50 protein-coding genes (2 of these 50 cut by a window edge) are annotated in these 57,671 nt (G+C 58.2%); 20 read left to right on the top strand and 30 right to left on the bottom strand.

The features are described from left to right. On the bottom strand, nucleotides 1-1,355 hold the 5' portion of the coding sequence (locus tag RMR21_RS04255; RefSeq protein ID WP_498669475.1) for a DKNYY domain-containing protein. Its footprint begins 85 nt before the window's first position; 1,355 of the gene's 1,440 nt are visible here — the first part of the coding sequence; the start codon lies at nucleotides 1,353-1,355; its stop codon lies beyond the left edge, outside the window. A gap of 553 nt (nucleotides 1,356-1,908) precedes the next feature. Between RMR21_RS04255 and RMR21_RS04250 the strand changes: the two genes are divergently transcribed. The 3 genes from RMR21_RS04250 (at nucleotide 1,909) to amn (ending at nucleotide 4,894) form a co-directional block, all read left to right on the top strand. After that, nucleotides 1,909-2,904, top strand: a complete 996-nt coding sequence (locus RMR21_RS04250) for a hypothetical protein (protein WP_498669474.1) — start codon at nucleotides 1,909-1,911, stop codon at nucleotides 2,902-2,904. A gap of 220 nt (nucleotides 2,905-3,124) precedes the next feature. Continuing rightward, the gene (locus RMR21_RS04245) at nucleotides 3,125-3,295 is read left to right on the top strand and encodes a hypothetical protein (protein WP_498669473.1); all 171 of its coding nucleotides are present in this window, start codon (nucleotides 3,125-3,127) and stop codon (nucleotides 3,293-3,295) included. 93 nt (nucleotides 3,296-3,388) lie between these two features. Then, nucleotides 3,389-4,894 carry an AMP nucleosidase gene (gene amn, locus RMR21_RS04240; protein WP_498669472.1) on the top strand — a complete coding sequence of 502 codons (1,506 nt, stop codon included), beginning with the start codon at nucleotides 3,389-3,391 and terminating at the stop codon, nucleotides 4,892-4,894. Nucleotides 4,895-4,909: 15 nt separating this feature from the next. Here amn and RMR21_RS04235 read toward each other — a convergent pair whose 3' ends face one another. After that, nucleotides 4,910-5,812, bottom strand: a complete 903-nt coding sequence (locus RMR21_RS04235; RefSeq protein ID WP_498670069.1) for a lysylphosphatidylglycerol synthase domain-containing protein — start codon at nucleotides 5,810-5,812, stop codon at nucleotides 4,910-4,912. A 196-nt stretch (nucleotides 5,813-6,008) separates the two neighbouring features. Here RMR21_RS04235 and RMR21_RS04230 point away from each other — a divergent pair, with 196 nt between their 5' ends. Beyond that, nucleotides 6,009-7,013, top strand: a complete 1,005-nt coding sequence (locus RMR21_RS04230) for a glycosyltransferase family 2 protein (protein WP_498669471.1) — start codon at nucleotides 6,009-6,011, stop codon at nucleotides 7,011-7,013. Nucleotides 7,014-7,019: 6 nt separating this feature from the next. Then, on the top strand, nucleotides 7,020-8,516 hold the full coding sequence (locus RMR21_RS04225) for an ArnT family glycosyltransferase (protein WP_498669470.1): 1,497 nt from the start codon (nucleotides 7,020-7,022) through the stop codon (nucleotides 8,514-8,516). Between the two features lie 111 nt (nucleotides 8,517-8,627). Here RMR21_RS04225 and RMR21_RS04220 read toward each other — a convergent pair whose 3' ends face one another. Continuing rightward, the gene (locus RMR21_RS04220; RefSeq protein WP_498669469.1) at nucleotides 8,628-9,998 is read right to left on the bottom strand and encodes an aspartate aminotransferase family protein; all 1,371 of its coding nucleotides are present in this window, start codon (nucleotides 9,996-9,998) and stop codon (nucleotides 8,628-8,630) included. Nucleotides 9,999-10,103: 105 nt separating this feature from the next. Beyond that, on the bottom strand, nucleotides 10,104-11,015 hold the full coding sequence (locus tag RMR21_RS04215) for a diacylglycerol/lipid kinase family protein (RefSeq protein ID WP_498669468.1): 912 nt from the start codon (nucleotides 11,013-11,015) through the stop codon (nucleotides 10,104-10,106). A 232-nt stretch (nucleotides 11,016-11,247) separates the two neighbouring features. On the opposite strand from RMR21_RS04215, the gene RMR21_RS04210 reads away from it, so the two are divergent. After that, on the top strand, nucleotides 11,248-12,498 hold the full coding sequence (locus RMR21_RS04210; protein WP_498669467.1) for an MFS transporter: 1,251 nt from the start codon (nucleotides 11,248-11,250) through the stop codon (nucleotides 12,496-12,498). A gap of 290 nt (nucleotides 12,499-12,788) precedes the next feature. Further along, entirely contained in the window at nucleotides 12,789-14,162 is a 1,374-nt protein-coding gene (gene mgtE / locus RMR21_RS04205) for a magnesium transporter (protein WP_498669466.1), read from the top strand. 146 nt (nucleotides 14,163-14,308) lie between these two features. On the opposite strand, the gene RMR21_RS04200 is transcribed toward mgtE, so the two are convergent. The 7 genes from RMR21_RS04200 to RMR21_RS04170 form a co-directional block, all read right to left on the bottom strand. Further along, the gene (locus tag RMR21_RS04200; protein WP_498669465.1) at nucleotides 14,309-15,217 is read right to left on the bottom strand and encodes a homocysteine S-methyltransferase family protein; all 909 of its coding nucleotides are present in this window, start codon (nucleotides 15,215-15,217) and stop codon (nucleotides 14,309-14,311) included. A gap of 19 nt (nucleotides 15,218-15,236) precedes the next feature. Beyond that, nucleotides 15,237-15,926: an ABC transporter permease gene (locus RMR21_RS04195; protein WP_498669464.1), complete on the bottom strand. Its 690-nt coding sequence runs from the start codon at nucleotides 15,924-15,926 to the stop codon at nucleotides 15,237-15,239. An 8-nt stretch (nucleotides 15,927-15,934) separates the two neighbouring features. Further along, nucleotides 15,935-16,657 carry an ABC transporter permease gene (locus tag RMR21_RS04190; protein ID WP_498669463.1) on the bottom strand — a complete coding sequence of 241 codons (723 nt, stop codon included), beginning with the start codon at nucleotides 16,655-16,657 and terminating at the stop codon, nucleotides 15,935-15,937. 120 nt (nucleotides 16,658-16,777) lie between these two features. Next, the gene (locus RMR21_RS04185; protein WP_498669462.1) at nucleotides 16,778-17,551 is read right to left on the bottom strand and encodes a transporter substrate-binding domain-containing protein; all 774 of its coding nucleotides are present in this window, start codon (nucleotides 17,549-17,551) and stop codon (nucleotides 16,778-16,780) included. Nucleotides 17,552-17,580: 29 nt separating this feature from the next. Next, nucleotides 17,581-18,360 (bottom strand): ABC transporter ATP-binding protein, encoded by a 780-nt coding sequence (locus RMR21_RS04180; protein ID WP_498669461.1) that lies wholly within the window; start codon nucleotides 18,358-18,360, stop codon nucleotides 17,581-17,583. Between the two features lie 192 nt (nucleotides 18,361-18,552). Then, nucleotides 18,553-19,392: an undecaprenyl-diphosphate phosphatase gene (locus tag RMR21_RS04175; protein ID WP_498669460.1), complete on the bottom strand. Its 840-nt coding sequence runs from the start codon at nucleotides 19,390-19,392 to the stop codon at nucleotides 18,553-18,555. 145 nt (nucleotides 19,393-19,537) lie between these two features. After that, nucleotides 19,538-19,939: a winged helix-turn-helix transcriptional regulator gene (locus RMR21_RS04170; protein ID WP_498669459.1), complete on the bottom strand. Its 402-nt coding sequence runs from the start codon at nucleotides 19,937-19,939 to the stop codon at nucleotides 19,538-19,540. A gap of 104 nt (nucleotides 19,940-20,043) precedes the next feature. Here RMR21_RS04170 and RMR21_RS04165 point away from each other — a divergent pair, with 104 nt between their 5' ends. Further along, entirely contained in the window at nucleotides 20,044-21,060 is a 1,017-nt protein-coding gene (locus RMR21_RS04165; RefSeq protein WP_498669458.1) for a zinc-binding alcohol dehydrogenase family protein, read from the top strand. Nucleotides 21,061-21,199: 139 nt separating this feature from the next. Here RMR21_RS04165 and RMR21_RS04160 read toward each other — a convergent pair whose 3' ends face one another. The 4 genes from RMR21_RS04160 to RMR21_RS04145 form a co-directional block, all read right to left on the bottom strand. Beyond that, nucleotides 21,200-21,874, bottom strand: a complete 675-nt coding sequence (locus RMR21_RS04160) for a pentapeptide repeat-containing protein (RefSeq protein WP_498670068.1) — start codon at nucleotides 21,872-21,874, stop codon at nucleotides 21,200-21,202. Nucleotides 21,875-22,098: 224 nt separating this feature from the next. Beyond that, nucleotides 22,099-22,614, bottom strand: coding sequence for a GNAT family N-acetyltransferase (locus RMR21_RS04155; RefSeq protein ID WP_498669457.1), 516 nt, complete (start codon nucleotides 22,612-22,614; stop codon nucleotides 22,099-22,101). A gap of 21 nt (nucleotides 22,615-22,635) precedes the next feature. Then, a complete protein-coding gene (locus tag RMR21_RS04150; protein ID WP_498669456.1) occupies nucleotides 22,636-23,175 on the bottom strand; it encodes a GNAT family N-acetyltransferase in 540 nt (179 codons plus the stop codon). A 24-nt stretch (nucleotides 23,176-23,199) separates the two neighbouring features. Beyond that, nucleotides 23,200-24,864 carry an electron transfer flavoprotein-ubiquinone oxidoreductase gene (locus RMR21_RS04145; RefSeq protein WP_498669455.1) on the bottom strand — a complete coding sequence of 555 codons (1,665 nt, stop codon included), beginning with the start codon at nucleotides 24,862-24,864 and terminating at the stop codon, nucleotides 23,200-23,202. A gap of 353 nt (nucleotides 24,865-25,217) precedes the next feature. Between RMR21_RS04145 and RMR21_RS04140 the strand changes: the two genes are divergently transcribed. The 4 genes from RMR21_RS04140 to RMR21_RS04125 all read left to right on the top strand — a co-directional run bounded on the left by RMR21_RS04140 (nucleotide 25,218) and on the right by RMR21_RS04125 (nucleotide 28,565). Then, complete coding sequence (locus tag RMR21_RS04140) at nucleotides 25,218-26,006, top strand: SDR family oxidoreductase (RefSeq protein WP_498669454.1); 789 nt, start codon at nucleotides 25,218-25,220, stop codon at nucleotides 26,004-26,006. Nucleotides 26,007-26,184: 178 nt separating this feature from the next. Continuing rightward, nucleotides 26,185-27,138: a hypothetical protein gene (locus tag RMR21_RS04135; protein ID WP_498669453.1), complete on the top strand. Its 954-nt coding sequence runs from the start codon at nucleotides 26,185-26,187 to the stop codon at nucleotides 27,136-27,138. Between the two features lie 151 nt (nucleotides 27,139-27,289). After that, complete coding sequence (locus tag RMR21_RS04130) at nucleotides 27,290-28,282, top strand: hypothetical protein (protein WP_498669452.1); 993 nt, start codon at nucleotides 27,290-27,292, stop codon at nucleotides 28,280-28,282. A gap of 79 nt (nucleotides 28,283-28,361) precedes the next feature. Then, on the top strand, nucleotides 28,362-28,565 hold the full coding sequence (locus RMR21_RS04125) for a hypothetical protein (protein WP_498669451.1): 204 nt from the start codon (nucleotides 28,362-28,364) through the stop codon (nucleotides 28,563-28,565). Between the two features lie 3 nt (nucleotides 28,566-28,568). On the opposite strand, the gene blaOXA is transcribed toward RMR21_RS04125, so the two are convergent. After that, the gene (blaOXA, locus tag RMR21_RS04120; protein ID WP_498669450.1) at nucleotides 28,569-29,384 is read right to left on the bottom strand and encodes a class D beta-lactamase; all 816 of its coding nucleotides are present in this window, start codon (nucleotides 29,382-29,384) and stop codon (nucleotides 28,569-28,571) included. Between the two features lie 105 nt (nucleotides 29,385-29,489). On the opposite strand from blaOXA, the gene RMR21_RS04115 reads away from it, so the two are divergent. The 5 genes from RMR21_RS04115 (at nucleotide 29,490) to RMR21_RS04095 (ending at nucleotide 34,196) form a co-directional block, all read left to right on the top strand. Further along, nucleotides 29,490-30,386 carry a LysR family transcriptional regulator gene (locus tag RMR21_RS04115; RefSeq protein ID WP_498669449.1) on the top strand — a complete coding sequence of 299 codons (897 nt, stop codon included), beginning with the start codon at nucleotides 29,490-29,492 and terminating at the stop codon, nucleotides 30,384-30,386. A gap of 141 nt (nucleotides 30,387-30,527) precedes the next feature. Beyond that, nucleotides 30,528-31,820 carry an Hsp70 family protein gene (locus tag RMR21_RS04110; protein ID WP_498669448.1) on the top strand — a complete coding sequence of 431 codons (1,293 nt, stop codon included), beginning with the start codon at nucleotides 30,528-30,530 and terminating at the stop codon, nucleotides 31,818-31,820. A 43-nt stretch (nucleotides 31,821-31,863) separates the two neighbouring features. Continuing rightward, on the top strand, nucleotides 31,864-32,739 hold the full coding sequence (locus RMR21_RS04105; protein ID WP_498669447.1) for a uracil-DNA glycosylase: 876 nt from the start codon (nucleotides 31,864-31,866) through the stop codon (nucleotides 32,737-32,739). 150 nt (nucleotides 32,740-32,889) lie between these two features. Further along, on the top strand, nucleotides 32,890-33,078 hold the full coding sequence (locus RMR21_RS04100) for a hypothetical protein (RefSeq protein ID WP_174152483.1): 189 nt from the start codon (nucleotides 32,890-32,892) through the stop codon (nucleotides 33,076-33,078). Nucleotides 33,079-33,278: 200 nt separating this feature from the next. After that, entirely contained in the window at nucleotides 33,279-34,196 is a 918-nt protein-coding gene (locus RMR21_RS04095) for a hypothetical protein (RefSeq protein ID WP_498669446.1), read from the top strand. 30 nt (nucleotides 34,197-34,226) lie between these two features. On the opposite strand, the gene RMR21_RS04090 is transcribed toward RMR21_RS04095, so the two are convergent. Further along, nucleotides 34,227-35,084 carry a hypothetical protein gene (locus tag RMR21_RS04090; RefSeq protein ID WP_498669445.1) on the bottom strand — a complete coding sequence of 286 codons (858 nt, stop codon included), beginning with the start codon at nucleotides 35,082-35,084 and terminating at the stop codon, nucleotides 34,227-34,229. Nucleotides 35,085-35,357: 273 nt separating this feature from the next. Then, on the bottom strand, nucleotides 35,358-36,296 hold the full coding sequence (locus tag RMR21_RS04085) for a DMT family transporter (protein ID WP_498669444.1): 939 nt from the start codon (nucleotides 36,294-36,296) through the stop codon (nucleotides 35,358-35,360). A 385-nt stretch (nucleotides 36,297-36,681) separates the two neighbouring features. Here RMR21_RS04085 and RMR21_RS04080 point away from each other — a divergent pair, with 385 nt between their 5' ends. From RMR21_RS04080 to RMR21_RS04070, 3 genes are all read left to right on the top strand, one after another. Beyond that, nucleotides 36,682-37,791, top strand: a complete 1,110-nt coding sequence (locus RMR21_RS04080) for a methyl-accepting chemotaxis protein (RefSeq protein WP_498669443.1) — start codon at nucleotides 36,682-36,684, stop codon at nucleotides 37,789-37,791. Nucleotides 37,792-38,095: 304 nt separating this feature from the next. Next, the gene (pepN, locus tag RMR21_RS04075) at nucleotides 38,096-40,744 is read left to right on the top strand and encodes an aminopeptidase N (protein WP_498669441.1); all 2,649 of its coding nucleotides are present in this window, start codon (nucleotides 38,096-38,098) and stop codon (nucleotides 40,742-40,744) included. 184 nt (nucleotides 40,745-40,928) lie between these two features. Continuing rightward, entirely contained in the window at nucleotides 40,929-43,283 is a 2,355-nt protein-coding gene (locus tag RMR21_RS04070; protein ID WP_498669440.1) for a PAS domain-containing sensor histidine kinase, read from the top strand. Nucleotides 43,284-43,349: 66 nt separating this feature from the next. Here the strand turns inward: RMR21_RS04070 and RMR21_RS04065 are convergent, their stop codons facing one another. From RMR21_RS04065 to RMR21_RS04010, 12 genes are all read right to left on the bottom strand, one after another. Then, entirely contained in the window at nucleotides 43,350-44,468 is a 1,119-nt protein-coding gene (locus tag RMR21_RS04065; RefSeq protein ID WP_498669439.1) for a metallophosphoesterase, read from the bottom strand. A 137-nt stretch (nucleotides 44,469-44,605) separates the two neighbouring features. After that, a complete protein-coding gene (locus RMR21_RS04060) occupies nucleotides 44,606-45,004 on the bottom strand; it encodes a VOC family protein (protein WP_498669438.1) in 399 nt (132 codons plus the stop codon). Between the two features lie 38 nt (nucleotides 45,005-45,042). After that, nucleotides 45,043-48,012, bottom strand: a complete 2,970-nt coding sequence (locus RMR21_RS04055; protein ID WP_498669437.1) for a bifunctional [glutamine synthetase] adenylyltransferase/[glutamine synthetase]-adenylyl-L-tyrosine phosphorylase — start codon at nucleotides 48,010-48,012, stop codon at nucleotides 45,043-45,045. Between the two features lie 167 nt (nucleotides 48,013-48,179). Beyond that, nucleotides 48,180-49,589, bottom strand: coding sequence for a sensor histidine kinase (locus RMR21_RS04050; RefSeq protein ID WP_498669436.1), 1,410 nt, complete (start codon nucleotides 49,587-49,589; stop codon nucleotides 48,180-48,182). A gap of 9 nt (nucleotides 49,590-49,598) precedes the next feature. Beyond that, nucleotides 49,599-50,357 carry a response regulator transcription factor gene (locus RMR21_RS04045; RefSeq protein ID WP_498669435.1) on the bottom strand — a complete coding sequence of 253 codons (759 nt, stop codon included), beginning with the start codon at nucleotides 50,355-50,357 and terminating at the stop codon, nucleotides 49,599-49,601. A 78-nt stretch (nucleotides 50,358-50,435) separates the two neighbouring features. Then, nucleotides 50,436-52,001 (bottom strand): Do family serine endopeptidase, encoded by a 1,566-nt coding sequence (locus RMR21_RS04040; protein WP_498669434.1) that lies wholly within the window; start codon nucleotides 51,999-52,001, stop codon nucleotides 50,436-50,438. 273 nt (nucleotides 52,002-52,274) lie between these two features. Next, nucleotides 52,275-52,742 carry a cytochrome c-type biogenesis protein gene (locus tag RMR21_RS04035; protein ID WP_498669433.1) on the bottom strand — a complete coding sequence of 156 codons (468 nt, stop codon included), beginning with the start codon at nucleotides 52,740-52,742 and terminating at the stop codon, nucleotides 52,275-52,277. Beyond that, entirely contained in the window at nucleotides 52,739-54,730 is a 1,992-nt protein-coding gene (locus tag RMR21_RS04030; RefSeq protein WP_498669432.1) for a heme lyase CcmF/NrfE family subunit, read from the bottom strand. Before RMR21_RS04030 ends, RMR21_RS04035 begins: the two co-directional genes overlap by 4 nt. Continuing rightward, a complete protein-coding gene (ccmE, locus tag RMR21_RS04025; RefSeq protein WP_498669431.1) occupies nucleotides 54,727-55,197 on the bottom strand; it encodes a cytochrome c maturation protein CcmE in 471 nt (156 codons plus the stop codon). Before ccmE ends, RMR21_RS04030 begins: the two co-directional genes overlap by 4 nt. Continuing rightward, entirely contained in the window at nucleotides 55,194-56,336 is a 1,143-nt protein-coding gene (gene ccmI, locus RMR21_RS04020) for a c-type cytochrome biogenesis protein CcmI (RefSeq protein ID WP_498669429.1), read from the bottom strand. The genes ccmE and ccmI overlap by 4 nt, the downstream gene beginning before the upstream one ends. A gap of 174 nt (nucleotides 56,337-56,510) precedes the next feature. After that, complete coding sequence (locus RMR21_RS04015; protein WP_498670067.1) at nucleotides 56,511-56,966, bottom strand: RT0821/Lpp0805 family surface protein; 456 nt, start codon at nucleotides 56,964-56,966, stop codon at nucleotides 56,511-56,513. An 81-nt stretch (nucleotides 56,967-57,047) separates the two neighbouring features. Continuing rightward, nucleotides 57,048-57,671 carry the 3' portion of an ATP-binding protein gene (locus RMR21_RS04010; protein WP_498669428.1) on the bottom strand. It continues 777 nt past the right edge of the window, so only the last 624 of its 1,401 coding nucleotides appear in the window; its start codon lies beyond the right edge, outside the window; the stop codon is at nucleotides 57,048-57,050.

Below are 57,671 nucleotides of genomic sequence, written 5' to 3'. Positions count from 1 at the left end.
ATGAAGCTTTGCGCATTGATCGCCTTCTGTATGGTGCCACGCACGAAGCAGAAAACCGCTTTGCCATCGCTTCCCCAAACGTCGTTCAGCTTTACGAAGCTCGCACCATCGATACCTGCAACCACGAGCGTTCCATTGGATCGGTATAGGCCGTTATCGTCCATCGCCCAGCAATTGGTTACGGTTTCGCAGAGAAACCGAAAGCTACCGGCGTCCATCCTTTTCTGATGTTCGCCACGCAGATAGACGCGCGCGGAGTCAGCTGCCCACACACCACGCTCTCCAAAGGTCCGGAAGCTTTTGGCATCGGCGTCATCCAGCGCAACAAGCATATCATCCGGATACCCGAACGGCCAACTCGTCCGAGTGTACGAGGCTAAGTAGACACGCTTATGGTCCTTTGCGATTGGCGTGACCGACTGAAGAACCTCAAAGGTTGCGGGGGCTGCGTGTTCGACACGATACCCGTTGAAATAAACTGCCGCTTTGTCTTTTCCGAAACGCTCTTTGAGAGGCGTGAAGGAATGGCGATCCACATCGGCGATCGATCGCCAGCGACAGAACACGTTTTTCGCGTCCCGACCATGAAAAGCGTCGAGCGGTTCGAACGTCGCGGGGTCCGCACCACGCAGGAGATTGAAGACCGCACGGGATCCTCGCATGCTTGTGATTGTTTCTTTGAAGAAAACTGCGTTTGCACTGCGATACCAATTATCCGCGATCTGCTCGGCGCCATCTTCTTTGAATGAATATGACGGATGCCACCAGCCGATGGTGTCGGGATATTCTCGCGCAAACCAGTCACTCAGCAGCATATGGTGGTCGTCGCAAAGCGCATGATGCACTGTCTCGTGACGCTTTGAACCGTTGCTTAGCGTCAGTGAACTGTCCAGATGATAAAGATCGTGCTTGTCTCCAACGTAAGGACCGTTGGCGACCAGAGTGCCGGCATCAAGGCCATCGAAGTGAAAGAAGTGGGAGCCGGTTTTTGCATAGAGCCGATGCCTGTCTTTTGCGAAATAGGGACTGTTGTCCAGAAGAGTGAAACTTGACGGCTCGGCGCCGGGGATGACCCGATCTTCCAGATAGACATGCGTACGATCCAGCCCGTAATCATCATCCATGACACGAAAGGCGCGGACGTCTCGTGTCACGAACTTGGCCTTTCTGTTGCGCTGATGATACCACCAGACGCCCTTTTCATCGCCAAGATAGCCCGCAGACAGCAGCCCGTCGCGAAACTGGCTGATCACCTCGAACCGCTGCGCCGAAACGCCACCTTTGACCTCCACCGCCTCGCCGCTCTCCTCAAGGAGCACGACTTTCCCTTGGTGAACGGCGAAGGTCGCGGGCATGATACTCTCCGGCTTCGGGGTGGAAGAATAGAAATGGCCTGGGTCCAAACCAGCCATTTGCAACTCTGGATGTATAATAAAAATGCCGCTGGTCGGCAACGCCGTAATGCCCCAAACACGACGTTGCGGCATGCAAGCTTTGACGGGTGGATGTCTGTATTCATGGCGCGGCACGATTTTTCAATCCGTGAGATAGGGTGGAAATCGGGAAGGTTCGCTGTCGTGCTTGGCCGTCATGGCGACGCGCGCACCGAACCATGGCTAAGGATGTTTTGCGGACTTCATCGCTCGGGCATCTAACACGCTTGAGCGAGCCAAACGACTTCACCCTGAACACAGGGTCCAGTCCGGTCGGTCAGGACACAGCGTTGTCGAACCAATGCTGGACGAGAAGAGGATTCCGCAGGATGAATATTGGGTGCTGTTTAGTCCGAGCCGCTTCATCTCATGGCCAAAGACGCAATGGCGTCCAAGCTTGAAACAGCAAATTTGAAGAAGGGATGGGAAGATGGCAGTCAGGAAAATCTGGAGCACGTCGAGGATCGCACTCTGCATGATACTGGCAATCGGTGGGGAGGTTTCAGCGGAGACCCGCGTCAATCCGACCGCCTCTGAAGTCCAAGGGGTGGTGGAGTCGTGCTTCAGTCCACCGGCCGGAGCGACGGATCGGGTGATCATCACAGCAAAGTTCAACTCTGATGGCTCACTCGACCAGAAACCGGAAATCGTCCAAAAAAGCGATGGCCCTCTCAACGGCGCTTACGCAAATGCAGCGGTCAGAGCTATTATTCGATGCCAGCACCGCCTCGCCGAACTGGGCGTAACGGGTGACGTGCGATTCAATTTCGAGCCATCACACGTTTTGGCAGCGGATACAGGCGCCATCGCCTTAGGCCCACCTTCTCCAGAAAGATTGCGGGCCATGGACGCGGCAGCACGGCAGCTAAAGGAATTTGCCGAACGCAATAGCCACCTCAACCATGTCCTTCAGCCGTCGACACCCGAAATTGCCTCCCTGCTGACGATCCTTTGTCAGCCTGCCGAAGCGGAGAGATTGGAGGGATTGCCAACCGACCAATACTTGAGCGTGAGCACCTATGCCCGCAATGTCAGCGAAGTTATGGATGTTTACGACAAAATTTCGGCCGATGCCCCGCAAGAGGACATCACGCATAACATTCAACAACTCGGCGCTTGCTTCGATGCGACGTTTTGGGCCAGCCGTGCGGCAATTGTGATGTTTGAAAAGTTTTTCGCCCGTACACCGTCTCTTTCACATGATCCAGCAGCAAAGCTTGCACGGACGAAGCTTTATGCGAATATCCTGCTAGTGATCGAAGGCGGGTTGGAGGCCTTTAAACTTGATGGTCTAGGATCAGGCTGGTGTGACGCACGTCTCAGGCCATTGGTGTCCCTCATTGAAACTGCGGCACCGATGATGGACCGACAACAGAAGGACCTGTTGCGTGTGGCCGTTCGGCAGGGACAGACATGCAGCCCGGCGGCCCGAATTGCGCTTCAGCCTTTTGCGCACGTGGCGCAACGGTAGCCATTGAAAACACCTCTCCAGTAAACGGTGGCCTATGTGGCATTTCATGCTCACCGCGCGAGATCTTCTGCCATCCCCAGCGTCTTCGAAGCCAAACTCATCCCCCACCAATTAACCACCCTGAACGGCACATGAACCTGTCTCTCAGGGTCGGTTCAGTCCCACTGTGGCAAAGTCGTGTCCAGCATAAGAGAAGACTGTGACGCAAAGGGGAAATGACATGGCGGTTATGGTTAGACGTTTCAGCATCATCGTTCTTCTGATGGCGATTTTTGCCATGTCCTTCGCGGCTTTGGTGGTCAACCCCAATCGCAGTTTCCAGCGTGTGAATGTTGGCGCGTCGATTGCCTGCCAGACGAGCTTTTCCAACAATTGCCACATCACTTTGTAGCCTGCCATTTGACTGGATACAGCCTGGCGAATATTTTTCGAACACACATATTTCTGTCGCTTGCCTGTCGAAATTGGCTCTCTATAATGGGCCATGACAATAGCAAAGCACACCATCTCGCACCTCGCCTTCATCATGCCCGACCCAGTCGCGCCCCAGACTTTCACCGATCCGGTGGCAGCGGTGGATGCTCTGACAGCGCTTTATGAGCGCAACACAAATTTCCTCATCAAGTCCTTTACCGATCTCGCGCAGGGCGCGCCGATCGAGGGTCGTTACCGCGCCTGTTATCCGCAGGTCAGCATAGAAACGTCGAGCTTCGGCCATGTCGATTCGCGCCTGTCCTACGGTCACGTGACCTCGCCCGGCGTCTACACGACGACGATTACCCGCCCGCAGCTTTTCCGGCATTATCTGAAAGAGCAGCTCGGCCTTCTCATCAAGAACCACAGCGTCCACGTCACCGTATCCGAATCGGCGACGCCCATTCCGCTGCATTTCGCTTTTGGCGAAGGTGCTTTCGTGGAGGCCTCTGCGGCATCCTCGCTGACCGATGTTCCTCTGCGCGACCTTTTCGATACGCCCGACCTCAACAACACCGATGACCTGATTGCCAATGGTGAATATGATCAGGTTCCGGGCGAGCCTGCACCGCTGGCACCGTTCACCGCCCAGCGCATCGATTATTCGCTGGCGCGCCTCAGCCACTACACCGCCACCAGCGCCAACCACTTCCAGAACTTCGTGCTGTTCACCAACTATCAGTTCTACATCGATGAATTCGCGGCCTGGGCACGCAAGCTGATGGCAGATGGAGGCGAAGGCTATACGGAGTTCGTCGAGCCCGGCAACATCGTCACCCACGCTGGTTCGGACCGTCCGATCACCGATATGACGCTGGGCCGCATGCCGCAGATGCCAGCTTACCACCTGAAGAAAAAAGGCCATGCGGGCATCACGCTTGTCAATATCGGCGTCGGCCCGTCCAACGCCAAGACGATTACGGACCACATCGCCGTGCTGCGCCCGCATGCGTGGCTGATGGTGGGCCACTGCGCGGGCCTTCGCAACAGCCAGCGGCTGGGCGACTACGTTTTGGCCCACGCCTATATGCGCGAAGACCATGTGCTGGATGACGATCTGCCCGTCTGGGTGCCGATCCCGGCGCTAGCCGAAGTGCAGATGGCACTGGAAGGTGCGGTCGCGGAAGTCACGGGCTATGAGGGCTTCGAGCTGAAGCGCATCATGCGCACCGGCACCGTTGCCACCATCGATAACCGCAACTGGGAGCTTCGCGACCAGGCTGGTCCGGTCAAACGCCTGTCGCAGTCGCGTGCCATCGCGCTCGATATGGAATCGGCCACCATCGCCGCCAACGGCTTCCGTTTCCGCGTACCCTACGGCACCTTGCTCTGCGTGTCCGACAAGCCGCTGCATGGCGAATTAAAACTGCCCGGCATGGCGACCGAGTTCTACAAAACGCAGGTCTCACAGCATTTGCAAATCGGCATTCGTGCCGTGCAGAAGCTTGCCGCCATGCAGACCGAGACGTTGCATTCGCGCAAGCTTCGCAGCTTCTATGAGACGGCGTTCCAGTAACAGATATCGCTGGCGCTAACGACGTCCCCGGACAAACAGCGCCAGCGCCGTTCCCATGAGAGAAGACAACATCACCATCAGGTGCACATTGACAGCCGCCTGTGCGAGTGACGAGAGCGCCGTCCGATCTGTCGACGCTCCGAAACCGAGTGCACCGGCAGTGATGCCTGCCGGGTAAGTCCCGACACCCCCCGGCGCATGGATGGGGAGAACGGAGGAAAGCTCGCCGCCCAGCGCGCCGCCAAATCCTGCAGCCAAGTTCAGCTTTCCAATAAGCGTCAAAACCCAAGCCAGAACCGCAATCTTGACGAACCAGTTGATGATGGTCGCACCCCATGCCCGCGCAAAAGCACGGCCATCGGCGGGCAAGCCCGCCTCCATCTCCTGGATGATGCCTTTTGCCTTTTTCGGCGCAAGGTGGTGCGTATATCGAAAAAACCGCTGTCTGACGGCAAAAGCGATGACGGGAAGAGCCAGAAACACGATCCACAGAAGCCAGACCGCCATCGAGCCTCTCTCCAGCGCAAGTCCCACACCTGCCGCTGCCATGAGCGCGTGCAGATCAAAAAACCGCATGACCAAAAGAGCAGATGTTCCACGCGCTAGCCGGACATCAAATTCCTGCCGCATCAACAAGGGGAAACTGGTCTCGCCGGACCGGAATGGCAGCATGATGTTGAGAAGATTGTGGATTTGGACCACGCGAAACAGGCGCGTGAACTGGCCTTGCGTTTCCCCGGGAAAATAATCGTAAATCCGCCAGGTCCGCAGAACATAGGTGGACAGGAGAAGAGCAAGCGCGACCCCGATGACCCAAAGCCCGGCTTCCTGCCACAGCGCAAAAATCGTTGTCCACCCCCACATCCAGCTGATGAAGGCTGCGTAGGCGGCAACCACGAAGGCCGTGACGATGGTCATAGAGTGCCGTGCAAACCGGGCGGGCTTCAATTCAATTTCCAATCACATTCCATTGCGGCATCGTGCGCACTATTCTCTTCACTCGCGCTTGCAGACAAGGGCTTCCTTGAAAGTTTGTGGTCTTTGTTGAAAAGGCCGCGAAACGTCGTTAGAGAAAGCACACATTCCAGATCCCGAGACAGACGGAACCGTTACCGTGCAAACACCTGCCGCCATTATCACAGACGTTCCCGCGGCAGATGCACTGGAGCTTTCGCTGGTCGTGCCGATCTTCAACGAGCAGGAAAGCGTCAGACCTCTGATCGAACGGATCATCGAGGCGATGGCGGACTATGCGCTGCCGTGGGAACTCATTCTGGTGGACGATGGCAGCACCGATGCGACGATTGCCAATGCACGCGAATTTGTCGAACGGGCGGGCCTCAACCTCAAGATCGTCGCCCTGCAACGCAATTTCGGCCAGACGGCCGCGATGCAGGCCGGTATCGATACGGCGCGCGGTCGTTTGATCGCCACGCTCGATGGCGATCTGCAGAACGATCCCAAGGACATTCCGATGTTGGTCGCAGAGCTGGAACGGCGGGAACTCGACCTTCTGGTCGGCTGGCGTCAGAACCGGCAGGACGGGCTGGTGCTGCGCAAGATACCCTCCTGGATCGCCAATCGTCTGATCGGCAAGATCACCGGCGTGCGCCTGCATGACTATGGTTGCAGCCTTAAGATCTACCGTTCGTCCATCATCAAGCAGGTAAAGCTGATGGGCGAGATGCACCGTTTCATTCCGGCATGGGTGGCAGGCGTGGTGCCCAGCACCCGTATCGGCGAAATGCCGGTCACGCATCATGCACGGCAGTTCGGATCGTCCAAATACGGCATTTCCCGCACATTCCGGGTCATCCTCGACCTGCTCTCGGTGATGTTCTTCATGCGCTACAAGGCGCGGCCCGGCCATTTCTTCGGCTCGCTGGGACTGGGCCTCGGCGCAATGGCCGGTGTCATCATGACCTATCTCTTCGTCGACAAGTTCATTCTCGGCAACGATATCGGCACGCGGCCGATGCTGATGGTCGGCGTCGTGCTTCTGCTATCTTCCGTCCAGCTGATCACCACCGGCATCCTGGCCGAAATGATCGCACGACTGTATTATCGGGACGATCTCACGCCAAACTACATCGTTGGTAAGGTCTATCAAACGGAGTGATTTCAGATGCGGAAGTCTCTATCGCGCAATCCCGATCTGATTTTATTCTGGATCGCGGGATATTTTCTGCTTGCCATCATCGTGCGCATCATCCGTTCTCCGGCACTGGAGATAGACGAGACACAGGCGGCTCTGACGCAGTTTCTGCTTTGGGGATATGGATCGCAGCCCCCGCTCTATCATTGGCTTCAATATGGCCTGTCTGAGCTGTTCGGTATGTCGATCGCGACCTTGAGCCTGTTGAAAAACGCGACTCTGCTTCTCTCCTGCCTGTTCTTCTGGCTGACGGTGCGGCTTCTGACACAAGACCGCGCGCTGTCGGGCCTTGCAACTCTCGGCATGCTGACCCTACCGCCGATCTTCCTCATGTCTCAGCGCGATCTGTCCCACACGGTCATGGCGCTTTTAACCGTGTGCCTGTTTCTCTACGCATTTTTCTTGACACTGAAGCGGCCAAGTTTGGCGGGTTATCTTCTGGCTGGTGCCGCCGTTGGCCTTGGTGCTCTCTCAAAATACAATTTCATCCTCGTTCCGCTTGCCGCTGCGCTTGCGCTGATACCGGAAAAAGATTTGCGTGCGCGCTTGATGGACTGGCGCATGCTGCTCGCGGTCATCCTGTCGATCCTCATCGTCCTTCCGCATGCGATATGGATGCTGCACCATCCCGACCTCGTCACCGGCCAGACCATGGGCGAAATGACGGAAGGGCGCGAGCACATCTCCTTTCATGGCTTCGATGGCGCACTGGATTTGGTGCTGGCAGCATTAAAAGGTGCGGTGCTGACGGTCGCCATTTTCGCCGCCCTTTTTTACCGAGACATCAAGCGCATTGCCTCGGCAAGCGATCAGTGGACACGCATCATAGGACGTATGCTGCTGATCGTATTCTTCCTATTGCTGGTCATCATCTTTGTGCTCGGCGCCACAAATATTCGACAGAAATGGCTCATCGTCTACCTCGTCCTGCTACCGCTTTATCTCAGCCTGAAAATACGCGCCGCAGGCGTTGAAGCAAAACCAAAACTGCCAGCCATGCTGACCGTAGCGAGCGTATTGACGATAGGTGTTCTGCTGATTTTGCTCACACGCGGACTTGTAGCCCCATATTTCGGGCGCTACTCGATTGTTCACATTCCCTACGACACCTTTGCCAAAGCCGTCATGCGTGATGGCTTTGCGCAGCCTCGCTATGTGATTGCACCCAACGTTATGGTCGGCGGCAATCTCAGGATTCAGTTTCCCAACGCAACAGTCCTGACAGGCGATCCGGCAATTGAAAGAGCTCCACAGACCTTCCCACAAGGGGCGACAGTCCTTCTTGCCGGAACGACCGACGACGGCAAGCTTCCAGAGGATCCCGCTGCTGCCCTCGATGCGCTTGCGGCACGCTCATCGCTGCCCGCGCCGACCGATATCCGGGATGTCAGCGTCGCCTATCGCGGCGGCGACAAAACGAAGAAACATGCATTTTATTATGCCTGGTCGGTCATCGGTCGGAACTGACCTCACGCACGAAGATTTTGGACATGGTGACGACAGTCTCAGCACAACTTGCGTGAACTGCCCTGCCCCGTATTCGGACGGCACCATGGTGCTCATGTCCTGTGACGGTTTTTATGCCCTCACGGTGCGCGCCAGATGGTCCAGTCCCCTGCGCACGATCTCGATGATCTGATCGACTTCGGAGCGGCTGATGGTGAAAGCTGGCGATGCCAGCATGCGGTCGCCGGTCGCGCGCATGACCAACCCATTCTCTAAGCAATGATTGCGCACCAGCGTGCCGATATCATCCGGCTTGTCGAAACGCTTGCGCGTTGCTTTATCAGCGGTCAGTTGCAGTCCACCGATCAGGCCGACATTGACCGCCTCGCCCACCGTTTCGTGGTCGAGCAGACTTTGCCAGCCCTGTTGGAAATAGGGACCGATATCGTCGCGGACGCGCTCCACCAGTCCCTCGTCCTCGATAATGCGCAGGTTTTCCAACGCCGCGACCGCACAGACCGGGTGACCGGAATAGGTAAAGCCGTGGTTGAAATCACCCACCCTGGTCAACATCACCTCGGCCACGCGGTCGGACACCAGCACGCCACCGATCGGTAGATAACCGGATGACAAACCCTTGGCGATGGGCGCCAGATCCGGCTCGTAGCCGAAATGCTGATAGCCAAACCACGAGCCCAGGCGTCCGAAGCCGCAGATCACCTCGTCCGATACGAGCAGGATATTGCGCGTCTTGCAGATGCGGGCGATCTCCGGCCAATAGGTCTCCGGCGGGACGATGACACCGCCTGCGCCCTGAATGGGTTCGGCCACGAAGGCCGCAACGTTGTCTTCGCCCAACTCATCGATCCTGGCATCCAGTTCCCGCGCGACCTTCAAGCCGAATTCGGCAGGCGTCAGATCGCCGCCCTCGGCATACCAGTAGGGCTGACCGATATGCGAGACGCCATGGATCGGCAGGTTGCCCTGCTCATGCATCCACGTCATGCCGCCCAAAGACGCGCCCGCGACGGTGGAGCCGTGGTAGCCGTTGCGCCGTGAAATGACATGGGTTTTCGTGGGATGACCCAGTGCCTTCCAATAGACCCGTGCCATTCGAAACCACGTATCAGTCGCTTCGGAGCCGGAATTGGTAAAGAACACATGGTTCATATTCGGCCCGGCATGGGACACGACCTTCTGCGCCAGAAGCGTGGCGGGTGGTGTCGTGGTGCCGAAGAAGGCGTTGTAATAGGGCAGCTCGTTCATCTGCCGGGACACGGCGTCTGTGATTTCGCGCCTGCCATACCCGATATTGACACACCACAGACCGGCAAAGGCATCGAGGTATTTCTTGCCCGTGCTGTCATAGATGAACACGCCTTCGGCGCGCTCTATGATGCGTGTGCCTGTGGCGTTCAGTTTACCCATGTCTGAGAAGGGATGGAGGTGGTGAGCGGCGTCGATGGCGGCGAGGTTCGATATCATCACGGCATAATCGTTCATCGCGGCAGGCACTCCCATTGACATCATGGAAACAGCATGGCCGGGACAACGGCGTTTTGCAAGGCCACGATCACGTCTTGCAAAATGAGCTATAAACTAATGATATCAGACGCTTGCAAAATCCTTGGCAACAATAACCTTCAATTCGCCCGCGTGGATTTTCAGGCGCACATCTTTTTTCATCGACAGCAACTCCCCATCCATAACGCACCGCACATTCTTGTGACGTCGGGGGAAATGCAGTTCGGCTTCGGTTACCGCCATGGCCGTAACAGCGGCGTTTTCCTTAAGCTTGCCACGCACGATATCGAAAGCGAGTCGCGTGACCCCGGATGAGGTCAAGGCGTCTGCGATGTAGAGGCCAAGCTTTCCCTGGGTGATATCGTCCGCAACCAGCAGCGGGCTCTGGCCGAACTCATTGTTGGATGCGGAGATAGCGCAGGCGCGGCGATGCTGCGTCACGCCTGCAACCGTAAACTCCATGTCGAATTTCGGGGGATTGAGGACGACACCGATCGCCGCGCGAATATTGGCGCGGATTTTGCCAAGTCTTGACGCATATTCCATCTTGTCGCGATAAAGCACCATGCGCGCATGCAGACCGGCGGAAAACTGGTGGACGAAGGGGCGGCCGTTGGCGCTGGCAATATCGACATTGTGGACATGGCCCTCCGCGAGTGTGTCCACCGCTTGCCAGATGTCGAGCGGCAGCTTCAAGGAGCGGGCAAACAGGTTCATGGTTCCGGCCGGCACGACGCCCAGCGCGATGCCGTGTTTCCAGGCGATGCCGGCAGCGGCAGAAATCGTTCCATCGCCACCACCGGCAATCAGCCCGTCGAGACCCTTGTCATCGGCGGTGCGTTCCATTTCGGTGACGATATCCTTGCCCGAAACGAGGCGGCACTCGATGTCATGTCCGGCATCGGTGAAAACCTTGTGCGCATGCGCGCAGTAGGCATCCATGTCGGTGGTCTTGAAGGTACCGCCGTCACGGTTGAAAATCGCCACCAGTTTCATATGCTTATCAGCCCCTGTTACGCCCAAGCGCGCGACCTAAATGCTATAGCGAAGGTTCCGTTCCGTACACCTTTGCGTGAGACGCAATTTTTGCCGAATCAGAGACTACCGCAATGCACAACTTCATGTTATGCGTGAGATAAGGTCATTTTGGTGACCATCTACCTCCAGTCAGGGCAAGACCGAGACCTCGGTTTTGCCCTTTTTTTCTTCGTTCCCATCGCAGAAATTCATGACCCGCATTTCCACGACTGAAAACCGCTCCGAAGCGGGCGTACACGCAATTTCACCGTTGCCCGCGGCAACCCTTACCCCTTTTTCCATCGCTCTTATCGAGCTGGCGCTTGCGGCTGGTGGCTTCGGTATCGGCACGGGTGAGTTCGCCATCATGGGCCTGCTGCCGGACGTGGCGACGAGCTACGGCGTGACCGTTCCGCAGGCAGGCTACGTGATTGCCGCCTATGCGCTCGGCGTCGTCATCGGTGCACCCATCATCGCCGTTCTGGCCGCGCGGATGACCCGACGTGTGCTTCTGCTGGCCTTGATGAGCGTTTTTGCGGCGGGTAATATCTTGAGCGCCATCGCCCCCGATTTTGCGACCTTCACGGCGTTGCGTTTCATCACCGGCCTGCCACATGGCGCCTATTTCGGCGTGGCTGCACTGGTGGCCGCCTCCATGGCGCCCATCCACAAACGTGCCCGCGCCGTGGGCCGTGTGATGCTGGGGCTGACCATCGCCACGCTGCTGGGCACCCCGCTTGCCACCTTCTTCGGACAGATGTTTTCCTGGCGCGCCGCATTCCTGATGGTCGGCGGCATTGCTCTTCTGACGGTCGCGTTGCTCTGGTTCTTCCAGCCGCGCGACAAGGTACAGGACGGTGCCAGCATCTGGCGTGAGCTTGGTGCCTTCAGGCGTGGCCAGGTGTGGCTGTCGCTCGCGGTGGCCTCTGTCGGGTTCGGCGGCATGTTCGCCGTCTTCAGCTACATCGCCAAGACGACCACCGATGTCGCCATGATGCCCGCCGCTACCGTTCCCATGGTTCTGGCGCTGTTCGGCATCGGCATGAATGTTGGTAATGTCGTTGGTTCGCGCATGGCCGATATCTCGCTGAACGGCACGATCGGCGGCATGCTCGCCGTCAATGTGGTGCTGATGGCGTTGTTCGGGTTGACCGCTGACAACCCCTACATGCTGTGCCTTTGCGTCTTCCTCATCGGCTGCGGCTTCGCCGCCTGCCCTGCCGTGCAGACACGCCTCATGGATGTAGCGGCCGACGCGCAGACGCTGGCTGCAGCCTCCAACCACTCCGCCTTCAACATCGCCAACGCGCTTGGCGCATGGCTTGGCGGCCTCGTCATCGCCATGGGCTACGGCTACGCATCGACGGGATATATCGGCGCTATTCTCTCCTTTGCAGGCCTCATCGTTTTCGGCTTTGCCGTGGCGTTGGAGCGGCGCGAAAAAGCGAGCCTAACTGCTTGATTTCAGAGCGCTTTCGGACGAACTAAAGCACGGTTTTATGGCCGCAGGTCAACCTTGCCAAAATTTCATATTTGACCCGCTTGACTCGGCCTTTTTTCAGGCGCAACAGATACCGCATGCGCAGATCAAACCATCGATCTGGCGCAGATATCCACGGAGCATCATTAGATGTCTAGCGACAGTAGTAGTCGATTGCCCTTGCCGAAAACGGCGAAACGCGCGCTGATCTGACACCTGTCGGCTCACCACGTTCCGCCGGGATCGGCGGATCGACTGGAAGGTGAGCAATCATGAACTTTCACACACTCTCTGAAAGAGCCAGCAAGGCTGCACGTCTTTTTCGTAGCAGCAGCATCGGCCCCACCACCACCGCAGAACGCGTCGATCAGTTGAACGCACTCGACGTGCCCGACGCCGTCGATGCTCTGCTGAAAATGACACAGGCACGCGCCGTCGCAGTCCTCGACCGCCCCGAACTGCACCGCGCGGCAGACATCATCGCCCATATTCCGCTGGAACAGGCAGCCCGGTTCGTCAACCTCATGTCGGATGACCGCGTGGCAGACGTCATGGCGGATATGGATGACGAGCCTCGGGCCAAGCTGTTTTCGCGGCTGGACCGCGCAACGGCCACCGCCATCCGCCACCTGATGACCTATCCGCCCCGCACGGCTGGCTCGATGATGACGACCGAATTCGTCAGTGTGCCCGACCGCTGGACGGTGGAGCAGACACTCGCGCATATCCGCATCGTCGAACGGTCCCGCGAAACCGTCTACGCCATCTATGTGCTGGCGGAAGACGGCACCCTGGCCAAGGTCGTCACTTTGCGCCGCCTGGTAACGGGCGAGCCATCGGCCTCCATTCTGACCGTCGCATCCAAGGAAGGCATCACCTATGCCGACCCCCTGATGTCGCAGGAAGATGTTGCCCGCCTCATCCGCAAGCACGACCTTCTGGCCATGCCTGTGGTGGACGAGCACGCCCACATTCTCGGTATCGTCACCGTCGATGACGTCATCGACACCATGATTGCCGACACGACGGAAGACGCCCACAAATTCGGTGGTATGGAGGCTCTTGGAAAGCCCTATATGGCGATGGGTTTCCTCGACATGATCCGTAAACGTGGCGGCTGGCTGGCAGCTCTTTTCCTGGGTGAAATGCTGACCGCAAGCGCCATGCAGCATTTCGAAGGCGAGCTGGAAAAGGCCGTGGTGCTGACCCTGTTCATTCCGCTCATCATGTCTTCAGGCGGCAACTCCGGTTCGCAGGCAACCTCGCTCATCATCCGCGCGCTGGCGCTGGGCGAACTGAAACTGTCGGACTGGTGGCGGGTGCTGCTGCGTGAACTGCCAACAGGGCTGACGCTCGGCGCCATTTTAGGCGCCATCGGCTTCCTGCGGCTCACCGTATGGCAACAAGCCGGTTTCTACGATTACGGCGCACACTGGCTACTGGTCGGCTTCACCGTTTTCTGCGCCCTCATCGGCATCGTCACCTTCGGCTCGATCACAGGCTCGATGCTGCCCTTCCTGCTGCAGCGCATGCGCCTCGACCCCGCCAGCGCATCCGCCCCCTTCGTGGCAACGCTGGTGGATGTCACCGGCCTCGTCATCTACTTCTCGGTGGCGCTGCTGATTTTGAGCGGGACGTTGCTTTAGATAAGACAAAGCCTTCGCTACACTCTCCGACGTCATCCTCGGGCTTGTCCCGAGGATCTAACGAATCCCGACATCAAACGTGGTTAGATCCTCGGGACAAGCCCGAGGATGACGTCGGAGAGGTTTTGGGACCTCCGACACTTTTATCACCTAGCCCGCAACACACCCGCAACCTTATGAATATGTGCAGCCCCAATTCCGCAGCAGCCGCCGATCATCGTCGCACCGGCTTCTGCCCATTCGCAGGCGAAGCGGGAATAGGCGTCGTCGGTGAGGTCGGCGCGCGTGCCGTGCAGACCTTCATTGGCGGCGGAATCGCCCTGTTCGCCTTCGAAGGCGTTGGCATAGACGCCGATTTCCAGCGACACTCCTTTTTCCTTGAACACAGCGGAGGCTGTTTCGACAGCGGCCTTCATGACTTCCGGCTTGCTGCAATTGAACAGCAGCGCGGCGGCACCTGAACCCGCCGCCCATTCGGCAGCAGCGCGCACGGTTTCGCCGGAGCGGAGCTGTGGCTCGCCGCCATCAACCTGTGCCGTGTCGTCGTTGAGCGTGAAGGAAACCCAGAAGGGTTTGCCCGTGTTGGCAACCGCTTCACGCACCGCATCGCCTTCGGCAATCAGGCTTAGCGTTTCACCCAGCCAGACATCAACATGCGGTGTCAGGTTTTCGACGAGAACCTTGAGGTAATCCTGCACGCGGGTTGGGTCGAAATTCTGCGGTTCGTAGGAGCCGAAGATGGGTGGCAGGCCACCAGCGACGGTGACCTTATGGCCTGCTGCATCCGCTGCCTCGCGGGCCAGCTTGCCGGAGAGTGAAATCAGCGATGCCCCTTCGCTGCGGAAACGCTCTTCGCCGATGTGGAACGGCACCAGCGCGTAGGAATTGGTGGTAACGACATCGGCACCGGCTTCGATGAATTCCGCATGCACCTGGCGGACGATATCAGGCGCGTCGATCAGCGCCAGCGCGGACCATTCCGGCTGCTTCAACTGCGCACCCAGCCGCTGCAATTCACGGCTCATGCCGCCATCGAGAATACGGATATCGCCCATGTGGAACTCCTTGAGATTATTACCGCCGCTGCGGCACCTGCGCCTCGACAAAGCCGAAGCAGCGCACGATGATGGCGGTGAGGATGAGATAAAAGATGGTGACGACGAAGAGAGGTTCATAGACCAGCAGTGTATCCTGTCGCACCTTGTAGGCGACGGCATAGAGGTCCATGACGGTGACGGTGAAGGCGAGCGGCGTTGCCTTCAACTGCATGACCACCTCGCCGGCGATGGTCGGCAATGCGATGCGGATGGCGCGCGGAAGCCAGATGCGGCGGATCAGCGTGAACCGGCTCATGCCGAACGCCCTGCCCGCCTCAAGCTCACCCTTCGGCACGGCCAGCAACGCACCGCGCAGGACTTCCGCCTCATAAGCCGCATAGTTCAGCGTGAAGCTGACAGCGGCGAAGAAGAAACCTTCGCGCAGAACCGGCCACATGAAGCTTTGGCGCAGGCCGGGGATCATCGGCAGGAACGAACCGACGCCGTAATACAGCAGCCAGAGCTGGATGAGCAGCGGCGTGCCGCGGAAGAAGGTACAATAACCGCGTGCCAAAACCCGCGTCACCCGCCCGCCGCTGACCTGCGCAAAAGCAAGGCCGATAGCCATGACAAAGCCCAGGACAACGGAAATGACCAGCAGCGCCACCGTCTGATAGGCGCCGGAAAGCAGCAGCGGCCAGTATTTTTCGATCCAGGAGAATTCCATGCTCTCTCCTAAACCAGCGCCGGTTGACCGCGCCGTACGCGGCGTTCGATCAACGAAAAGACGGCGTTTGAAACAAGTGTAATCGCCAGATACAACAGTGCCGCCGCCATGAAAAACAGGAAATACTGCTTGGTGCTGGCCCCTGCCAGCCGCGTTGCCAGCGCCAGTTCCTGATATCCCACGACCGCCACCAGCGCGCTGTCCTTGGTCACGGCCAGCCACAGATTGGCAAGACCGGGCAGCGCATTCGGCACAAGCGCGGGCAGCACCACACGGCGAAACCGCAGAAACGGAGACATGCCGAAAGCGCGCGCCGCTTCGATCTGCCCACCCGGAATGGCGAGGATCGCACCGCGCAGAACCTCAGTCATGTAGGCACCCTGCACAAAGCCAAGCACGGCTATGGCCGCCACGAAACCGTTGATCTCCAGCGGCGGCATGGCGGCCCATTGCAACAGCCGGTTCAGGCCATCAGTGCCTGCATAATAGAGCCCGACGATGAGGATCAGCTCCGGCACCGCGCGGATCATGGTCGTGTAGAACCCCAGCACGACGCCCAGCGGTCTGTTGCCGGACAGCTTGCCCAGCGCACCGGCCATGCCGATGACGATGCCGATGAGATAGGCACCGGCGGAAATGGCAAGCGTGGAAACGGCACCGGTCAACAGCGTACCGCCCCATCCCGGAGGATAGGGCGACAGAAGTTGAACCATGGTTTCAAAGCTTGCCATCAAAGCCTTTCCAGGAAAAGTGGGCACCGGTTTTCCGTCCGGAAAGGCGCCGAAACAAAGGTTTAGAGCGTTTTTACGATTCGAAGAAAAGCAAAAACGCTCTAAAGCGACCGATCAGACTTACTTCGCGCCGTAGATATCGAAGGTGAAGTATTTCTTGGTGATCTCGTCATACTTGCCGCTGGCGCGCACGGCAGCCAAGGCAGCATTCAGCTTCTGCTTCAGCTCCGTGTCGTCCTTGCGAAGACCACCGGAGACGCCGAGGCCCAGAATTTCCTTGTCATCAGCCACGTCGCCTGCATCGGCACAGCAATCCTTGCCCGCATCACTTTTCAGGAAGGCGTCGAGAACGATGGAATCGCCAAAGACATAGTCGATGCGACCAGAAGCCAGATCCTGAAACGCTTCGTCCAGCGTCTGGTAGGTCTTCTCGTCCGCCACGTCCTTGAAATACTTGGCGTAATAAGCCGACTGGATGGTCGATACCTGGATGCCGATGGTCTTGCCCTTAACGTCTTCTGCCGTCGCGCCCGGCTTGCCGTCCTTGGCACCGATCAGCTTGCTCGGTGTGTTGTAGTATTTGTCGGTGAAGGTGATGACCTTCTGACGTTCCTGCGTGTTAGACATGGACGACCAGATCACGTCGAACTTCTTGGCTTCGAGCGCCGGAATAAGGCCATCCCAGGACAGCTCGACGATAGAGCATTTTTCCTTCATTTCCGCGCAGACGGCGTCCATCAGGTCGATTTCCCAGCCCTGCCATTCGCCGGACGCGTCCTTGGCGAAAAACGGCGGGTAGGATTCGTTCATAATGCCGAAGCGCACATCGGCGCTGGCGGTGAAGGCAGAGAGCGCAAATGCCGATCCGGCAAGCAGCGTGGCGAACAGTTTCATGGAAATCTCCTGTTGGAATATCGAAAATATCAGTTGGCGATGGCGCCGGTAAAATCGCGGGTGCGGGCGCTGGTCGGGTTCGCAAATACCTGTTCAGGCGTCCCCTCCTCTTCCACACGGCCCTGATGCAAAAATATGACGTGGTTGGACACATCGCGGGCAAAGCGCATTTCATGCGTCACCAGAAGCATGGTGCGCCCTTCTTCGGCCAGATCGCGGATCACCTTCAGCACCTCGCCGACCAGTTCCGGGTCAAGTGCAGACGTCGGCTCATCAAACAGCATCACGGCGGGCTCGACGCACAGCGCACGTGCAATCGCCGCACGCTGCTGCTGGCCACCGGAGAGGAATGCCGGATAGGCATCCTTCTTGTCGTAAAGGCCGACCTTGTTGAGCAGCGCTTCAGCTTTCTCGATCGCATCCTGCCGCTTGACACCCATCACATGGACAGGCGCTTCGATGATGTTTTCCAGCACCGTACGGTGGGACCAGAGATTGAAGTTCTGAAACACCATGCCAAGCCCGGTGCGTAGGCGCTCCACCTGCCGCCAGCTTTTCGGCACCGCCTTGCCATCGCGACCGATCTTGACGGAGACTTCCTCGCCATTGACCGTCACTCGGCCACGGTCGGGCATTTCCAGAAAGTTGATGCAGCGCAGGAACGTGCTCTTGCCGGAGCCTGAGGAGCCGATGATCGAGATGACGTCACCCTTGCGGGCGTTGAGAGAAATGCCTTTGAGGACCTCATGCGTACCGAAGCTCTTGTGGATATCCTCCACCGCCAAAGCGTAACCGCCTTCAATACTCATCAACTGGTCCCGACTGTCCTTGGTGCGGATGGATACTTATAGAAGCAAACGAAAAAAGCCGCGCAATAAACGGCTCTATTGCACATCGGGTGAGAAAAATCATTCCATGGAAAAGATTTCAAGGAAAATCGTCCACGGATCCCGGCCGTCAAGCCGAGGATCCGATCACATCCTTGCGTGGCAGCAGCGTCCTTACGCCGTGGCGCTGATCGTGCCGGTGGAGAGCAGCAGCAGAAGCACCACACCAAGAGCCACCCGGTACCAGACAAAGGGCATATAGCTTTTGCTGGAAACCATCTTCAAAAAGCCGACGATAACAGCATATCCGACGATAAAGGAGATCACGGTGGCAAGCGCCGTTTCGCCCCAGCCGACCGGATTGACCTGGCCAATGCTCTTGTAGAGCTGGTAGAAGCCGGAACCGAAAACGGCAGGAACAGCCAGCAGGAAGGAATAACGGGCCGCCGCCTCGCGGGTATAGCCAAGCAGCAGGCCTGCCGTGATGGTGCCGCCGGAACGGGAAACGCCGGGGATCAGCGCCATCGCCTGCGCAAAGCCGAACAATATGCCATCGCGCCAGATGAGCTTATTCAGCGGGTACTTCTTCTTGCCGATTTTATCAGCGTAACCGAGGATGATACCGAAGACGATCAGCATGATGGCGGTGATGTAGAGATTGCGCAGCGAGGTCTCGATGGCATCCTTGAACAACAGGCCCAAGAGCACGATCGGCACCGAGCCGATGATGATGAGCCAGCCCATGCGCGCATCCGCAGCATCATAAGTGCCGCCGAGGCGCAGGTTCTGGCGAAGCCACGCCATGGCGATGCGCATGATGTCGGACCAGAAATACACCAGGACCGCCAGTTCGGTGCCGATCTGAATAATGGCGGTGAAGGCAGCGCCCGGGTCCTCACCGGTTCCCATGAACTCCCCGGCGATGCGCAGATGCGCGCTGGAGGAAATCGGCAAAAATTCCGTAAGACCTTGAATAAAGCCAAGAATTGCGGCTTCGATCCAACCAATACCCATGCTTGTCGTCCCTGACTGAGAATCACTGCCGCACTGTTATGAAGCAATCCGGGCAGATCAATGTTGCAATGCGGAATATTTTTTCAGGCGCAATGTCGTCCATGACATCCGTAACGGGACACGAGGATGTGTGCAACAGGCCTCGCTACTCGGCAGCGGCCAGCGGCTCGATCATCTCGACGCCAGACAGCACGCGCTTTTCACCACCCTTGCAGACCACATGGGCATCTCCCCATACTTTCAGTGCGGCGATGACTGGTTGCATGCTGTGGCCAAGCGGCGTCAGATCATAATCCACCCGCGGCGGCACCACCGCGAAGACCTTGCGGGAAATCAGGCCTGCTTCTTCAAGTTCGCGCAACTGCTTGGTCAACATCCGCTGGGTGACGCTCGGAATGTGGCGGCGCAGCCCGTTGAAGCGCAGCGTTCCCTCATTCATCAGGTGGTAAAGGATCACGCCTTTCCATTTTCCATCCAGAAAACTCAGCGTTGATTCCACCGGGCAACCGGGAAAATTGCCGGTCAATTTGGCACGGGGACGGGACATCACGGTATCCTTTTTGTGCGTATATACACAATATGTGCATTCTTGCGGTCTGCGCTCCTCTCTATCAAATAGAGGTCAACGCAACAAGCAAAGGAGAAAACGACATGCGTGCTATCGGTTACAAAAGCGCAAAGCCCATCACGGAAGCGGATGCGCTCGTCGACCTCGATGTGCCCGTACCGGATGCCAAAGGTCATGATCTGCTGGTCGAGGTAAAGGCGGTTTCGGTCAATCCGGTCGATACGAAGGTGCGCCGCAACCAGCCGCCGGAAAACGGCGAGCCACGCATTCTCGGCTTCGATGCGGCAGGGATCGTCAAGGCCGTGGGCGAGAGTGTTACCTTGTTCAGGCCGGGAGACGCGGTGTTTTACGCCGGCGCCATCAACCGCCCCGGCTCCAACAGCGAATTTCATCTGGTCGATGAACGCATCGTCGGCAAGAAGCCTGAAACCCTCAGCTTCGAGGAAGCCGCAGCCCTGCCGTTGACGGCGATTACCGCTTACGAGGCGCTGTTCGACCGGCTGAAGGTGAAAGACCCTGTTCCCGGCGCGGCCAATGCTATTCTCATCATCGGCGGCGCAGGTGGCGTCGGCTCCATCGCCATCCAGCTTGCCCGCCAATTGACAGACCTCACCGTCATCGCCACAGCGTCACGCCCGGAAACAAAGGAATGGGTGCAAGCGCTCGGCGCGCATAACGTCATCGATCACAGCCAGCCGCTCGCCCCACAGGTCGAGGCACTCGGTCTTGGCGCTCCCGGCTTCGTCTTTTCCACCACGCAAAGCGATCTCCACGCCGCCGATAGCATCGCACTCATCGCGCCGCAGGGACGGTTCGCGCTGATTGATGATCCCGCAGGCGGTTTCGATGCCTTGCCCTTCAAGCGCAAAGCCATCTCTATCCACTGGGAAATGATGTTCACCCGCCCGGTCTTCGGAACCGCCGATATTCTGGAGCAGCACAATTTGCTCAACCACGTCTCAGAACTGGTGGATGCAGGCAAGATCAGGACGACGATGACCGAGGTCTTCGGCACCATCAATGCGGCCAATCTCACCAGAGCGCATGCATTGGTGGAAACCGGTACGGCAAAGGGCAAGGTCGTTTTGTCGGGGTTTTGATGGAGGGATGGCCGGAGGCTAGCAGGAATATCGCCAGTCCGTCTGCCTTGCCGGGCATCTCCCGCCTGTATGGAAGAGATGTCCGGTAGAACGCAGAGGGCTAGCGTTCCCCCGTCCCGAGCCTGACGTCCGCTGCCCCCTAATCCTCGTCCGGATCTTCCGGGCAAGGCCATTCGGCGGGCGTCGTCAGGCCTTCCGGCAATTTTGTCTTGGCGTCACCACAGGCAATGTCGATCTGCTTCTGGTCGAGGCCCGTCGCCTTGGAAAGGTCCAGCCCTTCGATGCGGGTCAACAGAAGAAACGCGTCTTCGAAATCGATCGGCCCGGTGAAGCTGGCACCGGCAAAGCGCGCGCGAGAGAGGTTGGCCATGGTGAACTTCGTTCCGGTCAGCGTGGCGCCCTCGAAGTCGGCGCGGCCCAGTTCCGCCTTGGTGAAATCCGCTCCGACAAGCTTGGCGTTCTGGAACGTCGCCCGCTGCATTTCGGCATTGTTGAACTTGGCATTTTCCGCGTTCGCGTCGCTGAAATCACCGCGATAGGCCTCGACCTTTGCGAGATTGCTCTCCTGCAACTGTGAGGATGCCAGCGAAGAACGAATGAGTTTCGCCTTCCTCAAGTTTGCCTTGTTGAAGGACGAGCCGCGAAGATCGGTGAAGGTAAAGTCGGTTCCTTGCAGATCCGCGCCGTCAAACATACTACCACCGAGCATCAGCAGCCGCTTGTTGCAGCCGCTCCAGTCGATCTGGGCGGACGCATCCGCACGGCAACTGGCCGCCTGGCTCTCCGATGCGAACAGTGTCACCACGGCAAGCATTGTCAGAAACGCGCCGCAAACAAGGCCCGGCTTTCGCAGAGCATGAGGTCTATCTGCTAACATATTCATAAATCTGCTCCCATACCGACCTTGCAAGCGTATCCAACCACACCTGTCGGTATCCTCTCTTACAAGTAGAACATCAGTGCTCATGCTGCAATTACCAAACTGGAAGCCTATGGCTCTGGTCAAGATCGACACCGATCTTTTTCGCAAAAACCGCATCAAACATTTTTCAGATCGCTCGCCAAAAGCGCCCAGCGCTCATGATCGCACCACACGCCACCGATTTGAAGATAGGACGGGGAGTACCCTTCTTTCGAGAAACCGACACGACGCACTAGGTTGATGGAGGCAATATTTCCAGGTTGAACATTGGCTTCAAGCCGATGCAGACCCAAGTCGTCAAACGCGTGGCGCGCGACCTGCATCAAGGCCTCGGACATCAGCCCGCGACGGGCGAAATCCACCGTGCCATAATAGCCGAGATAGGCGCTTTGAAACATGCCCAAGACAATTTGCGAGACATTGAACACACCGACAACGCCTTGGCTCTCGGTCTCGCGCGCAACAAAGCTCGCATTCGGTCCCGTTATCGACTGCCCGAACCATGCATCGAAACCGCTCATATCCGTCACAGGCTGCGCCCACGGCGCGTGATAGTCACGGCTGCGGATATTCGCGGCAACGATCTCCTGCGCATCCGAGCGTTTGACAGGGTGGATCAAAACTCTTGTCATGGGATATTATGTCGTCCTGTTTCAGTCTGTGGAATTCAAAAGGCGTGCAGCCATGCTGCTCAGGTCCAGATGCATCGCAACACGACGCACGGGATCGAGGCCATGGCGGACCTGCTGGTCCAACCGCGCCTGCAAGAAGGGCGGCGTCTCCCAGGTTTCGAGAATACGAAATCCCAGTTTTATGTAAAACGGCGCGTTGAAGGGTGCAAAACGATCCGTGGTCAGCACCGCATACGTGTGTCCGGCGGCACGACCCTGCGCAAGAATGGCAAGCATCAATGCGCGGCCTATGCCTTTTCCCTGCGCGGAACGCTCGACATCGATCTCGATAATATGGAGGTAGCGTCCCACGGCATGACCGGCAACGAAGCCTGACACGATTCCGTCGGTCTCCGCGACGAGCAATAACCCTTGCGACAGCGCCTGCCGGAGAACGGATTCCGGTGATGCATAAGGCCTGAACGTCACACCGCAGGCTTTCGCCCAGACCACGAACGCATCGAGTTCGATCTCCGTGAGCCGCGCGAACTCGTCAGCGCGCGCGGCACGAATCACAACCATGGGATTTTCCGGGCGAAGACGTCGTTACATGTTGGCGTATACGGGCCCTTCACCGCCCTGCGGCGGCACCCAGTTGATGTTCTGGTTGGGGTCCTTGATGTCGCAGGTTTTGCAATGAACGCAGTTTTGCGCGTTGATGACATAGGTCGGCTCTCCGTCCGTCTCCACCCACTCATAAACACCGGCGGGACAGTAGCGTGTTGAGGGACCGGCATAGACATCGTGTTCGGAACGCTTCTGCAAATCCATGTCCTTCACCTGAAGATGCACCGGCTGGTCTTCCTCGTGGTTGGTGGAGGAAATGAACACCGATGACAGGCGGTCGAAGGTCAGGACACCGTCGGGCTTGGGGTAAGCAATCGGCTTGTGGAATTTCGCTGGCTCCAGGCTCTGTGCATCCGTCTTGCCGTGTTTCAGCGTGCCGAACAGGGAAAGGCCGAGGAGCTGGTTGGTCCACATATCCAGCCCACCAAGTGCCACACCGATTGCCGTGCCGAACTTCGACCATAGCGGCTTGACGTTGCGAACCCGCTTCAAATCCTTACCGATGTCACTGTCGCGCCATTCGTTTTCGATCTCGATCACTTCATCGTTCGCGCGGCCCGCCGCGATGGCGTCCGCCAGTTGGTCTGCCGCCATCATGCCGGACAAGACGGCATTATGACTGCCCTTGATGCGCGGCACGTTGACGAAACCGGCCGAACAGCCGATCAGCGCGCCGCCGGGGAAGGTCAGTTTCGGCACCGACTGGTAGCCGCCTTCGGTAATCGCACGCGCGCCATAGGACAAACGCTTGCCGCCTTCGAAGGTCGGCGCGATCGCCGGATGCGTCTTGTAACGCTGGAATTCCTCGAAGGGGTAGAGATACGGGTTCTTGTAGTTCAGATGCACCACGAAGCCGACAGCCACGAGGTTATCTTCCAGATGGTAGAGAAAAGAACCGCCACCGGTCTTCATGCCAAGCGGCCAGCCGAAGGAGTGCTGCACGAGTCCTGGCCTATGGTTTTCCGGCTTGACCTGCCACAGTTCCTTGATGCCGATACCGAATTTCTGGACATCGCTGTCCCTGGACAGGTCGAATTTCTGGATCAACTGCTTGGCCAGCGAGCCGCGCACGCCCTCGCCGATCAGCACATATTTGCCGTGCAGTTCCATACCCCGCGTAAAGGCCGGTCCGGGCTCGCCATTGCGCTCCACGCCCATATCGCCAGTCGCGACCCCGATGACAGCGCCTTCGTCGTTATAAAGCACTTCCGTGGCAGCAAAGCCGGGGTAGATTTCAACGCCCAGTGCCTCCGCCTTTTCCGCCAGCCAGCGACAGACGAGACCCAGCGAGACGATGTAGTTGCCATGGTTGTTCATCAAGGGCGGCATGGCGAAGTTGGGAAGGCGGATCGAACCCGCCGGGCCGAGCAGCAGGAACTGGTCGTCCTTCACTTCCGTCTTGAAGGGATGCCCCTCCTCTTCGCGCCAACCGGGCAACAGGCGGTCTATGCCAATGGGATCGACAACGGCACCGGAGACGATATGCGCGCCAACTTCCGAGCCTTTTTCCAGCACGACGACGGAAAGATCGGGATTGACCTGCTTCAGCCGTATCGCCGCTGACAGGCCAGCAGGGCCAGCGCCCACGATCACAACGTCGAATTCCATCGATTCGCGTTCCGGCAGTTCCATCGCGTCCGTCATCTTCATCCTCTCAGCCCGCCGGTCCCATCCGGCGATATTTTTCTAACGTGCCAGCAGCAGCGGGGTTCAATTCCACTCACGCTGCTGCCCTTCTCTTTCAAGCAATTGTCTCAATCTTCTCGCAAAGCGCAAAGCCATTGTCGAGATCGAACTGCGGCAAATCCTGTGCGCGCCTATGACATTGCTGCGCGCACTGGTAATATCTTACTTTTACGTTCACGTAAATTATCGGGATTCCGTGGAACGTCAAGGCTCACGGACGGGATCGTCCGTCGTAGAAATAATCACCGTCGCCGCCTTCAAAACCCTGCCACTGCCGCCTATAACCAGACACCATCATCAGGAGGAACCCCATGGATTTCGGCATTTCCGGCAAACGCGCACTTGTTCTGGCATCGTCGCGTGGCCTTGGCCTTGGCATTGCAACAGCGTTGGCCACAGAGGGTGCGCATGTGCTGCTCGTCGGCCGCACGGTTGAGAAACTGGCCGCGAACGTCGAGGCCATCAATGCGCTGGGCAAGGGCAAGGCAGATTGGGTCGAGGGCGATCTTTCACAGGCGAATTTCGTTGCCTCCATGGTCGAAGCCGTGCAAGCGAAGCTGGGTGGCATCGATATCCTTGTCAACAATACCGGTGGCCCCACCCCCGGCACGGCCCAGGATATCACCGTAGAGAAGCTTGAGACTTTCTTCCAGTCGATGGTTCTTCGCGTCATTGCGCTGACCGGCACCTTCCTGCCGCAGATGAAGGAGCAAGGCTGGGGCCGTATCCTCACCGTCGCGTCGTCAGGCGTGTTCGAGCCCATCCCCAATCTGGCGCTTTCAAACACCCTGCGCGGTGCGCTGGTGGGCTGGAACAAGACGCTGGCAACGGAGATCGCCGGTTCTGGCATCACCGCAAACATGCTGCTTCCGGGCCGCATTCACACGGACCGCATCGATGAGCTGGATGGTGCCAATGCCAAACGGCTCGGCAAGAGCGTCGAAGAGGTGCGCGAGGCATCGCTGAAGACCATTCCGGCCGGTCGCCTGGGCAAGGTCGAAGAATTTGCCGCAGCCGGAGCCTTCCTGTGCTCGCAGCCCGCCAGCTACATCACAGGCACCATGCTGCGCGTGGATGGCGGAGCGTCGAAGTCCATCTGACGACAGGCACAATCCAACGCCTGCCTGGCCTCAGCCGGGCGGGCCGCCGTTGCTTCCCGGCCAGGGACTAGCTGTCATGGCACGAGCTGGCTACACAACGTCCACACAAGCTTGACCGCCTACCTCAAGCGTCATGGAGCCAACCGATGCCTTGGCTCCTAGAGTCGCGAGGGGATCCATGCACACCATCATTTTGGCGAGATACAACGAAGCTCTTGAATGGATCGTGGATATCCCTGCGGATTTTCGGGTCATCATTTACAACAAGGGTCAGGAGATCACCTCGCCAACGGTGCTTGCCCGTGCGGACGAAATCGTGGCCCGACCAAATGTCGGACGCGAGTCCGAGACTTACCTTCACCACATGAGAACGCGTGCGACGGACGATCGCTATTTTACCGTGTTTTCGCAAGGTGACCCGATGACCCACAGCCCAGATTTCATCGACATCTTGAGAAACTGGCGCAGATGGGATGATGTGCAGGCGCTGTCGTGGCAGTGGCTGGCAGACCGGAACATCCCGCCATCGGCACAACTTGACAGATATCATGAATATTTCCCGCTGCACCTTCGCGTTCGGCCTGAAACATTTTCCCTTTTCGATTGGGTCGCACTCGAATTCACCGATGTCGGTGCGTGGAATATGGGCCTCGTCTACAAAACGATCCAGGGCATCTCCCCCAACACCAGCAATATCGCGGCGCACGCCTTGCGCGCCTGGAAGCTGGACGCGCTGGCAGATGAAGCCGACCGTCACACCGCGGGTGTCTTTTCCTACGGCGCAATCTTTGCCGTCCGCAACACATATGTTGCAGGGCTGCCGGAGGTGTCCAAGGATGCGATGTACGACTTCTCGGTGGGAACAGCCGCCTGCAACGGCTATATTCTGGAGCGCATGTGGCTGCACATTTTCGGTACCGGCTTTTACCGCCGCGTCCCGTTCATGGACCAGCATGCCAGCGCGCTGAATTTACCCGGAGCCGATGACGAATCCCGCGCCGGTATCGCAAATCTCGTTTTGAACCTTGTGGATCACGGCATGTCCATGAGCGACGTCGCAAACTTCGTGCAGGACGCCATGCGCGAGCGGTTGGAGGCGCTGAAATCAGGCAATGACCAGAGCGCAGGCTAACGCGCGATCATCACAGTCAATGATTATTCACCATAATTGGTAATGCGTGTTGATACCTTGGCATTTGATTAAAATGTGATGATGCGAATGCACTGATTTTTGGGGGGCTGTGATTTAGCTGAGTGGCCAACATCAACTTTGGCGCACCCCCATGTTAGAAGCACTCTTCCCACCCAGAACGACACCGGCAGCGAGCAGCTCTAGCGGGCAATCGTCAGGCAGCACGTCTGCAAGCAGTACATCCGGCACGACAACGAGCAGCGGTTCCTCGTCCTCCACCCCGTCTAGCCAGAGCACGACCCAGCCTGCTGCCAGCACGCCCACCACGGCTGAAGACAAGGATACCGACGACGGCACCTATTCGCCAGCGCCGACGCAATCTTCGACCAGCCCCACACAGACCAGCTCCAGCGCGCAATCCTCCGGCACCGAGCCTGCAGGCACCTCGTCTGACGCGACGCCAGCCAGTGACTCCTCTCCTGCCCCTACGCAACCAGCGACAAGCGAAACTCAGCCTGTCGATGGCCAGCCGACAACCGACGAAACCGCGCCGTCACCCGCGTCTGCCCAATCTCCATCAGAATCCACCGGGGACGCGGACGAGCAACCGGTGGCATCGGCACCGATTGAAGACACCGCGCCTGAACCGGTCGACACACCGGAGCCGTCGCAACCCGCTGATTCCGAGCCTGTGGCAAAAGAGCAGACAGCAGGCAATGACAATGATGCTGAAGCTGGGCAATCCATGCCGGTCGAGGACGGCACCACCGGTTCGTCCGCGCCTGTTCAAGGCAACAACGGTTCTGTGCCTCAGCCCGCCGCCCCGTCGACATCGGTTGCCTCCGCACCCGTGGCGGTACGGCCGCCGACATCGCCAGATCGTCCGGTTCGCACCGAGAAAACCTTTCAAATCGACGCGGTAGAGACCAGATCCGCCCTGCGCCGTCTCGCCGATGAAGAAGAGGCCGCAGCGGACGTTGCCCGCAGCCGTGCTGCCGAGGTGCAGAAAGACCGCATCCTTCGCGGACTTCTCGATGCCATCGTCAACACGGACCCGGCCGTTACCAAGAGCACGCTGCTCGCCGACACAGAAACGGAAGAGCCGCAGGCAAGCCTGGTCGAGACGTATTACGCAGAAGCCTGATCGGAACATCCGAATCGAATGGCAATCGAAACCTCTTCGGGATAAACTCCGAAGAGGTTTTTTCCCATCGAGGCACATCATGCAGATACTTCGGATTGTTCTGACCATAATCGGTGCGCTGGTGGCCCTGATTGGCCTCGTCTGGATCGGGCAGGGCAGCGGTTACTTCCCCTACCCCGCCTCTAGCTTCATGATCAACCAAAGCCCGTGGATGTTGCGCGGCGCGCTGGTGCTCGTCGCAGGCCTCGTGGTCATCTGGGCGTCGCGACGCTTTATCCGCTGACGCTTACTTTACCAGCTTCGGCAGGTCTGCAATCAGCGCGTCACGTGTGGCAAAGCTGATCGGCTCCTCGCTTTTCCAGTCCTGAATGTTCAGCTTGGCAAAGACGACTTGCCTGTCGCCCTTCTGTGCCCAGCCCACAAACCAACCGAGCCAGGAATCGCCATCAACCTTACCCGCCCTGGTGCGCATGCGGCCAGAACCCGTCTTGCCCTGCACCTTCCAGCCATCAGTGGCGGCAAATTGGGGGATGATGGCCATGGTCTTTTCGGATGCAGCCTTGGAGACAGGCAGCTTGCCCAAAAGGAAACGGCGCAGGAAATCCACCTGCTGGTCGCCGGATATCGCCAGAGATGACATCAACCACGCCTCGGTCAGCCCATCCGAGCGCCCCTTCACGCCGCGCACGTCGGCGTTGCCATAATCGAAGCGGCGGACATAATCGGCGAATTTCTGTTCGCCGAGCCGCCGCGTGATTTCCTGCGAGTACCATACAATGGAATCCCGCTCCCAAATGGTTGGATCGACGGACTTCTGATCCCGCTTGGGCTTTTTCCACTCAGCCTTGTAATCCCAACGGGGTGTTGTCTCGTCCTTCAAAATTCCCGCATCGTAGCCTATGATGGCCAAAGGCAGCTTGAAGGTGGATTGGGGAGCGAAAGCCTTGTCGCACGCGCCTTCGCGGTGCAGCGCCTCACCCGTTTTGACGTCCAGAATAACCGCGCATTGTACCGTTTCAGCCGCATATGCATGAGAAATCCCCCCACAACTGATTGCAAAGACTGAACAAACAATGAAATTGATACGTCGGCCTGCCGTCATAGAAACTCTCCATCTGGTTGTGTTGCCGCTGTTGTAGTCCAGCCTGTCGCGGCGCGACAAATGATGATATCTGGTTTCAGGCATGAATTTTAATTGGTCTTATCGATGGTTCGCCCGCATCTTCCCCTCAACGCGCTGCGCGCCTTCGAAGCCGCTGCACGACATCTCAGCTTCACACGCGCGGCCATTGAGCTGTGCGTCACGCAAACTGTCATCAGCCACCAGGTCAAGCTGCTGGAACAAAAGCTTGGCGTGGAACTGTTCCGGCGTTTGCCGCGCGGTTTGATGATTACCGAAGACGGGCTTGCGCTTTTGCCGACGCTGCGCGCGTCGTTCGACACCATGGCCGATATGCTGCAGCGTTTCGAGGAAGGACATCTGCGCGATGTGCTGACACTGGGGGCCGTCGGCACCTTTGCCGTCGGATGGCTGTTGCCGAGGCTGGGCGCATTTCAGGCGCGCTATCCCTTCATCGACATCAGGCTTTCCACCAACAACAACCGCGTCGATATCGCCGCAGAGGGTCTGGATTACGCCATCCGCTTCGGCAATGGCGCGTGGCACGACACCAATGCCGAAGAGCTGTTTGCCGCACCGCATTCGGCGCTGTGCATTCCAACCATTGCGCGGCAGTTGACCGCGCCGCAGGATATCGCTGCCCAGCCGCTCCTACGATCCTACCGCATGGACGAATGGCCGGAATGGTTCGAGGCGGCCGGTGTCTCCGCTCCGAAAATTCGCGGTATCGTGTTCGATTCGTCGGTTCTGATGATCGAGGCCGCGTTGCAGGGTGCAGGCGTTGCGCTCGCCCCGCCACTGATGTTCAGCCGACAACTGTCGTCCGGTGCGCTGGAGCAGCCTTTCCCGGTCTATGTCTCCAAAGGGTGCTACTGGCTGACGCGGCTGAAATCGCGGCCGGTGACACCCGCTATGGCCACGTTCGCGGCATGGCTCATGGAAGAATCCGAGCTGACCCGGGCAGCCCAAGGGTCAAAAAATTGACCTGTCCGGGTTGCCATGCGCCAGCCAGCATGCAATGACCCGCCCTTCTCAAAAATCACCGATGCCATGGGCATCCTGACTGACGGGCATGAGCATGCCTCGGCCCATTTCGACCTGTCCAAAGAACCAAGGAATTTCGCGATGACACGGACACTCGGCCTCGATTTCGGCACGACCAACACGGTCATGGCACTTTCCGACAGCGGTACGGACAGCCATTCAATGCGCTTTACCAGCAGCGCTGGAACCGCAGACAGCATGCGAACGGCCCTGTCGTTTATGAAGGACCGGACCATGGGGGCGGCAGCGCTTCACGTCGAGGCGGGCCATGCCGCTATTCAGCAGTTCATTGACAATCCGGGTGACTGCCGCTTTCTGCAGTCCATCAAGACCTTTGCTGCATCCTCGCTGTTTCAGGGCACGCTGGTTTTTGCAAAGCGCCAGAGCTTCGAGGATTTGATGGAGGTCTTTCTGCGAAAGCTGAAGTCCTATGCAGGCGATGAGTGGCCCAGCGATATATCGAGCGTCATTGCCGGTCGGCCTGTGCGTTTTGCCGGTGCCAATCCCGATGAAGCGCTGGCACTGGCCCGCTACAACGACGCACTGACCCGCGCCGGTTTTCCGGAAATCCACTACGTCTATGAGCCCGTTGCCGCCGCCTATTATTTCGCTCAGAGTCTGAAGAAGGACGCCAATGTTCTCGTTGCCGATTTCGGCGGCGGCACCACCGACTATTCGCTCATCCGGTTCGAAACCGATGGCGGCAAGCTCTCCGCTACCCCTATCGGTCACTCGGGCGTCGGCGTCGCAGGAGACCACTTCGACTTCCGCATGATCGACAATCTGGTCTCGCCAGAGATCGGCAAGGGCAGCAAGTTCAAGAGTTTCGATAAGGTATTGGACGTTCCGGGCGGGTACTATGTCAATTTCGGGCGCTGGAACCAGCTATCCATCTTCAAGACCACCAAGGAATTTGCCGACCTGAAATCTCTGGTGCGCTCCGCGCTGGAGCCGGAAAAGCTGGAAATGTTCGTCGAACTTGTCGAGCATGACGAAGGTTATCCGCTCTATCAGGCCATTTCCGCCACCAAGATGGCGCTGTCGTCGCATGAAGAAGCAGAGTTCAATTTCTCGCCGCTGGGCAAAGCCGGTCGCAAGACGGTCAAGCGCTCGGATTTCGACCACTGGATCAGCGACGATCTGGCCAAGATCGAAGGCGCGCTGGATGAGGTGCTGGAGAAAACCCAGACCGCACCTGAAGCCATAGACAAGGTGTTTCTGACCGGTGGCACATCGTTTGTGCCCGCCGTGCGCCAGCTCTTCACACGCCGTTTCGATGCGGACAAGATCGAAACAGGCGGCGAATTGCTGTCGATTGCCCATGGCCTGGCGATGATCGGCGAAAGCGGCGACATTGGGCGCTGGACAGCGTGATGACGGGGTTTCGCGCATCGGACAGATAGGGTAGCTTCAAGCCATGATCTCGGTGCAGGACCTTTCCACGGCAGAACTGGCGGCGCTTTTGCATTTTCATGCGGATGCGGGCGTGGACTGGCTGCTGGAAGACAGTCCGCTGGATCGTTTCGCGGAGTTTGCGGCCAGCCGCCAGAACCGCCCGGCTCAACGTGAGGCGCAGCCTCAGCAACAGCAGAATGAAGCACCGCAGCGCCCCGCACAGCAGGCGAAAATGCCGACGCGCGGCGCCCCGCCCGCAGCACCCGCCATTCAGACCAATGTCGCGATGCCCGACGATCAGGCGATCGCGGCGGCTCGCTTCGCAGCTGAAGCAGCCCGCTCTCTACCGGAACTCAAGACCGCGCTGGAAAGCTTCAACGGCTGCAATCTGAAAAACAGCGCTCGAAACACGATTTTTGCCGAGGGCGACCCCTCTTCCGGCATCATGGTCATCGGCCCCATGCCGGATGCGGATGATGATCGGGAGGGCCAGCTGTATGTCGGCAAGACCGGCTTGCTTCTCGACCGGATGCTTGCGGCCATTGGGCTTAACCGCGCCCAGCTTCTGCTGACCAACGTCGTTCCATGGCGCCCGCCCGGCAACCGCTCTCCCTCCAATGCCGAAATGGAGATCTGCCGCCCCTTCATCGAGAGACAGGTGGCACTGGCTGAGCCCAAAATACTGTTGCTTTTGGGCAACTTCACCGCCCGTTTTTTCTTTGGCGGCACAGGAACGATCCATACATTGCGCGGACAGTGGCGTGATGTCGCATCCGGCCATGGTATCGTGCCTGCCATCGCCACGCTGCATCCTCAGGAACTTTTGAACGCACCCGCCAGTAAGCCATTGGCCTGGCAAGATTTATTGGCGTTTCAGTCGCGTATTCGCGATATGTGAACGCTTCCTTTTTGAGCAGTGTGAATCAATTATGAAGAAAGCCATGCAAATGGCGCATAACAGCGGCGCGCTTGCGTTTCTTGCCGAATCTCTACCGCACTGCAATAAGTCATCTCGTCTTGGGAGGAAAAGGTTTAAGGAACCAAGGCAATGACCACTCGCTTCCGTCCGGTTCACTCCGGCTTTGAAACACTCCGGCTCGCAGGCCTTGGCCCGCGCTCCAGCAATGGCTACCACCGCTTTGGTGGAACCAACGAACAGCTGACCGCTCGTGCATCGGCACAGCAGGTTCGTACGACACGTCCATCGGCAGTCTTCGCGGATTTCCGCGAGCGCTGAGACGATAGTTTCAAGGCTTGACCTCGAAGACTTTATGACCCGACGCTTCGCAGCGCCTTTCCGACGGAGAGGCGCTTTTGCGTTTTGGTCCGGCCCTGTCTCGTGCCGCAGCGCTCGTCTTGATTTTTCAACACCTGGCTTGTACTCAGCCCCGCTGATACGAATTTTAAAACAGTGTTCCTTGTTGAAAGATGGCGCGCATGACATTCGACATGAGCCTGCATGAAAGCGGTCCGATCAAGAAGAAAAGACATTCTTGGTACTGGCGAGGCGTGATCTTCCACTCCGCGCTTCTTTCGTCCATTTCCACGACGTTCAACAACGATGCCCTCGACCGGTACAAAGCATCCATCGATCTCAATTTTCAACAGGACATCAGTGGTCAGGATGTCATTCTCGTGGCCTGTGACGAGGCTTACTTCTGGCGATTTGCCGTCTCCTTCATCCAATCTCTGTCGATGATAAAGGATAGGTTTTACGTCCATCTGCATCTCATTCGACCCAATCGCGATGTGCTTGACCAGATCGAACGTCTGCGCAATGAGTTGCCGAACGTTATCTTGAGCGTCAGTGCAGATCCGCTGACAGGGCTGACTTTGCCGAAGCGGGTGAACATCTACTATAACAGCGCGCGCTTCATTGTTGCAGACCAACTGCTCAATCAAGGCGTGGCTCGACTGCTGATCTTGGATGTCGATACGATTGCAAAGACATCGCCCTGGCAGAAAATCGAAAATATGAAAAGCGAAGGTGCCTTCAGCTTCCGTCCGCATACGCGCAAGCCATGGCACAGGATCCTCGCGAACGCGGTCTATTATAGCAATTCAGATGCCGTACGCCGATTTTCCAGACGTTTTGCAACAACGCTTCTTGCGGTCCTCGCGAAAAACCCCGCATACCACATCGACCAGATCATACCGCATTACCTTTTGAAGATCGGGTCTCGCCAGTTCGGACAGGTTTTCGGCGATATTCCGGCTGACCTCATAAGCCTCGATTACGATCCAAAGGCCAGTTTGTGGACTGCTAAGGGAGCAGACAAGTCCTCGTCCAAATTTCTGCATGAGAAGAGCAAGGTGGACGCGGCCTTTTCGTCTGACGTGTCTGACACAGTCTAAAGCATGAGCTTGAATTAAAGACCCGAACTATTAAGGCAACGTCACTGGCGACGCGTCGCGTGCGTCCAAAAACGCATCGTTCACGTAGATGAACTTGATGGCCTGCCAGGTGCAATACTCATCCAGAAAATCTCTGGAAAACCACATGCCGCTGCGCAGGCTGTCGTCATGCCAGCCCATCGTGCCCTGCTCGGCAGCCTTGTTGAGCAGGCGCTGAAGATGGGTGCGCGACATCATGAACTCACCGGCCATGGCGCGCGCATCGACAAAGCCGATATCGATGCGGTCGGTTTCGCGGTCGGCGTCTTCTATGCGGCTGATGAATTCGTCCATCACCAATGCGCCAGCTTCGGTCCATAGGAACAGGCCAACGCGCGCTGGTGGCTCGACCCAATCCTTGTGGAATATGCAGTTGCGCGCGGCCTGCGGCTGCGCCAGCGCCAGAAGCTCAGGCTGCGCCATCATCGTCACGGCGCGCGTTCCGCCATCCATCCCATCCAGTGCCGCGAGGTTTGCGACATACCACATCAGCATTGTCTGTTCACTAATCTGCGACGCCCTGTAGCGGCGCGGACGCACCGTCGCGGGGCCGACCTTTTCGACATAGCGGTAGATTTCAAGCTGATCGAGATAGTTCTGGACGGTGTTGCGGCTGGCGATCCCGTTCTCCGTCACCAGTTCGCGCAATTGCGCCACCGTGAACCCGCGCGGCGCAGTCTCCAGACTGAGCGCCATGCCAGCCTGAGTCATCAACCATTTCTGGTGTGCAGACAACAGCCGGGCGATCCTCGGATTGTCGTTGTAGGCAGCGCGAAGATTGCGCGCGAGCCCTCTTATCGCCCCGAGCAATTTCGGATGCGCGACAAGTTCGGCATGGGAATACCTCATGGCTCCCCCCGAAATAAAGCTGGTTTGCCGTCAGCAGACTGGCGAATGATCACCACTCTATCGTCTTCCCGCTGTGCATATGCGCCATATCCGGCGGTCTGCCACGCGCAAACAGGCCTTCCGCGTTTTACCCCAAACACGATGCGCCACCCCAAATTGACCCTTACCGAACCGCTGGATATCACATTCGCGCCCAAATTGAACAAAGGTTTAATAAAAAACTAGCGTTTCAGTATTTTGTCATAATACGAAAGACTTTGACGCTCACGGCGCTCAACCCTGCGGTGTGGATGCTTTTCTTGCGGCTTTGCGGGCCAGACCCAGTCGGTGCTCACGGAAAATGATGAATATCCCTGCGCTTACCACAATTGCGGTGCCAATCAACATGCTGGCAGTGGGAATGTCGCCGAACAAAACATATGACACAGCTATACCGAACAGGATCGAACTGTATTCGAACGGCGCAATGGTAGAGACCTCCGCGTGGCGATAGCTTTCGGTCAGCAAAATCTGGGCAATACCGCCAGCGATGCCGCAGGAGATCAACAGTATCGCCTGCTTCAGATCGAGCCCTTCCCAATCGAAAGGCAGGCTGAGAGCCGACAGCAACGCGCCGGTTAGCGAGAAATAGAGCACGATCGTTGCTGTCTTTTCGGTCACGACCAGTTGGCGCACCTGCACCATGGCCAGTCCGCCGAGGACGGCACCCGCCAGCACTGCCAAGGCGCCGATCCCCTCACCTGCCGCAAAACCGCCCTGTTGCAACAGCGTCAGCTTCGGCCACAAAATGATGACCACGCCCGTCATCCCGATCAGCACCGCAGACCAGCGATAGACACGCACCTGTTCTCCCAACAGCAGGGACGCAAAGACAACCGCCATCAAGGGCGAGGCATAGCCGATCGCTATGAACTCCGGCAGAGGCAGCAAGGTCAGCCCGTAAAAGCCGCACGCCATGGAAAGAACGCCAAGGCATCCGCGTTTGAAATGGCCGGATATATTCTTCGTATAAAGCGCGCTTGAAAGACTGCGTAGCCAAGCGAGGTAGATGACGATGGGAACGATGGCGAAGGCGGAGCGGAAAAAGCTGATCTGTCCCGCAGGAATATCCGGCCCGGCCGCCTTGATGCATGTCTGCATGACCAGAAAGAACGCAACGGAAATCAATTTGAAGCTTATGCCCCGGATGGGGTTATAGGCGGCGGCACTCATTGGAAACTGACACTTGTGGGCCCACGCGGGCGTGAGCCGGTTTCATCTCACAGGGCCACGAACTGACGCTGCACTTCATAGAACATGGCTATCAGATATTTTTACCGATTCTGACAGAAACTCAAGATTGCGTGTTCGTTACATCGCTTTTCATCCGACCGCGCGCCCAAAAGCCAACAGCGACATGAAAAGTGCTTTAAATATATGCAAATGATGTATTGAGCAGCAGACAATAAACAATCGCCCCTCTACTTATGACAACTTGAAGAAACCGAATATTAACCAGACTATATTCTAAATGATGTCTATCGGGTCCACGGTTTTCGATCCCGACGATGAGAAAACGATACCCTGTTAACCTTCATTCAGAACAGACGATACGCTTATGAAACCAGCCTTGAAGACACTGGGAAAAGACGCGTTGCCACCGGCAACGCCCCGCAGCATGCGTATCGTGACAGACGGAATGTCGAACGATCTGCGGCAGTTCAGCACGGATAATACCCATATCGTCAAGCAGATCCGTTTGCTGGCCATCAATGCCCTCATCGAAGCGGCACGGGCGGGTGAAGCGGGCAAAGGTTTCTCCGTCGTCGCAAATGAGGTGCAGCGTCTGGCACAGATCGCATCGGACATTTCCTCAACCTTCGAACAGAATGTCTTGAGCCGCATCGGCCTCAGCCGCGATATGGCAGAGGCGTTGGTAGAAGAGATGGAGGGCGTGCGCCTGATGGACATGGCCCAGACGCTGGTCCAGCTCATTGTGCGCAACCTGTTTGAACGCACCGCCGACGTGCGATGGTGGGCAACCGATACAGCTCTTTGGCAGGCACTGCAGAGCACCGACAAGGCAGATGCCGCCTTCGCGTCCGAGCGCCTCGGCGTTATTTCCCGCTTCTATACGGTTTACATCGACCTCGTGATGACCGACCGTCGCGGCGTGGTGATTGCGTCTGCCAATCCGCGCTACAAATCCGGCCTGATCGGCCGCAACATGACGCTGGAACCCTGGTTTATCGCCGCCTCGCAGTGCCGCAGTGGTGACGAATACATCGTTGATCAGGTCAAAAGCAGCCCTCTGCATGATGACCGGGATGTTCTCGTCTACGCCACCGGCATTCGAGAAGGTGGCAAGAATGATGGCGCCCTGCTTGGAACACTCGGCGTTTATTTCGACTGGCAGGAACAAGGTCGCGCCATTGTCGAAAAGGAGGCGAATCTACCGCCGCCGGTGGCCGAACGCACCGTGGTCCTTTTGCTGGATGGTGACATGCGCGTCATTGCCAGCAGCGATCCCGCTCTGCGCTTAACCAGCTATCCCCTTAAAAACCTCGGAAATGCCATGCGTGGAAGTTACTATGTGGGCGGCGCAATCGTCGCCTTTGCCAAGACCTTCGGCTACGAGGACTACGACGGTCTGGGCTGGTACGGTGTCGTCATCCAGCAAACGGAGAGCGAAGAGGCAATTCGCACAAGCCTCGGACTGAAAACGTAAACGCGGCTGGTCCCAAGATCAGAACGCCAAAGACGTTTAACGAAATTGCTAACCAATCGACGATTTTATCGTAATATAATTCTGAAGCGGCCATAATTTCAGTAATCGTTCAACATTTAATGGAATGATGTGCCAATGCGAGACACAGTCATTGGTGACAATTGAACCGTTCGTCTGGTAAAAAATACGCGGGACATCATGTTTTGCGAGTTGCACATGAACGTGACCGACTTCAATTCGACTTTCAGGTGGCATGCGGCATGAAACCTGAGATGTGGCAGACAAGGTTCATTCAGGAATAGTCATGCGAACAGACACGGGCCAGATCGTTCACCTGGCGGATTATCGCCCCACAGATTTCGTTCTCGAACGAGTTGACCTCACCTTCGAACTCGATCCTCAAAACACCAAGGTCGAAGCGCGACTGATTTTCCATCGGCGCGAAGGTGCCGATACATCAGCGCCGCTCGTTCTGGATGGCGATGAGTTGACACTCTCAGGCCTGTTGCTGGACCAGATCGACATTCCCGCTGCGCAGTACGACGTGACACCGGACAGCCTGACGATCCGCGATCTTCCAACGGATATTCCGTTCGAAATCTGCGTGACGAACTACATCAACCCGGAAACCAACACGCAGTTGATGGGGCTTTACCGCACAAACGGTGTCTATTGCACCCAGTGTGAAGCCGAAGGTTTCCGCCGGATCACCTATTTCCCCGATCGCCCCGACGTTCTGGCGCCTTATACGATCACCATCATCGCGGCGAAAGAAGGCAATACCTTCCTGCTGTCCAACGGCAATTTCCTCGGCGGCGGCAATTACGACGAAGGCCGTCATTTCGCTGCCTGGTTCGATCCACATCCGAAACCAAGTTATCTGTTTGCGCTGGTCGCGGGCGATCTGGGTCTTATCGAAGACACCTTCACCACCATGTCCGGTCGTGACGTCGCGCTTAAAATCTATGTCGAGCATGGCAAGGAGCCGCGCGCAGCCTATGCGATGGATGCGCTCAAGCGCTCCATAAAATGGGACGAAGAGCGCTTCGGTCGCGAATACGATCTGGATATCTTCATGATCGTTGCCGTCTCGGATTTCAACATGGGCGCGATGGAGAACAAAGGCCTCAACGTCTTCAACGACAAATATGTTCTGGCCGACCCCGAAACCGCGACAGATGCCGATTATGCCAATATCGAGCGTATCATCGCGCATGAATATTTTCACAACTGGACCGGCAATCGCATCACCTGCCGCGACTGGTTTCAGCTATGCCTCAAGGAAGGCCTGACGGTTTACCGTGATCAGGAGTTTTCTTCCGACATGCGTTCGCGCCCCGTGAAGCGTATTGCCGATGTGCGCCATCTGAAATCTGAACAGTTCCCGGAAGACGGTGGCCCGCTGGCGCATCCACCGCGTCCCGACAAATACCGCGAAATCAACAACTTCTATACGACGACCGTCTATGAGAAGGGCGCCGAGATTACCGGCATGATCGCCACCATCTTGGGTGTCGACGATTTCCGCAAGGGCATGGACCTCTATTTCGAACGTCACGATGGCGACGCGTCCACTGTCGAGGACTTCATCACGTGCTTCGAAGAGGCGAGCGGCCGCGATCTCCAGCAGTTCTTCCGCTGGTACATTCAGGCTGGCACACCGCTCGTCAGCGCCTCTACGGCCTATGACGCGGCAACGTCGACCTTCACGCTTTCGCTGGAACAGACCGTTCCGGCAACGCCCGGCCAGACCAGCAAGCAGACCCTCCACATTCCACTGTCCATCGCGCTCATTCTCGACAACGGCCAGATTGCCGAACCGTCGAAAGTCGAGGGCGGCGAGTACCGGGATGGCGTGCTGCACCTGACGGAACGCAGCCAGACATTCACGTTTTCCGGCATTGCCTCGCGTCCGGTGCTGTCGATCAATCGCAGTTTTTCTGCCCCGATCAATCTGCATCTGGAGCAATCCACTGACGACATGGTGCAGATTGCCCGTCACGACACGGATATGTTCTCGCGCTGGCAGGCTCTGGCGACGATTGCCATGCCGAACCTCATCAAAGCGACGCAGGCGATCTTGAACGGCACCGAGCCGCAGTTCGACGAAGCTTTCACCGCAGCCCTGATCGACACCGCCGGCGATGACAGTCTTGAACCGGCATTCCGCGCTCAGACGCTCGGGCTGCCAAGCGAAGCGGACGTCGCCCGTGAAATCGGTCGCAACAATGATCCGGACGCCATCCACACAGCACGCAACGCCGCCATGGCGGCGATTTCCAGGGCAGGCATCGAGACCTTCAAGTCGTTGTTCACAGCTTTAGAGGATAAGGGGCCTTACTCTCCCGATGCCGAAAGTGCCGGCCGCCGGTCGCTGCGCAACATCGCCATGGGCTATCTGTCCTTCGCCGAGCCGACACCGGAGCGCGCTTTTGCTGCATTCTCCGCCGCCACCAACATGACCGATCTTGCCCATGCGCTCAGCGTTTTGACGCAACGCTTCCCCGACACGACAGAGGCCGCGCAGGCTCTTGCGACATTCGAAAGCCGCTTTGCAGACAACGCACTGGTGCTCGACAAATGGCTGTCCATTCAGGCCGCCATGCCAGGTGAAGGAGCGCTTGGCCGCATCCAGTCGCTGACAAGCTCGAAGCACTTCATCGCCACCAATCCGAACCGCGTCCGCTCCCTCATCGGAACGTTCGCCTTCGGAAACCCGACCGGCTTCAACCGGGCCGATGGCGAAGCCTACCGGTTCCTTGCGGAACAGATCGTCAGCATCGACAAACGCAACCCGCAGCTTGCCGCGCGCATCCTCACCTCCATGCGCTCATGGCGCTCCCTGGAGCCTGTGAGAGCCGACCACGCACGCGCAGCACTCACAACGATCGAACGCACTCCGGCGCTGTCCACGGACGTTCGTGATATCGTGGAACGCGTGCTAAAGGCTTGACATTGCGTCATTCTGGCGACTTGCAGCGAGTCGCCAGATCTGTCCCAAAAAAATACGGAGTCGGTTCAAAGGGTTAAAAGTCTTTTAACCACAAGCTCTGGACAAGCCGAATCAGCTTTGATTCACTGGTGTCAGATTCGAGCAGCGGCGCTTCGAACGACAAGAGGGACATCAAGGCGGGACAATGACGAACGTGCGGCGGGCGACTGCGGGCGATGATAGCTCGTATGCCAAAATAAGCGATGTAGCTGCATGGGGAGAAAAGTTTTCTGGTCTTATGGTGGGAATTGCCACTTGGCCAAAGAGCGGACTTCAGTTGCCCCAACTGGAAATGCTGCTGAAGCGGCTGATACCTGTTCTCATTCTGGCGTTTCTGATCGTTGTTGCGGCTTCGCGCATGCTGGGCATCATGGCGGAATCAGAACGTATGGAAGGGTCTGCGCGCCAAGCGACAGCACTCTCAGCCCTTGCTGCAAGGGCAGCGCTCATCAGCGACGCGACAGTCCCTGCCACGCAGGATCGGGTTGCAACGGAAGCGCGCCTGAACAGGGCATTCCCGGCAGGCAGTCTAAGCCAGGAGACCCTGCTTCTGGTCGCGGGCAACAATGGCATCATCTTCGCTGGCGCCGGTGGCAACACCCAAGGTTATCTTGGAACATCGCTCACGGGTCTTTTGCCGGAAATCGCCATCGTGAGACGCTTTTCAGATGCGCCTGGCACCGTCGAAACCGATATCGAAGGCACGCCGCATTACGCGACCATGCTGCCCCTCGGCGGCGATGGTGGCATGATTATCGCAGCGCGTTCACTGGAGCCGATCCGCTCCTTCTGGCGTAGCGAAGTGGCCATGAACGTGACGCTGTTCACCGGTATTTCCGCCATTCTGCTCGTCATTCTCTATGCCTATTACATGCAGGTTAAGCGGGCACGCACAGCAGACGAAATCTTTCTGGAGTCCAACCTGCGCGTCGAAACCGCGCTGTCACGCGGGCGTTGCGGCCTTTGGGATTTCGATCTCTCCACACGTCGCATGTTCTGGTCCACGTCTCTTTATGAAATTCTCGGGCTTCCGGCCAGAACCGAACCGCTATCGTTCAGCGATGCGGCCCGCATGATGCACTCGGAAGAAGGCAATCTTTACGAACTGGCCCGTTCCGTCGGCTGTGGGGAATTGCGCCAGATCGATCAGATTTTCCGCATGCGCCACGCCCACGGACATTTTGTCTGGCTGCGGGCTCGTGCCCAGGTCATTCACACGTCAGCAGGCCTTCGCGTCATCGGCATCGCCATGGACATCACCGAGCAACATCGTCTGGCCCAGCGTTACGCCGAAGCCGACCAGCGCTTGGCTGACGCGATCGAAAGCACATCGGAAGCCTTTGTGCTGTGGGACAAGAACGACAGACTGGTCATGTGCAATGCCCACTTCCAGCAAGCCTATGGCCTGCCGGACAGCGTGCTGGTCGCCGGCACGGAACGCTCCGTGGTCAACGCAGCCGCCTGCCGCCCCGTGGTGGAACGCCGTGTCGCGGATCCGGATCAGTCCGGCCTGTCACGAACCACGGAAGTGCAGCTCGCGGATGCGCGCTGGTTGCAGATCAACGAACGCCGCACCCGTGATGGCGGCCTGGTATCTGTCGGCACCAACATCACCCTGCTCAAGCGCCACGAAGAGCGCCTGCGCGATTCCGAAAAGCGTTTGATGGCAACGATCGGCGACCTCTCATCCTCGCGCCACAAGCTGGAGCGACAGAAAACCGAACTCTCCGACGCCAATGCGCTCTACCAGGCGGAAAAGGAACGTGCCGAGGCGGCGAATATCGCAAAGTCCGAATTCCTCGCCAATATGAGCCATGAGCTACGCACGCCGCTCAACGCCATTCTCGGCTTCTCCGAGATTCTCCTCAACGAAATGTTCGGCCCCGTAGGATCACCGAAATATTCGGAATATGCCCGCGATATTCACGATAGCGGCAAGCATCTGCTCCACGTCATCAATGACATCCTCGACATGTCGAAGATCGAGGCGGGTCATATGCAGATCAATTGCGAAAAGGTCGATCTGGCACCTTTGGTCGAAGAAACCCTCCGCCTCACAGCGATTCAGGCTGCGCAGAAGAATATCTCCATCCAGCAGCGCGTCTGTGAAGACATGCACATGGCGGTCGATCGTCGCGCCATGAAGCAGATCATGCTCAACCTTCTGTCCAATGCGGTGAAGTTTACCGGCGAAGGCGGTCGGGTGGAGCTTCGCACCCACGTGCATCGGAACGGCCTGATGCTGACCATCGCAGATACGGGTATCGGCATCCCTGGCACGGCCATCAACAAGATCGGTCAGCCTTTCGAACAGGTTCAGAGCCAGTACGCAAAGAGCCAGGGAGGCTCGGGGCTGGGTCTTGCCATTTCCCGCTCGCTGGTGAAGCTGCATGGCGGCACGATGAAAATCCGCTCCTGCGTGGGCAAGGGCACCGTCGTCGCATTGATGATACCGCATGCCGAGACCGTCCAGCCTCTCGCGTCTGCTTCTGCCGGCTGACAGAAAAAAGGCGGGGCTTACCCAGACAGGGTGGACCCGCCGTTTCCATCACAGATCACAGTGGCATCAGGGTGCGGGGCGAAGCGTAAAACGGGTCAGTTCCGATGGGACACCCAAACGCAGAGCAAAGCCGGGCCACAGCGCCGTACCATTGTTGACGTAGAGCTGCATGCCGCCCAACTGATAGAAACCGGACACGAACCCATTGTTTGCCTGCGCAACGAGGCTGTGGAGCCCGAACACCATGCCGCCATGTGTATGGCCGGAAAGCTGCAACGCCACACCCATTTTGGCGTTACGCGCCGCTTCCTTTGGCTGGTGATCGAGGAGAATGATCGGCGCATTCTCCGGCGCTCCGCGAAGCGCTGCGGCAAGATCGGGCGCTGGGAATGCCGTTCTGGCAGATGACAGATCGGTCACGCCTGCAATCACGATCTTTTCGCCGTTCCGCTCGATCACCGTATGTCCGTTGGCGAGCGTCGTCATGTTGAGACCCGGATAATATTTCATCCACGCGTCGTAATCGAAGAAATATTCATGGTTTCCCGGAATGGTGAAAACGCCGTCGCGCGCTTTCAGATTTGCCAGTGGCGCAATATCCGCACTTCGGGATTGAACACTGCCATCGATGAGATCGCCGGTGATGACAATGAGATCGGGGCTCAGCGCATTCGTTTTCTCCACCACGGATTTTGTCCACTCGGTCGAGAACAGTCGGCTGATGTGGAGGTCCGTCAGTTGCACCATCTGGTAGCCATCGAACGCAGGTGGCAGACCGGGGATGGCAACCTCGATGTCCTTCAGCGGTGGAACGCGAATGGCTTGGCTCACCGCAAATGCGGAAAGCCCGAGCGCGACCAGCCCCATCGCATATCGCACGCCAGGCGGGATTGCCGGGAAGTGGCCTTTAAACGGCAGCAGGATGATCGAGATGATATCGAGTGCAATCTGCATGAAGGCCAGCAGCAGCAGAACGCCCACGAGGAAGTTGAATGCGATGACCAGCGGCCGAAAAAATTCGGGAGAAAAGACCGATCCCGACGACAGACGATTGAACAAGAGGTATTGGGAGCCGATCAGAAGGATCAATGCAAGACTGGCTTTGACAGACCACAACCATGGCAACGGCTGGAGAAATCTGACGACAACCAGCAGCCACGGAATTCCGAAAATCAGATGAAACATGAATATGCCTTTGTGTTTGGTCTTGTCTACGCACGACGCACGCAAACGGATCAATCCATTACAGGGATGGATTGATCCGTTCTCTCACGCCGAAATCTAAACCAGAGGTGGGGTGTGAAACGCGATACGCAACGCGTTCAGCCGTTCTTCCTCACGTCGTAGCAAACAAAAGCAATCTTGTTGCCATCAGGGTCACGCGCATAGGCCGCATAGAAACCTTCGCCATAATTGGGACGCAAGCCCGGCGCGCCCTCGTCCGTTCCGCCATTCGCCACGGCGAGGGCGTGCAACCGATCGATCATTTCCGATCCCTTGATCAGAAACGCCGTCATGGTGCCGTTGCCGACGCCTGCCGTGTCACCGTCGAACGGATAACCTGTCGCAAAGCGTGGCGCATTCACATCCGTCTTGTCGCCCCAGAATGCCGTCTGGTCGTCCTTGTAGCACTGCTTCATGCCCATCTCGACAAACACCGGATCGTAAAACCGCACGGCGCGGTCGAGGTCCGTCGTGCCGACCATGGTGTATCCAATCATCTACCCGTCTCCAGTGTGAAGTTTGCAGATCCTATAATTTACTCCTTGCCCGCTACAACCACCGAAAATGCCTTGCGCACAATTTTCGAAACGCGTTTAACCTCGCCCTCCAGCGTGCCGAGGTCAGGGCAGTCACCGGCCCGGCAGACGAGATCGATCAGCCCTGCTGGCGCTTGCTTGGGTTCGAAATCCGTGTCGATACACAGGCGAATGATCTGGGAGAGTTCCGTGAAGAGGCTGAGCGCGGCCATGCAATCGTCGTATGTTTGCGGCTCCATTGCCCGTTCCGCCATCCGTTTCCAGACATCCGCCGTGCTTTCGCCCGCCACGGGCGCAGGCAGACCTTCTGCAGGCGCGACCAAAGTCAGATATTGCGCGATAAACTCCAGATCGACCAGACCACCGGGAATAAGCTTCAAATCCCACATATTGGCAGGCGGCTTTTCCTCGCCGATCAGCTTGCGCATGTCAGCGACGTCAGCAGATATCTGCGCTACGTCGCGCTTCTTTGAAAGAACGGACGCGATGATCCGCTCGGCATCCGCAATCAAGGACCCGTCGCCGCAGATGAGCCGTGCGCGCGATAGCGCCATATGCTCCCACGTCCAGGCCTCTTCACGCTGGTATTTCTCGAAGGTTGAGATACGTGTCGCCACCGGGCCCTTGTTGCCGGAGGGGCGCAACCGCATGTCCACTTCGTAAAGCACGCCCTCGGCAGTCGGTGCGGACAACGCCGCGATCAGCCTTTGTGTGATGCGGGTAAAATATCTGACAGCGTCGAGCGGCTTTGCTCCCTCGGATTCGGACGCCGCATCGTCGTAATCGTAGAGCAGAATCAGATCGACATCGGAGCCTGCCGTCAGTTCGAACGAACCCAGCTTGCCCATGCCGATGATTGCCACGCGTCCGCCCGGATACACACCATGCGCCGCCTCCATTTCGGCCATCACCGCCTTCACCGCAGCCTCGATGACAAGGTCGGCAAGATGGGTAAAGGCGCGGCCCGCGACCTCCCCCCTGATGGCACCGGTCAACAGTCTGACACCGATCAAAAAGCGCTGCTCGGCGGCGAAAATGCGCAAACGGTCGAGAATGTCTTCATAGTGCCGCGCAGGCGCCAGAAAGCCCTGCATGCGGTGCCCGAGATAGTCGCGCGTCGGAATGTCCGTCATCAGCGCCGGGTCCAGCATGCCGTCGAACACGTGCGGGCGCGCGGCGATGATTTCCGCCAGACGCGGCGCGGATGACATGATGGTCACCAACAACGACAGCAGCGCCGGATTGTTGCCCAGAAGCGAGAAGAGCTGAATGCCAGCAGGCAGGCCCGAGAGAAAGTTGTCGAACCGCAACAGCGCCTCGTCGGCCCGCTTGCTCTTGCCGAAGGCCTGCAAAAGTTCCGGCGTCAGTTCCGTCAGTCGCTCGCGTGCCTCGACGGATTGTGTCGCCCGGTAACGGCCATTGTGCCAGGTGCGGATCACACGTGACATATCCTCTGGTCGCTCGAAACCCAGCCGCGCCAGCGTTTTCAAGGTATCCGGATCATCCCTCTGCCCGGTGAAAACCAGATTGCCACTGTCCCCTGACAGCTTCGTTTCCTGCTCGAACAGGGCCGAATATTTCCGCTCCACCAGCCTCAAAACGCTTTCGAGCTTTTCGGAGAAAGCCTTTGTATCGCCAAAGCCCAGCATGAAGGCGATGCGCTTCAGCTCTGCCTCGGTGTCCGGCAAGATGTGCGTCTGCTCGTCGTGCACCATCTGAATACGGTGCTCCACCTCGCGTAAAAACCAGTAGGCATCGGTCAGCTTGTCGCGTGTATTGGCGTCGATCCACTTCGCCTCCGTCAGCGCGGCCAGCGCCTCCTGCGTGGAGCGCACCCGCAGCGGTGCCATGCGCCCGCCCGCGATCAGTTGCTGTGTCTGCGCAAAGAATTCGATCTCGCGAATGCCGCCGCGACCGAGCTTCACGTTATGCCCTTTCACCGCAATCGCGCCGTGGCCCTTATGCGCATGGATTTGCCGTTTGATGGAATGGATATCGGCAATCGCCGCATAATCGAGATATTTTCGAAAGACGAAGGGCGTCAGGCCCCGCATGAAGCCTTCGCCAGCTTTGATGTCTCCCGCCACCGGACGCGCCTTGATATAGGCAGCACGTTCCCAGTTCTGGCCCCTGCCCTCGTAATAGGTCAGAGCCGCATCGACCGGTATGGCAAGCGGTGTCGATCCGGGGTCCGGACGGAGCCGCAGATCGGTTCGAAACACATAGCCATCCGCCGTGCGCTCCTGCATGATGCGGATCAGCCGGCGCATCATCCGCCCGAAAATTTCCAGCGCATCCAGCGGGTCGGGCACGATACCAGCCGACGGTTCGAAGAATACGACGGCGTCGATGTCGGACGAATAGTTTAGCTCCTGCGAGCCCAGCTTTCCCATTCCCAGTACGATGAGGCCAGAACCCTCGCTGGGTGCCGCGGCATTTTTAAGCGCCAATTTTCCGCTGTGGTGGTTGGAAAGCAGCAAATGGTCGATAGCTGCGGCTAGGCTCGCATCTGCCATATCGCTCAGCCAGCGCGTGGTGTCTCGTGCCACGAAGACCCGCGCCAGATCAGCAAGTGCCGCAATGAAGGAAAGCCGCCTTTTGGCAACGCGCAGCCGCGTCATAACCTCCGCCTCGCTGGGAACGACACCGTCAACATCCGGTCGCCAGCAAGCGCGGGCATCGTCAACCAGACGTGCGAGTGTCGTATCGAGCGGGTTTGATATCGCCAGCGTCAGCAAACCCTCGTCCGCCACCGCCGCATCGCGCAGATAGGGCGATAGAGACAGTGCCTGCGCGATGAAATCCTTGAGCGGTCCATCGCTTGCCAGAAGCGCGGCAACAGCAGGTTCGTGTCTGCCGATGTCCTTCAAGGTGGAGAGAACGGATTTCAGTTCCGTTTGCGTATAGGCACGAATGACGCCCGGCTTCACGTCGTCCAGCCGTCGCTCGACGGTTGCGGCTTGTCTCAATATCTCTCTCCCTTACCATGCGCACTCTGCACCCCTCATTCCTGTGCCTGTCACAGGAATCCAGCGACTGAGCGTCTGCTCGGTCAAAGGACTCTCCTCAGCCCAAGGACTTGGGCTGACTGGATCCCTGTGACAAGCACAGGGATGAGGAAGAAGTAGAGAGAACCTTACGGTGTGGACACAGGAAAAACCATCGAAACAGTCAAGCCGGGCGATGAGGCATTGCCGGTATCGGTATCGGAGAGACGCAACGAACCGCCATGCAGTTCCATGACCGCCTCGACCAGCGAGAGGCCGAGACCCGTTCCAGGCTTGGAGCGGCTTTCATCCAACCGCACGAAGCGCTTGATGACCTCTTCGCGCTTGTCAGCGGGAACGCCAGGGCCATTGTCGGCTACGGATAGCACGATTTCATCGTCCTGCCGCACCAATCGCACGGAGAGCCCCTTTTTGCCGTCATGTCCGCCAGCATATTTGATGGCGTTGTCGATGAGATTGGTCAGCGCCTGGCCGATCAGTTCGCGATTACCCTGCACGATCAGTCCGGGCGTGATGTCAGCGGTCAGCGTCAAGCCTTCCTCGTCGGCCACCGGTTCGTAAAGTTCGGCGCTATCCTCGGCGATGGCTGATATGTCGACGTCACTCATCTCGGCGGCAATGGAGCCAGCCTCGACACGGGATATCATCAAAAGCGCGTTGAAGGTGCGGATCAACTGGTCGGATTCGGCGATGATGCCCTCTAGTGCCGCACGGCGCTTGCCGTCGTCGCGGTCCTCAAGTGCCTCAGTTGCCTTGTTGCGCAGACGTGTCAGCGGCGTTTTAAGGTCGTGGGCGATGTTGTCGGAAACCTGTCGCAGGCCCTCATTCAGTTTTTCAATACGGCCCAGCATCGCGTTGAGCGAACCGGAGAGACGGTCGAATTCGTCGCCGGAACGTCCCTGCGGCAGACGCTGCGAAAGGTCGCCCGCCATGATCTTCTTGGTCGCAGCCGACATGCGGTTGATGCGTTTCAGCGCATTGCGCCCGATCGCAAACCAGATCAGAACCGCGCCACCACCCATGATCGCCAGCGCCACCATCAGTGCGTTGCGCACCAGCAATCGGAATTTCGTCGGCTCACCCAGATCACGACCGACCAGAATGCGCAGGCCGTTGTCGAGGCGGAAGATATTGGCGGTGGCGAGATGCTTCACGGCATCGCCGCTTTCGGAATAGCGCTCGTAGCCGAACGGAAACTCTGTCCAGCCTTCTTTGTCGAAAACACCGGGCTGTACCGACGCGACGTTGCCAGCCAGAATTTCACCGTTCGGCCCGGCGATCACATAAAGGCTCGCACCCGGCTGGCGGGCACGCCGCTCCATCATCCGCAAGAGCGGGTTGATGCCACCGCGATTATAGACACGCTGTACGTCGTTGACTTCCTGCTGCACGGCGTCACGCGTCTGCTGGTTCAGCAAACCCTCGGACAGCGCAGTCACATAGAAAACAAGGAAGGCGGCACAAAGCGCGAAAAGCAGGATATAAAGCGCAGAAAGGCGCACCGCCGTCGAGCTGAACAGAAGACGAAGACGGGCCATGAAGCGGAGTTACCCCTCGTCCTTCATCATGTAGCCAGCACCGCGAATGGTTTTCAGCAGCGGCTTGTCGAAGTCTTTCTCGATCTTGGAGCGGAGGCGCGACACATGTACGTCGATGACGTTGGTCTGCGGATCGAAGTGATAGTCCCAAACGTTTTCCAGAAGCATCGTGCGGGTCACCACTTGGCCCGCGTTCTTCATCAGATATTCCAGCAAACGAAATTCGCGCGGCTGAAGCAAGATTTCCTTGCCGCCCCGGCGCACGTCATGGGAAAGACGGTCCAGCTCCAGATCACCGACCCGATAGACCATATCCTGCTCGGGCTTGCCCTTGCGACGACCCAGCACCTCGATACGCGCTAAAAGCTCGCTGAAAGCGTAGGGCTTCGGCAGGTAGTCGTCGCCACCGGCACGAAGGCCCGTCACACGGTCATCCACCTGCCCCAGAGCCGACAGGATCAACACCGGCGTTTCGATCCCGCGACGGCGCAGCTCGCTGATGACGGAGAGCCCGTCCCGGCGCGGCAGCATGCGGTCGATGACCATCACGTCATAGGCGTTCTCGACACCCATGAACAGGCCGCTCTCACCATCGCTGGCGTGATCGGCAACAATACCTACTTCCCGGAAAGCCTTGGTCATGTAGGCCGCGGCTTCCAGATCATCTTCGATAACGAGAATCTTCATGTGGGGGACAATAGCGTCCTCCACCTTCACCGCACAACCGGAAACAGTGGGGTTACGGTCGTCTTGAGCATGACTTTCCATATTCTACGCTCCCGATCGATGGTGCGGCCTGTAAAATGAAAGGCGGGAAGGGAAAACCCGTCCCGCCTCGCGTGTCTATTAACCCTGGTCGATATCCAGCGCGATGAAGCGGCTGCCATCATCTGTTTGTATCTGGAAGAGAGCCTTTGAACGGCCGTCCTTCTTGGCTTGCGACAGGATCTTCTCGACATCGGCAGCAGAGGCGACCTGCTGATTGTTGACCGAAGTGATCTTCTCGCCGCTCTTCAACCCACGGGCCGCCGCGTCGGAGTCAGGATCGACATCGGTGATCGCAAGACCGGTACCATCGTCAGATGGAGCAACGGTCAGACCAAGGCTGGACAGCGCTTTTTCGCTGGAAGGCTGGCCGCCCTTGTCGTCACTCTGGCTTGTCGCTGCCTTGGAGGCGTCATCGCTGGCAAGATCGCCCAACGTCACGGTCACGGGCTGCGATTTGCCGCCGCGCCACAGAGAGAGCTCCACCTTGGTGTTCGGCGCCATGGCACCGATGCGGCGTGAAAGATCTCGGGCGTCCTTTACCGTATCGCCATTGAGTGCGGTGATGATGTCGCCCTGCTTGATACCAGCCTTATCGCCCGGTGAACCCGCCTGCGGCGCAACCACAAGCGCACCACTGGCTTCGGAAAGGCCAAGCGATTCAGCAATATCCTTGCTCACGGGCTGAATTTGTACGCCCAGCCAGCCGCGCTCGACCTTACCGTCCTTGATCAGGTCCTGAATCACGTCCCTGGCGACGGAGGCCGGAATAGCAAAGGCAATACCAACGTTACCGCCCGACGGAGAGAAGATCGCAGTGTTGATACCGATCACTTCACCGTTGAGGTTGAAGGCCGGGCCACCAGAGTTACCACGGTTCACGGCTGCGTCGATCTGGAGGTAATCGTCATAGGGACCGGAACCGATGTCGCGGCCACGCGCCGAAATGATACCTGATGTCACCGTGCCGCCGAGACCGAAAGGATTGCCGACGGCAACCACCCAATCACCGACCCGAATTTTGCTGTCGTCGGCAAACTGCACATAGGTAAACTTGCGGTTCACGTCCACTTTCAGCACGGCTAGGTCAGTGCGGCTATCGCGACCGACCAGCTTGGCGTCGAGCTCCGTACCGTCATTCATAACGACCGTATAGGCAGAACCATCATCGACAACGTGGTTGTTGGTAACGATATAGCCATCTTCCGAGATGAAGAAGCCAGATCCTTGGGCTGTCGGGCGTAAGGGGCCCTTACCGTCGCGTTGCCCTTTCGGACCACGGTCGGCGCGCTTGTCGCCTTCACCGGCACCCGGTCCGCCGAACTCCTTAAAGAAGCGCTTCAGCGGATGATCATCGGGCAGCTGATCGAGGCCACGCCCGCCGAAATTGAACGAATAACCATTGCTCTCGTCGGATGCGGGCTGCACATTGGATTGCACGCGCACCGAGACGACTGCGGGAGAAACCGCGTCAACGACGTTGGCAAAGCTTGGCACCTGCGGCGCGGTCACTTCAACGGGTGCTGCGAAAGAATGAGCGATTGGCCCCGCGACGCCGGTCGTCAGCATCAGAGCCGCCAGACCGCCGACAGCGGAAGACTTGAGGATGGTCTTCAACGAGGGACGTCCGTTTTGCGAATTCGACATGGAATATACCTTCTTTCTTCATTCAGACTGGAGCCCCGGTGGATCGGGGAAGCGGTGGATGACAGAAGATATAGGTACCCGCACCTTACAGCGAAGTGTCTGGCGGGTGAAAAATCCGTAATGTTGGAGGGTTTGCGGAAGAGAGGGTTATGGATGGATTATAAATATTTGAAATATCACGTATTTTGTCCTTCAACCGGCCCCTCTAATATGGGGCGGCGTGTGGACCTCACGCATCAACTTAAATTGTACGCCGCGACCGGAAGAACCCGCTCACCCCTTCCCCAACAAATCCCTGATCCGCGCCTCTTCATCCACCGTCAGTGTCTGCCCCTCCGAAACAGCCGCACGACGCCGGGCAAAAACGAAAATCGAGGTCACGCCAATCAGGATCAGTGCAATGGGCGCACCCCAAAGAGCAATGGTACGGGCGCTGACGCGCGGCTTCAGCAACACGAATTCGCCATAGCGAGACACGACATAATCGATCACCGCCTCGTCGCTATCACCTTTCGTCATGCGCTCGCGCACCAGCACCCGCAAATCGCGCGCCAGTTCGGCATTGCTGTCATCGATGGACTGGTTCTGGCACACCATGCAGCGCAGTTGAACGGTCAACGCCCGCGCCCGCGCCTCAAGCGCAGGGTCTGCCAGGACTTCGTCGGGATTGAAGGCGAAGGCCGGGAGTGCGGTCAGAAGAAGGGTAAGAACAAAGACGAATTTTGCAGAAAAGGCTCTCATTCCGCCGCACCCAGAACGACATCCTTTGCAGCCTTCGCCTTGCGCCTCGGCGCACCCACGCGCAACCTGCGGTCGGACAGCGAAACCAGCCCGCCGATTATCATGAACACCGTGCCGCCCCAGATGCATAGAATGAACGGCTTCCACCAGATACGCACCACCATGCCGCCATCGGCCATCGGGTCGCCCAGCGAAACGTAAAGCTGCGAAAGGCCAAAGGTCATGATGCCCGCTTCGGTCGTCGGCATACGCCGCGCCGTATAAAGCCGCTTCGATGACCACACATCCGCTGCCTCTATGCCGCCCTTGCGGGCCGTGAAATGGCCGCGATCCTCGGTGTAATTGGGTCCGACATGATGGCGGATGCCGTCGAAGGTCAGGCTGTAGCCGCCCGCATCCACCGCCATGCCCTGCTTCATCTCGACGACGGTTTCCGTTTCGAACGTCGTGACGATGACGATGCCGAGCACGGTCACGCCAAGACCCATATGGGCAAGCGTCGTGCCGAACGTCGAACGCGGCAGACCTTTCAGGCGCCGCAGCGCGATGCGGAAGGCGAGCTTGCCGAAATTGGCGCGGTACCACAGATCGGCCAACGCCCCGAAGATCAGCCAGAACCCGGCGATCATACCCAGCACCGCCAGAACCGGCCCGCCATGTTCGATGTACCACATCGTCAGACCTGCGACCCCGGCCAGTGCCGCTGCCACATAAAGCCGCTGGAATGCGCCTAGCAGATCGCCGCGCTTCCATGCCATCATCGGCCCGAACGGCGTCACGATCAGGACGGGGATCATCAACAGACCGAATGTCAGATTGAAGAACGGCGCACCGACGGAAATCTTCTCGCCGGTCAACGTTTCCAGAGCCAACGGGTAGAGCGTGCCGATCAGCACCGTCGCCGTTGAAACGGTGAGGATCAGGTTGTTCAGAACCAGCGCACCTTCACGCGAAACCGGTGCGAACAGCCCGCCCGCTTTCAGCATCGGCGCACGCCAGGCAAACAGCGAAAACGCGCCGCCAATGAAAATCATCAGAATGCAGAGAATGAAAATGCCACGGCTCGGGTCGGTGGCGAAGGCATGCACCGACGTCAGTACGCCGGAGCGCACAAGGAAGGTTCCGAGCAGCGACAGTGAAAACGTCATGATCGCCAGCAGCACGGTCCAGATTTTCAGCGCCTCGCGCTTTTCCATCACCAGTGCGGAATGCAGCAGCGCCGTTCCCGCCAACCACGGCATGAAGGAAGCATTTTCCACCGGGTCCCAGAACCACCAGCCACCCCAGCCGAGTTCGTAATAGGCCCAGTAGGAGCCCATCGAAATACCCGCTGTGAGAAAGGTCCAGGCCGCCAGCGTCCAAGGCCGCACCCACCGCGCCCAGGCAGCATCGATGCGCCCCTCCATAAGGGCCGCGACCGCGAAGGAAAAACAGACGGAAAAGCCGACATAGCCGAGATAGAGCAACGGCGGGTGGATCGCGAGACCGAAATCCTGAAGAACCGGATTGAGGTCCTGGCCCTCGGCAGGCACCGGCGAAAGTCGGGCGAACGGATTGGAGGTCAGCAAGATGAACAGCAGAAACGCTGACGTCACCCAGGCCTGCACCGCCAGCACATTGGCCCGAAGCGTATCGGGAAGGTTTCGGCCATAGACGGCAACCATCGCGCTGAACAGCACCAAGATCAGCAGCCACAGCAGCATCGATCCCTCATGGTTGCCCCACACGCCCGTCAACTTGTAGAGCATCGGCATCAGCGAATGGGAATTCTCATAAACATTCTTCAGCGAGAAATCGGACACCGCATAAGCGTGCGTCAGCGCGGCAAACGAAATGCCCACCAACAGAAACAAAAGAACCGAACCAATAGGCGCGATATCCATCAGCGCCTTGTCGTTGCGCCGCGCGCCAAACACCGGCAGCGTCGAGACGACCAGAGCGACACCAAGCGCCAGTACCAGAGCATAATGTCCGATTTCGGTGATCATCGCGTCGCTCCGGTTTTGGCGGTTCCGTCTGGGGCCTGCTGCCAAAGACCCTTGTCCTTCAGCCGGTCAGCGACTTCCTTGGGCATGTAGTTCTCGTCATGCTTGGCCAGCACGCTGTCGGCTACGAACGCATGGGTGGCAGCGTCGAAGGTGCCCTCGGTCACCACACCCTGCCCTTCGCGAAACAGGTCCGGCAGAATACCGGTATAGCTGACCGGCACACTTGCCCCACCATCCGTCACCGCAAAGCTTACCGTGCGGCCTTCACCGCGCTTGACCGATCCTTCGGCCACCAGCCCGCCAAGGCGAATACGCGTTCCCGGCCCGATGGTCGTCTTTTCCAGATCGCCGGGCATATAGAAATAGGCAATGGATTGCCCGAAGGCGAACATCACCAGAAACGCCGCAATCATGATGAAGCTGACACCGCCGCCGATGATGGCAAGTCTTTTCTGCTTGCGGGTCATTGCGTCACTCCCTGCGCGTCCACGCCAAGCTGCTGCGCCAGAGCCAACAACTGCTTGCCCTGATCCCCCGAGGGCGGAAAGCTTTTCAGGCCATCGGCCAGAGCCTGTTTCGCCTTCTCGTCATTCTTCAACATGGCGTAAGACCGCACCAGCCGCATCCAGCCCTCGAAATTATCGGGGTTTTCCTTCAGCCGCGCGTCCAGACTGTCTACCATGCCCGCCACCATCGCCTGCCTGTCTTCGCTCGACATAGTGCTGGCGGCAGCGGCGTCTTCGGCAGTTGGACCACTTGGCGCTAGCGCCTTCGGCGCGGTGGCAATGTCGGCACCGCCGGTGTTTTGCAGATGCGCCTGCACCAGCGGTATCCACGGCGCGCCCTCGGGCGAATCCCTCAGCAACGACGCGAAAGCATCGCGTGCCTCATCCGTCTTGCCCGCCTGTTCCAGCGACAGCGCCAGATAAAACCGCGCGCGCGGATTGCCGGGGGTCATCTTTTCCGCATCTTCGAGCGCCGTGCGTGCATCATCCACGACCACCCCTTCGTTGGCGGCAATCAACGTTTCGGCAAGCCCCGTCAGGCGTGGAGCATTTTCACCATCGAGACGGATCGCATTGCGATACGCCATTTCGGCATCGCCCAGACGCATCGTCTTGAAGTAGATCGGAGCCAGCACATCCCACCCGGCGCCATCGTCGGGGTTCCGCGCCAGATGCCGCTCGGCCTTGGCAATCATCAGGTTCATATCGTTGCCAGGTTTTTCCAGCCGCGCGGCAAGCGGCATGTCCGGCATGTTTGGCGTGCCCATATATAAGTAAAGACAGAGCCCCATCAGCGGCAACAGCACCGTCACGACGCTCGCCAGTGCATTGTGTCGGCGTGGCGATATCGATGATGTCTCGTCGGTTTTACCGGATGCAGCCGCAAGAAGCCGCCGCCCGATTTCGGCGCGGGCATATTCGGCTTCGGTCTCGCCGATCAGCCCGCTGTCACGCTCGCGCTGCAGTTCGGCAAGCTGGTCGCGATAAACCGCGACCTCGCCCTCACGGGCCGTGGCGGCCGCGCCATTGCTGCGCATCAGCGGAAAGGTCAGAACGATGGCCACGGCCGCCGTCAACAGGGCGATGATAATCCAGAACATGCCGTTTCAATTACTCGAATGCGCGCTGCTTTGAAACAAGCCGCAGCAGGATGACGTGAATTTGAGACACTATGCCGCCGGAACCGTCCTGACGAAAGACCGAAACCCGTCGATATGCACCAGCCTGTTTTAACGATCAGCCTTGGGGCCGCCTTGGCACGGGTCAACCAACCATCAAATCAACGGCGTCCAGGTACCGTCGGAGTTGCGACAAGCGGCACCGCGAACTTTCGCCTGTTTGCCATCAACCGTCAGATCATGGGTGTATTGCCGACAGTTCTGGTTTCCAACCTGGTAAGGCGCATTGGCAACCACCTCACCGCGCGTCTCACCACTGCCCCACATCACGGCCTGGCCACCAGGCGCCGTTTCCAGCGCGCGATATTCCGCTTCCAGCGCCCTGTTGAAATCACCGCGATCCAGTTGAAGCCCACTTCTGCCGACAATGCCGCCCTGAAGGCTGGAAATGTAGGGTGTAGACGATGCTCCGCCGCGCCCCAGCAATCCGCCACCGGACGCGCGTGTATTGGACGTGGTGCACGAACTGAGAACTGACAGGCAGACCAGCGAAAGAACAGCAGGGCGTATAAGATTGGAGTTTATCCCGGCAAATCCGGTTTTGCCCACCACGTCAACCAAGAATACACTCCTTATCAACGCGCCATTCTGGCGCGGTCATGCGTCACGAAATGTCTTGCCAGTTTTTGGCCATCATGCAAGCTCTTTCGAAAGTCCAGGGAGAAGCAACTCCGCTTTCAGCCCGCCCAGCGGGCCGCGCGACATGGCAAAGGTGCCGTGGTACTCAGAAACCACCTCGCTGACGATGGATAGACCAAGCCCCGTCCCTGGCCGGCTTTCGTCCAGGCGCCTGCCGCGCTTCATGGCTTCGGTAATCTGCTCAGGCTCCAACCCCGGCCCATCGTCTTCCACCAGCAACGTCACCCACGATCTGCGCGTCACATCCGGGTCGGAAGACGGGTGCGAACCGGTAGCAACGGTTATCACCACCTTGGTCGATGCAAACCGCGCGGCGTTTTCCAGCAGGTTGCCAACCGCCTCTTCCAGATCCTGCTGCTCCATCGCCAGAACCACGCCCGGTTGCTGCATGTCCAGCTCGAATGTCTTTTCCGGGTTCAGGCGGCGCATCACGCGCATCAGCCGCTCCAGCGCCGGCTCTGCTTCCACGCGCGCCAGAATGGAGCCGCGTTGTGCGGCAATGCGGGCGCGAGAAAGATAGGACTGAACCTGCGCCTGCATCGCATCCACCTGCCCCCGCACCAGATCGCCATGATGGCTGTCCAGCGTCCGGGCCTCGTTCAGAAGAACGGCAATCGG

This window comes from Agrobacterium sp. rho-8.1, assembly GCF_033957725.1.
GTDB lineage: Bacteria > Pseudomonadota > Alphaproteobacteria > Rhizobiales > Rhizobiaceae > Agrobacterium.
The sequence above is the reverse complement of the archived record's forward strand: the minus strand, read 5'-3'. Positions and strand labels throughout refer to the sequence as shown.

What these genes read in the sequence shown, in the direction of transcription:
- RMR21_RS04250 (WP_498669474.1), top strand. Translation starts at nt 1,909, where the DNA reads ATGATACTGGCAATCGGTGGGGAGGTTTCAGCGGAGACCCGCGTCAAT.
- RMR21_RS04245 (WP_498669473.1), top strand. Translation starts at nt 3,125, where the DNA reads ATGGCGGTTATGGTTAGACGTTTCAGCATCATCGTTCTTCTGATGGCG.
- amn (WP_498669472.1), top strand. Translation starts at nt 3,389, where the DNA reads ATGACAATAGCAAAGCACACCATCTCGCACCTCGCCTTCATCATGCCC.
- RMR21_RS04235 (WP_498670069.1), bottom strand. Translation starts at nt 5,812, where the DNA reads ATGACCATCGTCACGGCCTTCGTGGTTGCCGCCTACGCAGCCTTCATC.
- RMR21_RS04225 (WP_498669470.1), top strand. Translation starts at nt 7,020, where the DNA reads ATGCGGAAGTCTCTATCGCGCAATCCCGATCTGATTTTATTCTGGATC.
- RMR21_RS04220 (WP_498669469.1), bottom strand. Translation starts at nt 9,998, where the DNA reads ATGAACGATTATGCCGTGATGATATCGAACCTCGCCGCCATCGACGCC.
- RMR21_RS04215 (WP_498669468.1), bottom strand. Translation starts at nt 11,015, where the DNA reads ATGAAACTGGTGGCGATTTTCAACCGTGACGGCGGTACCTTCAAGACC.
- RMR21_RS04210 (WP_498669467.1), top strand. Translation starts at nt 11,248, where the DNA reads ATGACCCGCATTTCCACGACTGAAAACCGCTCCGAAGCGGGCGTACAC.
- mgtE (WP_498669466.1), top strand. Translation starts at nt 12,789, where the DNA reads ATGAACTTTCACACACTCTCTGAAAGAGCCAGCAAGGCTGCACGTCTT.
- RMR21_RS04200 (WP_498669465.1), bottom strand. Translation starts at nt 15,217, where the DNA reads ATGGGCGATATCCGTATTCTCGATGGCGGCATGAGCCGTGAATTGCAG.
- RMR21_RS04195 (WP_498669464.1), bottom strand. Translation starts at nt 15,926, where the DNA reads ATGGAATTCTCCTGGATCGAAAAATACTGGCCGCTGCTGCTTTCCGGC.
- RMR21_RS04190 (WP_498669463.1), bottom strand. Translation starts at nt 16,657, where the DNA reads ATGGCAAGCTTTGAAACCATGGTTCAACTTCTGTCGCCCTATCCTCCG.
- RMR21_RS04185 (WP_498669462.1), bottom strand. Translation starts at nt 17,551, where the DNA reads ATGAAACTGTTCGCCACGCTGCTTGCCGGATCGGCATTTGCGCTCTCT.
- RMR21_RS04180 (WP_498669461.1), bottom strand. Translation starts at nt 18,360, where the DNA reads ATGAGTATTGAAGGCGGTTACGCTTTGGCGGTGGAGGATATCCACAAG.
- RMR21_RS04175 (WP_498669460.1), bottom strand. Translation starts at nt 19,392, where the DNA reads ATGGGTATTGGTTGGATCGAAGCCGCAATTCTTGGCTTTATTCAAGGT.
- RMR21_RS04170 (WP_498669459.1), bottom strand. Translation starts at nt 19,939, where the DNA reads ATGTCCCGTCCCCGTGCCAAATTGACCGGCAATTTTCCCGGTTGCCCG.
- RMR21_RS04165 (WP_498669458.1), top strand. Translation starts at nt 20,044, where the DNA reads ATGCGTGCTATCGGTTACAAAAGCGCAAAGCCCATCACGGAAGCGGAT.
- RMR21_RS04160 (WP_498670068.1), bottom strand. Translation starts at nt 21,874, where the DNA reads ATGCTTGCCGTGGTGACACTGTTCGCATCGGAGAGCCAGGCGGCCAGT.
- RMR21_RS04155 (WP_498669457.1), bottom strand. Translation starts at nt 22,614, where the DNA reads ATGACAAGAGTTTTGATCCACCCTGTCAAACGCTCGGATGCGCAGGAG.
- RMR21_RS04150 (WP_498669456.1), bottom strand. Translation starts at nt 23,175, where the DNA reads ATGGTTGTGATTCGTGCCGCGCGCGCTGACGAGTTCGCGCGGCTCACG.
- RMR21_RS04145 (WP_498669455.1), bottom strand. Translation starts at nt 24,864, where the DNA reads ATGACGGACGCGATGGAACTGCCGGAACGCGAATCGATGGAATTCGAC.
- RMR21_RS04140 (WP_498669454.1), top strand. Translation starts at nt 25,218, where the DNA reads ATGGATTTCGGCATTTCCGGCAAACGCGCACTTGTTCTGGCATCGTCG.
- RMR21_RS04135 (WP_498669453.1), top strand. Translation starts at nt 26,185, where the DNA reads ATGCACACCATCATTTTGGCGAGATACAACGAAGCTCTTGAATGGATC.
- RMR21_RS04130 (WP_498669452.1), top strand. Translation starts at nt 27,290, where the DNA reads ATGTTAGAAGCACTCTTCCCACCCAGAACGACACCGGCAGCGAGCAGC.
- RMR21_RS04125 (WP_498669451.1), top strand. Translation starts at nt 28,362, where the DNA reads ATGCAGATACTTCGGATTGTTCTGACCATAATCGGTGCGCTGGTGGCC.
- blaOXA (WP_498669450.1), bottom strand. Translation starts at nt 29,384, where the DNA reads ATGACGGCAGGCCGACGTATCAATTTCATTGTTTGTTCAGTCTTTGCA.
- RMR21_RS04115 (WP_498669449.1), top strand. Translation starts at nt 29,490, where the DNA reads ATGGTTCGCCCGCATCTTCCCCTCAACGCGCTGCGCGCCTTCGAAGCC.
- RMR21_RS04110 (WP_498669448.1), top strand. Translation starts at nt 30,528, where the DNA reads ATGACACGGACACTCGGCCTCGATTTCGGCACGACCAACACGGTCATG.
- RMR21_RS04105 (WP_498669447.1), top strand. Translation starts at nt 31,864, where the DNA reads ATGATCTCGGTGCAGGACCTTTCCACGGCAGAACTGGCGGCGCTTTTG.
- RMR21_RS04100 (WP_174152483.1), top strand. Translation starts at nt 32,890, where the DNA reads ATGACCACTCGCTTCCGTCCGGTTCACTCCGGCTTTGAAACACTCCGG.
- RMR21_RS04095 (WP_498669446.1), top strand. Translation starts at nt 33,279, where the DNA reads ATGACATTCGACATGAGCCTGCATGAAAGCGGTCCGATCAAGAAGAAA.
- RMR21_RS04090 (WP_498669445.1), bottom strand. Translation starts at nt 35,084, where the DNA reads ATGAGGTATTCCCATGCCGAACTTGTCGCGCATCCGAAATTGCTCGGG.
- RMR21_RS04085 (WP_498669444.1), bottom strand. Translation starts at nt 36,296, where the DNA reads ATGAGTGCCGCCGCCTATAACCCCATCCGGGGCATAAGCTTCAAATTG.
- RMR21_RS04080 (WP_498669443.1), top strand. Translation starts at nt 36,682, where the DNA reads ATGAAACCAGCCTTGAAGACACTGGGAAAAGACGCGTTGCCACCGGCA.
- pepN (WP_498669441.1), top strand. Translation starts at nt 38,096, where the DNA reads ATGCGAACAGACACGGGCCAGATCGTTCACCTGGCGGATTATCGCCCC.
- RMR21_RS04070 (WP_498669440.1), top strand. Translation starts at nt 40,929, where the DNA reads ATGACGAACGTGCGGCGGGCGACTGCGGGCGATGATAGCTCGTATGCC.
- RMR21_RS04065 (WP_498669439.1), bottom strand. Translation starts at nt 44,468, where the DNA reads ATGTTTCATCTGATTTTCGGAATTCCGTGGCTGCTGGTTGTCGTCAGA.
- RMR21_RS04060 (WP_498669438.1), bottom strand. Translation starts at nt 45,004, where the DNA reads ATGATTGGATACACCATGGTCGGCACGACGGACCTCGACCGCGCCGTG.
- RMR21_RS04050 (WP_498669436.1), bottom strand. Translation starts at nt 49,589, where the DNA reads ATGGCCCGTCTTCGTCTTCTGTTCAGCTCGACGGCGGTGCGCCTTTCT.
- RMR21_RS04045 (WP_498669435.1), bottom strand. Translation starts at nt 50,357, where the DNA reads ATGGAAAGTCATGCTCAAGACGACCGTAACCCCACTGTTTCCGGTTGT.
- RMR21_RS04040 (WP_498669434.1), bottom strand. Translation starts at nt 52,001, where the DNA reads ATGTCGAATTCGCAAAACGGACGTCCCTCGTTGAAGACCATCCTCAAG.
- RMR21_RS04035 (WP_498669433.1), bottom strand. Translation starts at nt 52,742, where the DNA reads ATGAGAGCCTTTTCTGCAAAATTCGTCTTTGTTCTTACCCTTCTTCTG.
- RMR21_RS04030 (WP_498669432.1), bottom strand. Translation starts at nt 54,730, where the DNA reads ATGATCACCGAAATCGGACATTATGCTCTGGTACTGGCGCTTGGTGTC.
- ccmE (WP_498669431.1), bottom strand. Translation starts at nt 55,197, where the DNA reads ATGACCCGCAAGCAGAAAAGACTTGCCATCATCGGCGGCGGTGTCAGC.
- ccmI (WP_498669429.1), bottom strand. Translation starts at nt 56,336, where the DNA reads ATGTTCTGGATTATCATCGCCCTGTTGACGGCGGCCGTGGCCATCGTT.